This window comes from Shewanella electrodiphila (assembly GCF_023283985.1).
Lineage (GTDB): Bacteria > Pseudomonadota > Gammaproteobacteria > Enterobacterales > Shewanellaceae > Shewanella > Shewanella electrodiphila.
In genome coordinates this window covers 288358-346028 of the sequence record NZ_JAKIKU010000002.1, presented here as the reverse complement: position 1 = coordinate 346028, position 57671 = coordinate 288358, and the positions used below count along the sequence as shown (strand labels likewise).

Genomic DNA, 57671 nt, shown 5'->3' with positions numbered 1-57671 from the left:
TGAAGTATCTATATCAGTTAAATCAGCACCATCATCAATACTCATTACAATCACGCCCTGAGTCTGATTTTTGCCAATATTATGGAAACCAACACGGTCAATAATGTCTTGCTCAGTCGTTAAACGCAGTAATGGGCTCGTTTTACGTATTGATAAAAACTCATTAAAGACGTTAGAAGCAAACTCAATTTCAGACATAGAAGGGGCTGAATTAGGATTACCCGCAAGCGCAATAATTTGCTCCATTTTCTCAGCATTATCTTGCTCTAACGGTAAGCCTACATTCCAGTTATTACTGCCTTTAGTAAAGTCGACCCAGTTAAACCAATCGCCGGAATCATAAGTATTTCGGTCTAATGATTTTGAGCGCAACATGTCACCACCCATTTGTAAAAATGGAATACCTTGGCTCATTAATGGAATCGTAGCGGCAATATTTTGCACTCGTACGCGGCTATCTAACGATAAACCAATATCATTTGAATACTGTAAAATATCCCATAGAGTTTCGTTATCATGCTTTGATACATAGTTAATGCTGTCTGCAGGATCTAAGGTGTAACCTGTTGGCTGTGAGTTCCAGCTAAAGCTACTCCCGGTGGCAGTATTGCCGTTAAAGTCTTTTAGTACGTAGTTTTGTAAGTTACCTGCCATTGATAAGCGCAGAGTGTCTTGGTCACGCAGATAATCGTCTTTTTGCTCTAGTGCAAATAAAGCACCCCCTCGAACGGCCTCACGAATGCGGTCATTGTAGGTACCGACTTCACTGCCTGCCATATTGGCTTGAGTGGCCTGTTCGAACAATCGATTATCGGCGACTTCACCAAAGTTCCAACCTTCACCATAGAAGTAGTTATCAGCATCCACCGCTTGAACGGCATCACGGGCGGCTAAAATACTGCTTTTAGGCATATGTCCCATGACATCAAATCGGAAACCATCAAAGCCATATTGTTCAGCTAAAATCACCATGGAATCAGAGACAAACTTATCCATCATTCGATGTTCAGTGGCGGTATTATCGCAACAGGTTGATGATTCAATATTACCGCTAATTTCGTTATAACGGTGGTAATAACCTGGCACGACTTTATCGAGCACTGAGTTATCCCAAAGCCCAGATGAACTGGTATGGTTATACACCACATCTAACACGACTCTTAGCCCTAACTCATGTAAAGCTAAGTTCATTTCACGCAGTTCTTTTACACGAGCAATGCCATCGGCATCGCTAGCATAACTGCCTTCAGGTGCAATAAAGTGCTGAGGGTCATAACCCCAGTTAAAGCTGTCATAACCGCGCATAGCTTCAACTAATGCTTGAGCATCTTTTGAGCCTGGTAATGCTCCTTCTAGGATTGATTGAATTGTGGCTGATTTATCTTGGGTAACACAGGCATCTGCATTATCTTCAATCTTGTCACACAAGGTGCCTAAAGTGTCTGTTATATCAACTCGCTCTGCCGGATCTTCATTAACAGTAGCGATATCATTAACAGGTAATAAATGGAAATGAGTCACGCCGCTTTCAGCTAATTTACGCAGATGCTCAACAGGTGCACTACCCTCTTCAGTAAAGGCTAAATATTTGCCACGATTAGCTTTTGAAGTACTATCATCACGCGCACTAAAGTCACGTACATGCCCTTCGTAAATCACAATATCTTCAGGGTTTGCTACCGTCATGACTTCGTGGTCATCCCAACCTTCTGGTTTTAAGTCATCATCACTTAAGTTAACAAATTGACTATAGCGGCCATTGGTTGACACATTCAGAGAATAAGGGTCCGTTGATTCAAGTGTTTCAATAGCTTTAGTTACAGGATGGAAAACGGTGAGTTCGTAACGGTAATACATTCTGTCTAAGCTCATATCACCACTGAATGACCAAATACCTGTTTCAGCATCTAAGCTCATAGCTTCGCTGCTGGTCATATTCTTGGCTGTATCATAGATATTTAAGTTAACTGAGTGAGCCGTAGGTGCCCACACTTTAGCCATAATATTGCTACCATCGTACATGATGCCTAAGTCAGCTTCATCAGCATCATTTTCACCTGTGGTGTATAAAGCATCTAATACTTTAGCCACTTGCACATGGGTTGCAGCAACAGCTTTGTTGTCGCCATCATAAGCCACCATGACTAACTGGTTTTTAGCGACCATTTTAGCTTCATCAGCACTAAAGTTTGCTTCATAAGCTGGCCAATCCGCTAAATGCGGTACTAGGGCTTTTTGGGCATCAGTAAGTTCACTGCTCATCACTTCAACTTGAGTGCCACTAATATTGCCATCATTATCACCAGCAATACCGGCTGAATCTGAATGATGAATAACAAATTTTGCTATGCCGTCAGGATCTTCATTCCACACAAAGGTGTTTTGATCGAGCCAATGAGCACTCGCGCCAGCGATTGAAAAACCCAAATCTAAAATAGGATAGTCATTCACACCACTGTCACCATGAATGGTGAAATTGGTGCGATTGAAGCTTGCCTCAGGGGCAGCGTCATCCTCAAAAGATTTAAGGTTCATGACTAAGTCGCCGTCACCTAAAGCTTTACCTGAACCTTCAGTACCGATATGAACAATAAAGTTGGCACATTCGCTGTAGCCTTCCTTAAGGTTAATAATCCAATAAGCACCGTAATTAGGGTCTATACCATCATATGAATGACCATTGGCCCAATCGGTTGAGTCAAACGGCGCGGCATAGCTATCACAAGTGTCGTTATTCCACGTGTGTAACTTGTAACCAGGATAGTTAGGGTTTGATTCGCTATTATTGTTATCTTTAATCCGGTGGTAATACAGCACCGCTTGGTTTTCACCCGCGTAAACCACAGGTTCGGGAAGATCTGGATTCAATCCATTTTCACAGCTTTCATTTTTAGCATCTGGAAACTTAGGTGCAGGGCAACTTAATGGCGGTGGTGGAACACATTCTGTGCCTGCAGCATTAGGTATATTTGGCACATTACATGTTAGCAGTACTTCACCTGGCTCAGATGAATCCCCACCACCACATCCAGCAAGCGCAGCTAAACTGGCTGCCGCTGCTGATAACTTTATGACTTTAGAAATACTCTTCATGAGTGACTTCTCCCCATAGAATTTTGATTAATTTGCGTCATCAGTTTGTTATTTTTAATTTGATGACCCATCACTCGAATTAACGTTAGGTTGTTTTTATTGTTTTGATTACATGGCATAAGTGAACCCCAAGTAGTATTCACGGCCAAAATATTGAATAGTGCCGGTTTTGTTTTCCGTGCCGAAATAACTTTTAGTGGGTTCGTCAGTTAAGTTGTTCACTTGGAACAACACACCAAGACCATCTGTGACTTGGTATGACGCTTGGTAATCGATAACCGTCTCACCATCAAAATTCACCACTTGCTCGTTTATCGCGACTTGCTCTGACACAAACTCATCTCGGTAGCGACCACTTATGCGTGTTTCAAAACCTTCATAGGAATAAAATAACGTCGCACTGACAACATTGTTTGAAAGGCCTGGTAAATCTTGAGTGGCTGTATCGCCACCTAAGTTGGTAATTGATTGCACTTCTGATTCTGTGTAGGAGTAACTGGCATTAAAGCCAAGCCCAGACCAACCAGCAGGCAATGATGCAAACACTTGGGTATAGGCTAATTCAAGCCCTCTGATATAACCGCCCTCTGCGTTATTCACTGCGGTGGTATATGTGCCGTTTGTGGTTTCAATTTGCTCACCACTGTCTTCGTCAACAATGTAATCAGGCACGTTGAAGCCATTGCCTTTAAAGTCAAAATTTTCAATGGCAATCGTATCGATAAAGGAGTCGATGTTTTTATAGAAGAGCGCAGCAACCACTGCGCCTTCATCAAAGTAGTACTCATAAGATAAGTCATACTGATCAGCATAAAATGGCATTAAAAACGGGTTATTGGTACTTGAGCCATTGATTTCACCATCATCAGAAACTGATGCACTAATATCACCAGCAAGACGGTTAATTGGCGGGCGCGACATCACTTTTGCCGCAGCAAAACGCACTTGTGAGTCGTCTGTTACTTTGAAGTTTAAGTTAATTGATGGCAGGTAATCGGTGTAATCCACACCTTGTACCGTAGGTGCATAGTTTTGGTTAATAATACCAATTTCATCGGTAATATTTTGCGCACCTAAAGTTGGGTCACCTTCAACGTTTTGAAGCATAGTGGCAGATTGATCGGTATTCACCACTCGAACACCAAAGTTACCAGTGATCGGTAGTCCACCGATTTCAGTATCAATGTTAGCCATTACGTAACCCGATAAGACTTCTTCGTATACGTCGCCACTTTGCAACACTGACCATGAGTAGTTGGTGGTATAACCTTGTTCGTCAATAACTCCAGCAGCATTACCCCAAGTTTGCACGGGTTGCGGCGTGCCATCAGGGAACCAGGCATTGAGGGCTTTATCTAAATCAATCGCTAAATACGATGGAAAATAAGAGAAATCACCTTCCCAATCAACCACTGTGGTCATGTCGTCTGTGAGTTTTAAAGGCGGCTCAGTTTTAGAAAATGCACCATCATTACCGTATTCAAATACCGAGCGGTCATTTGAATAAGTTCGGTCAGAATAACGTGCGCCAAACTCAACACTCGAGATAAAGTCATTATCTAGCTCGTAGGTAAAATCAACGCGATATGCTTTGACTTCATCTTCATTTTCAAATGGGTAGATACCGTACTTACTGACCATTACTCGGTCAATATCTGAAAACGCATCCGCTTGATTAAAACCTACATCTGGCAGGTCTAGGCCATTTAACAAATAACTAATTGACACATTTTCATCAAATATTGGCGCATCAGCATTGGCATCAACAGCCACGTTTGACCAAAGTAGACCGTTACGGAAATCACTCTTAGCTGCGGATAAGGACACATCAACATTCACGTTCAAACGTTCTGTCACTTGCCAGTCAGCATTGATACCAAAGCTATCTACTTCATCAAAGTCTTGGTTATCATCGTTGACAATTTCGACTCGGGTATAACTTTTTGAAGTACGATTAAATGTGCCACCAACAACTGAGTTGCCATCATAAGTTGGGTTTGACACGCTAGCACTTGAACCACCAAATTTAGTACGAAAGCCGCGAGCAAAAGATTCACTATCAAAGCGCGACATAAAGGCATCAGCTTTTAAAACGAAATTATCAACTGGCGCCCATTCAATGGCTGCCATATAACCATTTCGGGTCTCAACACCACCTAAATGCTGAACTTCAAAACCTTCGCTGATATATTCATTCGCTGGATTATCTTCTGGGCCATTGATGTCACCATCAATGCCATCAACATCTTTAGAATCATTGTATGCAAGGCCAATAAATTGCGTCGCGACACTGGGTTGCTCAAGCCTTGCATATCCAACAGCCACCCCTAAGGTATCTTCTAAGAACTTACCTTGATACGAGAAGCTTAAGCGATGACCAAACTCTTCTGCGCCAAACACTTCGTCAGCGCGGTCGTTATACATGCCACGAACATTAGCTGTAAAGTTGTGTTGTTTTTCTTTGCTTAATGGGCTGACGGTAGTAAGTTCAACCGTACCCGCTACACCACCTTCGATGAGTGATGCTTTTGGCGATTTATAAACTGCAGCTGAACTGATTAACTCTGAAGGATATTGGTCAAACTCAATACTACGTGAACCACTTGTCGATACCTGCTCACGCCCATTTAAAGTTGAAAAGACAAAGCCTCCAGACATACCACGAATATTGATTTCTGCCGCTTGGCCACCTGTACGTACCGCTGAAATACCCGGTAGTCGCGTTAATGCATCAGCCATTGATACATCAGGCAGTGCACCTAAGTCATCTGCTGATAGTTGCTCAGAAACGGTATCCCCATAGCGTTTTGAGTTGAGAGAATCAATTAAGCTGCGACTATATCCAGTCACATTAATCCGTTCGATATCTGTGTCTTCTTCCACAGCCTCAGGGTTAGATTCTGCTAACACATTGGTAGGTGCCGTGCTTTCAGTCGCTTGGACTTCAACATCAGCTGTTGATGACTGGACTGATTGTGTTTTTACCTCATCGGCTGCCAAAGCCTGACTAGGAGTTAATATAAAACTGACTCCTGCCGCCGCTAGCGCTAGCGATAAAACACTAGGTTTACAATTGAACATTGAGTTTCCCCTCACCTTACTGACTTTATAGTCACCCAACATTCAGTTATACGACTCAGACTAATGGAATATCAGGCATTATTATTTGGTTATAGTAGTCATGGATAAGTATTCGTCTCAATTTATTGCATACGTATTCATAACATTCGATTAACAATTAAGACTATTAAATGAAGGCTAAGAGGATGAAAAATCGGATAAAAACTATCCAAATAAATATTGCAAAGGAATTTTTACTCTAGGCTAGTCTTTAAATATCTAAGCTTTAGTAGATTTCATCAGTCACTTAGGTAAAATGCTTGTTCAGCGAAAAATATCTAGGCAAATGCTTTTACATCATTTGATGTTTTACTCAAAAAAGCTTATCTAAATATTTGAAATTGTTAATAAAGGATTTTTAGATGGGTTTTAAGTTAACGGTAAAGTGGCAAGCGGATCACTTTGAGCATACTGCACCAGAATTTAACCGAGACCACCAAATTGAGTTCGGTTCAGGACAAGTGGTTAATGCTTCTTCAGCGCCAGAATACAAGGGTAATGAAGCTAAGGTAAATCCTGAAGAGAGTTTGTTGGCAGCATTATCCTCATGCCATATGTTAACTTTTTTAGCCATAGCTCATCTAAAACGGCTCACTGTTGAAACTTACACTGACAACGCCAAGGCCGAGTTAGGTAAAAATGAATCGGGAAAATTATCTGTGACTAAGATGTGTCTTAATCCACAAGTAATATTTGCTGATGGTGTAGAAGTGAGCCAAGAAGTCCTGCAAAAGATTCACGATAAAGCGCATGCCAATTGCTTTATTGCCAATAGTATTAACTCTGAAGTAGAGATTAATCTGTAACTAGTTTAGCTGCGATAAACACTTGAAAAGCCACTCAATTGAGTGGCTTTTCAATATGGAAATGTAAGTCTAGTCATTAACCCATATCATGAGCTTAATTCGTAAACTTATTTAGGAAAACAGGAAGTGAGCCTGTGTTTTGAACCTGTGTTTTGAGCCTGTGTTTTGAGAAAGTGTTTTGAGTAAGTGTCTGACTCAAAGTTTAACTCAGTGTTTTGACTGAACCTTAGGGCTCATTTTTTGCTGTTCACTATAGTCCATAAACATCTTACGATATTCATTATTGACCATTGTCCACATAACAAGACCAAACAAAAAACCAGCCGCGGGGTAGATCATTAGCGCTTGAGTAAATGAGTTGACTAATTGGGTGTTCATGACGAAATGGTCGATAACAAAGATAATAAAAGCCGTTGAAATTCCCCAGCCCAATACGCCGTGTAGAAAAACAAATCGCCACTTTCCGCCCGCAATCAACGACTCGAGTTTTACTTGTTTTGAATAACTAAAGTCACTCATATCCATCCTTAGATTTGAATTCTATTTCCATTTTTTAGGGTTATATTCATCTTGCTCTGACGACAATAATGAATCAACCTTTTGGCTTACAGGCCAAACTTTAACGCTTAAACTACATAAAATAAAAGCCGCTGTCGACTACTTTTTCGACAGCGGATTTTCATTAGAAATGCTGCAAAATATTTACTGCGGCAAGATATCTTTCGCAGCGCCAGTCTCAGGGATTGGTAGTGCTTTTAACGGTAAAATAGGCGTCTGCACCATTTCATCTTTTAGGTAACTAATAGCTTTATTGAGCTGAGCATCAACACCACTGAAGGTGGCATAAGGTAAGTTATCGACTTCAATATCTGGTGTCACCCCAAAACCTTCAACAATCCAACGTCCATCCATTGCATATTGTGGGTATTCAGCCACACGTGCCATGCCTTTATCTGTAAGACGGTTTCGACCTGAAAGCCACACACCTGCTCCCGCTGTTTGCTTACCAATCACAGGGGCAATACCTAAGGCTTTAATCCCTGCAGAAAAGGTTTCTCCATCGGAATACGTCATTTGATCAGCTAACACGACTAAATGCCCTCTGAAGGTCTGCTGCATATTGGTACTAGCAGACCCATGTGTTGGCTGCCAAAATGCCCACGCACGGCGCAGTAGTTTCTCAATAATCCAACTATCAATATTGCCGCCTCGGTTACGACGAACATCGATGATTAAGCCTTCTTTATCATAGTTGGTATAAAATTCACGGGCGAAACTTTCAATGTCACCCGATCCCATAGCATATAAGTGTAAGTAGCCCATTTTGCCGTCGCTGGCTTCGGTCACTTTAGTGGCATTGTTATTGACCCAATCTAAATAACGTAATTTTGCGTCGGTGTTATTTTCATGAGGAACCACAATCGTGCTATGGCTGCGTTTACCGCGCTTTAACTCTAGTAATACTTGTTTTTTGGCTTGGTTTCTAAGCCCTTGGGTCACTTCTGCAATATTAGTGACTGGTTTGCCGTTAATCGCCAAAATAATATCACCTTCTTTAGCATCAACTTCGATACGTGCTAATGGTGATGCTTGGCTTGGTAACTCAGGATCATTTTGATAAATATGGCTTATCACTATGCCTTTTGAAGTTTGCGTTAATCGCGCGCCTAAACTTGCTCCTGTTGCAGTGTCATTTTTAGCAATGTCGCCCCCCCTGACTTGTGAGTGCAAAGCGTCCAGTTCACCCATCATTTGTTTGAAAATGTCATTTAGTTCATTTCTGTCGGTCAGCCTTGCTAGCAAAGGTTGGTACTTTTTCTTTATTTCAGCCCAATCTTTACCACGCATGTTTTTGTCATAAAATGAATCTCGGTGCATTAACCAGGCATCTTCAAAGATTTGTTGCCACTCTTGCATTGGCGATATGGCTAATTGCCACTGAGCCGTATCTACTTTGGTGTTTTTAAGCTCAGCAGGCAGTTTATCGCCCGCTGCAACTATGTGTAATTCACTCGGATTAGACTGCTTAGTAATCAGCAGTTTTTCACCATTAGCAGACACCTGGTAATCAGCGATATCAGCAGCAAACTCGCTAACGTCTGCAGATAAGTGATCAAACTTAACTAATTTCAAACTGGTTTTGTTTGCATGAGTGTCTAGCAAGTAGAACTTATCTTTTAACACAGTCAATTTGTCATAATTACCCGCAGCAATAGGCACTTGCCATAGTCGCTGTTTAATCCCTTTCCAATCCACTTTAGCCTTTTTAGTGGTGTTCTCTTCATCATCAGAAGTAGCAGCTAATTGCGCTGCATTAAGCTCGGTTGGTTTAACAAATGGAAACAGGGCTTTTTCATTTAATGCGATAGCAAAAACTTGTGTCCGTTTATCAAAAATCGGCCCCATATTTCTATCACCCCAAGGCGACCCCGGTGTGGCATCAAAGTGACGATTCGATAAGAAATATAACCACTGCCCATCAGGACTGAAACTTGGCGAGTACGACTCATACTTATCACTGGTTAGTGATGTAGACTTTTCTTCAGATAAAGAATAAAGCACGATTTGCGGTCGCTGCTTACCGATTTCAGCTTTCGTTACCGCAATAAGTTGGCTGTTAGCAGACCAAACGATATTAGGGTATTCACCTAATCCTTCGCCGTTAGTAATGATTTTTTGATTGTTACCTTTTTTCAAATCTAGCAACCAAACATTGCCATCATAATCATCGTGAGCAATATAGCGGCCATCAGGTGATAAATGTAAGCTAGTGCGAAGGCTACTGCCATCTTTGGTTAACTGCTTAGCCCCTTTGGTGCCATCAGCTGGGAATTGCCATATTTCTTGCTGACCTGATGCATCACTGATGCCGTATACCCACTTGCCATCAACGCTTAATACGCCGTCTCGAATACGAGATTCAGCAGGACTTTGAATCTGCACTAATCGGCTGCCATCATGGCTGGCAACTGCAACATGGCTTCTTGCTGTTATAACCGCTTTGTCACCTTTCGCGGCAAACTCGACAGAGGTCGCGAATTCCATCGGATCGTTTATCCAATTTTCACGGCGATGAGGGAAATCAGAAGTCAAACTGACATTAATGATTGATGAGTTTTGATTAGCAATATCAAACACTTTTAAATCTGCACCGTGTTGGAAAATAACTCGGCCTTGATCTAGGGTCGCATCACGTACTTGCCATTCATTGAACTTGGTGTGCTGCTTAATATCACTGCCATTAAGCTGCATTGACCAGATGTTGTCATTGCCTGATTGGTCACTGACAAAATACAATCTTTGTTGCCACAGCATAGGTTGTCTTACTGAACCTTGATGCGCAGTTGTTAGTTTTTGCGCTTCATTTTCGCTGCCAAGCTCGAAGCGCCAAATCTCGCCCAGTGCTCCACCTCGGTAAACTTTGGCATTGTCGCCGCTGGCCTGTAAGCCAAACTGGGTGAAGTATACGTACTTACCCTGTTCATCTATCGTACCTTCAATCGCATCTGCAAGCGGTAAATCCGTTACAGCCAATGAGTTAGGGTTAACGGTTTTCAATACCCAATAATTCGCTGGGCCATGGGCATTGTCTGTTGAGTAAAGCACTTCTCCTGAAGCAGTCCAGCCTTGTAATCTGACACGGCTGTTTTCAAAACTTACCCGTTTGGCTACTCCTCCGCCAATTGGCATAACATAAACTTCTGTCGCCCCGTCATAATTCGCGGTATAGGCTAGCCATTGTCCATCTTTAGATATTGTCGCGTCTAACTCTTCAGCCGCTTGAGTGGTGATGCGTTTAGCGTTTGTTTGATTTAACTGACTGGTCCACAAGTCGCCTTCTGCGGTAAAGACCACGGTTTGGTCATGCAAGGCAGGGGCTCGGTAATAACCTTGATTGTTTGTATCGAGCGCAAAAGTTGAAGTACTGCATAAACCTAATGCCAGTAAACATGCAGTAACTGAGTGGCGAAGTTTCATAGTCAGAAAAATCCTTGTAAATATTATTATTTTCAAGGACTCAAATTAGCAAATAAATGGTTAATAAGCAGCAGTAAAATGGAGGAAAACATCATTTAAATGATAGGAAATTGTAACCAAATTAATGTTTAATGCGACAGAAGATGTTCTGTTGAATAAAATTCTTATATATCAATATCTAAAGCAATATTCACGACTAATGGTTCATAAGCAGCCCAGCGTTATCAATCTTGGTAACACTGGGCTATGGAATGCATCACTGTTTTACTGGGATGTTAATTGCTGTTTTAGTTTTTTGAAAGCATCATATTGCGGGTGCTGTGGATTAACAATATTCGGAAATCGTTGTTCGATAGTGATCATATAACGTTCCGCTTGAACATAATCTTCTGATTCGACCAATTCACTGAGCTGCATGACGGCCTTTTCTGCAGAATCAACATGCATTCTAGGGGCTGTTCGATCAAGTTCAGTGCGATTTCGCTCAATGTCAGTACGTTCAAGTCTAGGTTCGGTAGATGATGAAGATGTAAGTGCTTCGCCTACACTAACCCCTTCTGCAGACTCCATTTTCATTTGACCACGAACGCCAGCTTTATTGGTTTGCGGGATTTGTGCATCAAACCCTTGTACACGAGCCTGTGGCATAGGGGTATTTTTGCTCTCACTCATATAAGCTGCTACTGACGATGTTACTCCGGTTGCGTCCATAACTGGCGCTTTTACAGTTGCCGGTTCTGCTGTTTGAACAGGTGCTATTTGAACAGGTGCAGCCATTTGAACAGGAGTTGCTACATCAGACATAACAGGAACACTGTCATCAAGTTCCGACACTGCATGTTGTTTGAATTCTGGGTTAAGTAACATCACTGAAGCAATAAGCATCACAGAAGCTGCACTTGATATGGGCAAGCGATGCTTTTTCCAAAAACTTAATTGGACAAGATTACTTTTCTCGGCAGTATTCACATTATTTTTTAATGAAGATGCCTGAGTCGCTTTCGCTTGCAATAAAATAGCGGCATCAATTGCGGCTGAAGGCCGTTCAAGGGCTTGCTGCTTATAGAGTGCTGAGATTTCTTGCTGTAAGGCAATAAACTCTTCATCACTCATTGCATCTTTATCTGTCTTATGACGATCAGTCATGTGTTACCCCTTGCCATTTAGCGGCAACGCATTGCTTAATGCTTTGATAGGCATATCGAATACGGCTTTTAGTGGCTTCTAAAGTGACATCAGCAATATCACTAATTGCGGCTGCGGTTAACCCTAATTCGATATTAAGTAAAAAAGCCTCTTTTTGAACTGCAGGTAAACTGGCTACACAGGACTTAAGTAATTTGGCTTTTTGTTCATCTTCAAGCTGCTCATCAGGACGGCCATGAGCATGCTCATTATTAATACTGGCATCAAAGTTATCCATAGTCTCGTCTCCCATATCTGCAGCTTCATCAAGCGGTTTAACCGCTCTAACATGATCGATTAATAAATTATGGGCGATGCGATATAACCAAGTAGTGAACTTGGCTGTAACTTGATAATTACCCGCTGCATTTATCACTTTGCCCCAGGTATCTTGATACAAGTCTTCAGCCAATGATTTTTGGCTCAACTGGCGAACAAAATAGCGATATAACGGGCCTTTATGCTTAGAATATAACTGCTCAAATGCCGCAGTATCACCTTGCTGATAATTCAACATGAGTTGCTCATCTGATATTCCCATTGCACTATCAGAGCTTTGCTTATTCGAGTCTGGCTTATTCGAATCGCTGTTATTTGAATCTAAGTCTTTCACTCAGGCTACCTGGCTTATTTGCTGTTTTAATTGCATTAAACCAGTTTGCCCAGCCCAGCAGTTATTGTCTACTAAATATGATTATTTACCGGTAAAGGCTTAGGAACAGGTTCAATAACTGGCTTTACAGGCAATATCAATTTTTGTTTTCCCTCAGGTAGCTCACCGGCATGTTTAGATTTTATTGGATACGGCATTGGATAAGGCTCCAGCTCATGTGGCGGTACCACCTGTTTTTTACTGCGCGCATCCTTGAATTTACTGTCTGAGGCAATAACGGCTACAGACTTGGCTATCGCAATGAACTCTGTGCGTTCGCCATCGAAATCTTCACCTTTTGAACCTTCAGCAATTTCAATCAGTTGTTGGTAATCGAAGTCATGCACATAATTATTCATGTTCATTAACTGCCCTAAGCCTGCGACTGCAGCTGCGAATCTAAATTCGTTACTTGTGTGTTCAAAAAACTTCTGCTGCTGATGAATATCAATAGGTTGCGGCTTGATTAATTTTTGCCCTGATGTCGAGCGTGCATCGGACAAGGATAACGTGGCTAACTCATTGGCACTGTATTTGTTAATGATTGAATCATTGTTCGAGTGATTGATAGAGCTATTGATATAGTTATTGGGCTGATTTTCAATAGATTCATTAAATCTAAGCTCATAAAGCGCCACATACTGGCGACGATAACTGAGCTTCATTGTTCTTGGGTGCGATGAGGTTTGATGCGCATTTTCAAAGCCTATCAAACGGTATTCTGACACGAGTCTTGGGTTAAAGTTAACCGTCGCTTGTAACCAATTAAAGCCAAGTGCCGCTTTATCACTGGCCTCTTTAGTTAACTCAATATTGATTAACAATAATTCTGTATCACGGTTATAAGGGGATGGTGCAAGTTCTGTTGCCAACACATAGTTATTGGACAAGAGCACGACATCATTAACATTGTGGGAAAATAGATAATCAAAGCGATTAATCAACTGATGACTCGCCACTTGATTGCGGTATGGTAAGGTATTTTTATTCACCGCTTGGGTTAATAATTCATAGTCATCACGGTTTGACATAAAACTAAATCGTGACACAGGGGTTTCGCCTGTCACCATATTTCCGCCATGACCGCTGAGGGTTAAGTTACCTTGGTAATAGCCTGGTTTAACCGGTGGGTAAGAAGGCTTCTTAGGTAATGAAATAGGGTCAATACTAACGGCTTGTACTTTTTCACTTTTAGCGATTTGCTGAATTTCTTCAGCGTTGACGCACATTGAAGTCGCTAACATCGCGGTTAAAGTCGCGAGGTAACATTGATGTTTGAACCCATTTCGATTTTGCTTTGTCATATTAAGCCTCATTACCAAAACGTTGATTGATACCAACCTTATTAGTAATAACGTAACAAAAATCAAAAAGGGTTATTTATTTTAATCTTTTTCAGTTCACCTGAGATTAAAGAGTAATTCCAGTTCTGGGATTAAAATGGCTTTCTCGGCATCACCAAAAAAATCATCATGCATTCTAATAAACGCTTCTTGAAAGCTTTGCTGCGCCATAACGCGATCAATTTCAGCAGTTATCTTATCGCCTTTATCACCTTTAGAGCAGGCAATATAGCCGTAAATAGGCTGTTCAACGTGGCGAATAGGTATCGAAATATAATCAAGAGATTTGTTGTTATCACGTAAATAAGCATCCACCACTTCACTATATTCAATCACCCCAAGTACCCTTTCAGCCTTGAGCATCTCAATTAACTTATTAGAGGAGCTAACACCACCACGAACATAAAATTCATGAGGTCTTTTAGTTATTTGTTGATCAATGTACTCGCCATAGGCTCTGTCTTTGACTACACCTATCTGCGCCTGTGTGTTTGCCGGCATATTGGCTAAATCTAATTGCTGTGCAAAAATCTGCTGATTTTTAGCGAGCACAATTAATCTCAATGGTGGGTAAATACTGATGGGGTAATGTGAAAAGCTTGCAACTTCAAGTCGTTCGGGGGTTTTAATCTTATTAAACATGCAACTATTTTGCTGTTTAGACAGCTCTAACCAACCACGAGTCATACTGACTTGCTGCTGTTCAAACGACAACTGGTTATCACTAAATGCAGTGAGTAAAGAAAGCACTTCCATTTCTTCATTACCAGCAATAGACACAATCGTCTCATCTACTTCCGTCAACATAACAGCCTGTACAGTTGCGTAAGAAGGTTGATTTATAATAATAAAAAACAATGTAATGTAAAAAACTAGTCCCTTAGTCTTTAACCTTTGGAATGCCATAGATTGCCTCCGAGTTTAAAGCCTATGTGGTTAACATTAGAGGAGAGTTTTAGCATTCGCAATCAGAAACTGAGTTTCAGCCGCAGAAAACACTGAAAAGCAGCCAAAATAAAGCCAACATGATATTATCTAGCCCCTTTTTTATAGCGAGCTTTCAGCAAGTTATAAACCCTGTGCCCTACACAGGGTAAAAGTAAAAATAACCTAATAATATAAGTGTGTTAAGGAGTTATCATGCAAGCCCTTGTTGCCGTAGTAATGGGATCTAAGAGTGATTGGCCGACCATGGAAGCCGCCGCAGAAATTATGGATAAGCTTCAGGTGCCATATCATGTTGAAGTTGTCTCAGCGCATCGCACTCCTGACAAACTAATGGATTTTGCAAGTACCGCTGCAGATAAAGGCTATAAAGTCATTATTGGTGGTGCCGGTGGTGCAGCACATTTACCAGGTATGATAGCGTCAAAAACTCGCTTACCTGTGCTAGGTGTCCCAGTGCAAAGTAAAGCGCTTTCAGGTATGGACAGCTTGCTTTCAATAGTACAAATGCCAAAAGGTATTGCTGTTGGTACGTTAGCTATTGGCACAGCTGGTGCGTTCAATGCAGGTTTATTAGCAAGCCAAATCTTGGCCGTTACCGATGCTGAACTTGCAGCTCGTTTAGATGCATTCCGCGAAGATCAAACTAACACGATTCTTGATAATCCAGATCCGAGGGAAGCTTAATGTCTAAGCAGGACTCTCAGTCAAACACGCAAACACCAGCAAAACAACACAATGTTTGGGTATTAGGCGATGGCCAATTAGGCGCGATGTTATCTCATGCAGGCCAGCCACTAGCGATTAATGTTCGCCCAGTGGATATCATGACGCCATCAGATGAGCGTTTACCGCTACAGGGTACTGATATCATTACTGCTGAACGCGAACAATGGCCTGAATCAAGCTTGAGTTTACAATTAAGCGAACACCCGCATTTTATTAATGGCCATGTATTTGGCCGTTTAGCAGATCGCTTTACTCAAAAAAGCCTATTAGATGAGTTATCAGTGCCGACTTCCCCTTGGGAATTGGTCGATGACAACACTCAAACTGAGGCATTACATCAGCAATACGGTGATCGGGTTTTATTAAAGCGCCGTACTGGTGGTTATGATGGCAAAGGTCAACATTGGCTAAAACAAGCTGAAGCAACTGACATTCCTGCTGACTGGCGTAACGAAGCCATTGCAGAGCAAGCCATCAACTTTGATGAAGAAGTATCGATTGTTGGTGTGAGAACCCAAACTGGCGAATGTGTTTTTTACCCACTCACACTTAACTTGCATCAAGACGGCATTTTAATGGCCTCTATTGCACCGTTAACTCGTCTCGACCATCTTCAACCACAAGCTGAAACAATGCTGACCAGTGTTATGGACGAGCTTGAATATGTGGGTGTGATGGCGATGGAGTGTTTCAGAGTCGGTGATAAACTGCTCGTTAACGAACTTGCTCCTCGCGTTCATAATTCTGGGCATTGGACTCAATCAGGTTGCCACATTAACCAATTTGAATTACACCTTCGTGCACTGTGTGGATTACCTATCCATAAGCCACAAGTTAACTTCCAGTGTGTCATGGTTAACTTAATTGGTGTCGATAAAGATGACCGCTGGTTAAGCCTGCCTAATGCAGAGTTATTTTGGTATAACAAAGAAGTGCGAGTTGGCCGCAAGGTGGGACATCTTAATCTTTCAGCACACAGTAACGATATGGTTAATGACAGTATTGGCCAACTGCAGCAATGGATGCCACAGCAATATCAGGCACCATTAGCATGGATTTTAGACGAGTTTAGTCGCTAGAATTGACTTAATATTTTGCACAAAAAAGGAGCCTAAGGCTCCTTTTTTTATGAATCCGTCAAACCGACTAGATGCACACTCTTGTGAGAACTTGCTCCAAGTTTTCTGAGCTGGCTTTTTGCTGCTGCGCTCTATTTGAAATGGCCTCAAGGTTTAATTGCACTTCATGGCTTAAGCGAGAGATTTCAATTGCACGGGTATTAATACTCCCTGTTGAAGTTTGCTGGCCTTGAATACTGTAAGTCATGTTACCGGCAACCGTATCTAGCTGCTGAAATGCCCTTCCAATATCAGCAAATGCCTGAGTCACACGCTGACATTGCATTAAACTTTCTTGGGTAACCCGTTGGCTTTCACCAATAGCATTTACAGCATTACCGGCTTTAGCCTGCAACTCGAGTACAATGGATTGGATCTCAACGGTCGACTCTTGAGTACGATGCGCCAATGCTCGAACCTCGTCAGCAACCACTGCAAAACCACGCCCTTGCTCGCCAGCCCGTGCTGCCTCAATAGCCGCATTAAGCGCTAACAAATTAGTTTGCTCTGCAATGCTTTTAATCACTTCTAGTACATTACCGATTTTTTGGCTATCACTGTTCAGTAGATCTAAATCAGAGACCATACTTTCAATACCGTTAGCAAATGTGGTCATTGAGTTTTGATTATTTTGCGCATCATCTGAACCTTGCGCTAATAGCTCTGTAACTTGAACTGAGGTGGACTTAAGTTCATCAGCATTATTTGACAGCTCATCGGCTGTGAGCATGATTTCAGTGAGTGATGCGGTAATTTGCTCGTTCTCATCGGTGCTTTTGTTGACCGAAGACTCAGCAGCCCCCATTTGCGAAGCAAGCTCATAAGAGCCCTCTTTTACGTCGTTGGCATCACTGCGAATATTATCAATTACCGACTTTAAGTCTTCAATGAACTCACTGAGACTATTAGTAATATGAGCAATTTGATCATCACCATGATCTTTAATTGGTTTATCGGGCGCCGTTTCGGTACTGATAACCAAACTAAGATAATGGCTTAAATCATTTAACCGTTTTTGTATTTGCTGTTTAAACAAATACACACCGAGGATTAATTGCGCTAACCCTAAACTGATTAATAGACAAACAAGATAAGTTTTTGAGACTTGTGCGGGTGAAAACAGAGATACAACAATGGCCAGCAGCACTAACGAAATTAATGGTAAAAGTAATTTCGTCTGCAATTTATTATCATTATGGTTTTGCATATAGAGTTCCGAAAACAATTTTTATGATACGAATCTAACAGTTCTTATTATGGTTTTTAGGGTTCATCTTTGAGTTAATAGCGTGTTCAACAGCACTAAATTAACACAATATCTACATTTGTTATCGGAAGATAGTCAGGAAAGTTTAGTGTTATTCTGAATAGAATCATAAATTAATGACATAAAAAAGCCCCGACAATGCGGGGCAAGTTGTTAAGCTCAGCTTAACCGAAAAACAAACGCCATAACCATGAAGAATCTAAATCCTCTTTACAGGTTCGGTATTGTTGAGCATAGGTTTTAGAACGGGCGTCAACACGATCAGCCACAGGCCCTAACCAAGCTTTAGCCTTATAAGTGCCACGTTTATAACCGCCCCAACCTTCGTGGTAATTCAAATATTGATTCTTGGCATCCCATTTTGAAACGCCATTAATTTTATGGGTTTTGTAAATAAACCATCCCATAAAGTCCATCGCGTCATCAAAGTTACTGCGACTCGACCAAGAGTTCCCAGTTTCACGCACGTAATCATCCCAAGTCATGGTTTTAGCTTGAGCATAACCATAAGCATCACTGGCTCTGCCTGTTGGGATAAAACCTAAAAAGTATTCCATTGGCGGCGCGGCATTATGCTTAAACGAACTTTCTTGATACATCATGGCTAACGGGACATGCACAGGTACTCCCCATTTATCACGGGTATTGACTGCGGCTTTATACCAAGAGCGATTCTCTTGGAATATAGAACATAAATTATCAGGTTCTTTAGGCGGTGGTGTAGCGCAGCCTGCAAGTTGCAGAAGAATAACGGTGCTAAAAGCACGGAAAAACCACTTCATAAAAGCCCTTAAATCAACGGAATACAAACTCAATCATAGGGCTAGATTTTCACATCTATGAAGTACAGATGCAATCGGGTTTACCATAAAATTAGCCATAAGCCTTACTTGAACATAAGGCGACGCGGTTACAGTTCAAATGAATGGTTTAGAATGGTGTACGAATAGAAAGTGTACGAATAGAAAATGCGCGCAAGCTTACTCCATTGGGTTGGCAAACGCACACTCATAAGATTCTTTTTTCCAGACAACTGGTTGCCAATAATCTGTATTTAATCCGTTGTAGACTTTATCTAGCTTAAATTCAGCGGCTAAGTGATAACGCTGCTCTCGTTCAACCTCAACCAGGATAGTTTTAGTCTGTCGAGCAGCTAATTTAACTTTCAGTTCCGGCGATTCAATTAACTCAGCAACAGTAAACTGATGTTCACCTGCTGGTAATTTATAATATGGACGTGAAATAACTGGTTTACCGTTAAGGTGCGTTACCACGACACGATATAAACTGTCTGTGACTGGTGGCGTAATATAACTCGCCACTGAACCACAAATCAGTTCATCCTCAGTAGACGTTGCACAGCCTTGCAGCAACACAACCGATATCGCTAGTAACGCAATGTTTCTCATTGATTCACTGCTGTTGCAGGTTCAGCTAAATCAGCAAAGTAGTCAGCCAAAAACTCATCAAATCCTACAGAAGGTTGGGTTTCAACGTCTTTTTGTTGCTGTAGAGATGCTGCAGCTTCTGCTTCATACTCTGCCATAGTCGATTCTGACAATGGGTAATTAGATAAATACTCATGATATTGCTGAGATAATTGTTTCACCCAAACGCCATGGTCAATACCTTGATTAACCACATCATCAATTACACGACCAGAGATTGTTTTGCTTGGATCGTTAATCGCCGCATGCCACTGCGTTAACGCATCTTGGTATTGTGTGCCTTCACCATCAAGTAATTTAGCAATTCTTGTCATGGGCTCAAAAATATCATTTAACCACTCATTCAAGGCAACTTGTTGACCATTACGGCTCAATGCTAAGCCTGGTTTACGACCTTCAAGCACAACCGCCTTAAGGTTTGCAGCAATTTCAGCTTCAGCCGATACATCGGTTTTCTCTGAAGACAACAACAAGCAATACAACAAGAATAAATCGAGGAACTTGACCTGACTAGCATCAATCCCGATTGGGCTATACGGGTTAACATCAAGTGCACGTACTTCAATATATTCAACCCCAGCTCTAGCCAAAGCCTCTGAAGGTTTCTCACCAGACTTAGCCACACGTTTAGCACGAATAGGCGAGTAAAATTCATTCTCGATTTGCAATACATTGCTGTTAAGTTGGCGATATTCACCGTCAACTTTGACACCTATTTTGGCAAAGCTTTCTGAAGGCATTCTGATGGCTTCACCGACACCATTTAAATACTCAGGTAGTGAGTTGTAGCTAATATTAAGCTGTTCTTGTTCTTGGTTGGTGTAACCTAAATCACTCATACGCAATGACGTTGCATACGGTAGGTATAAGGTGCCTTTACCCGTTGTTTTAAAGTCGAACTCAGTAGACTGACCTTTAATGAAAGAACTACAAAGCCCAGGTGATGAACCAAAAAAGTAAGGCAACACCCAAACCAGGCGGCGATAATTACGGATCATGCCAAAGTAAGACTCTGAGATAAAATCTTGACGTGTTAAGCTTTTATCACTGTTCTCATACAAGCTATCCCATAACTTTTCTGATACTGAAAAGTTAAAATGTACCCCTGCAATAATCTGCATCAGTGGGCCATATCTATGGGTTAAACCTTTACGGTATAAGGTTTTCATTTTACCGTTATTTGAGCTGCCATAACGTGCAATCGGAATATCTTTTTCATCCCCCACATAACACGGCATACTCACAGGCCATAGCGACTGGCCATTCATGTTTTTTACGCTATAGGCATGAGTTTGAGTCAAGCCTTCTAATAAGGTATCAATATTGGTATTAACAGGAGTAATAAACTCAAGCAATGACTCACTGTAATCAGTGGTAATACGAGAATGGGTTAATGCAGAACCTAGCTTTTCTGGGTGGCCATCTTTTGCTAATTGACCTGAGTCATCGATACGTAATGCTTCACGTTCAATACCACGTAGCATGCCAAGTAAAGATTCACGGCCTTCGCCGTTAGAAAGAAGATCGATTGTTTCATTGAATGAATTCAATTTGCTGTTCTCTTATTGTTGCTCGTATTAGCCGTTCACATCCACGACGTTCAAACTGCTAGACCCGATATTAGACGAGATAATTTCCCAAACTGTATAAATAAATACAATTAATGAAATTAATCACATTTTAGCGCCTAATAAAGAAAAAACGGTAACATTTTTATTGTCACCGTTATTAGTTTTTATTCATTGTATCAGACCCTATATAGGCTATATAGGGTCTATAACTTCAAAAGCAATAGCTAAACTTATTTAATCACCTTAATAGGATAGCCCAATGCTTCAAGCTTTGGTGAAATAGCTTGTTTATCACCCACAATGACAATAATCATCTCAGATAATTTAAGCTGTTCAGCCGCAAGCTGATTTAGCTCTTTCGCTGTGATGTTTTCAACAATGTCAGCTTGCTGTTCAGTAAAGTCATCGGCCAGTTTGTAACGCTGAATAATGCGCATAAACCCTGCTTTTTGATATGGCGTTTCATAGTCTAATGCTTTACCTTGAGAAATCGAACTGCGCATAAAGGCCAACTCTTCTTCCGTCATACCGTCTTTTTGGAACTGCTTTATTTCATTAATAAATTCAGTTACTGACTCCGCTGTCACATCACTTCTCACACTTGCAGAAGCTTCAAAACGTCCAGTTAAGTCATTACCATTAAAGCCAGTACGCGCGCCGTAGGTATAACCTTTATCTTCACGAAGATTTAAGTTAATCCGACTATTAAACGCGCCGCCCAATGGATAATTCATTAAGAATGCTTTGAAGTAATTACCAGTAGCATCATAAGGTAAAGCACGTTTACCCATTTTAATCACTGATTGGGCAGCATCTGGTTTATCAATGATATAAATGGTGCCACCAGCAAGCTTAGGCAATGGTGGTAATGCCATAGGCTCATTAGTTTGACCTTGCCATTGCTCAAATACAGCTAATGAAGGCATGATTTCTTGCTGATTTAAATCAGACACCACGACCATCTGTGCATTGCCAGCTTTATACTGCTGCTGATAAAACTGCTTCACATCATCAAGCGTTAATCCTGATACAGTCTCAAGAGTACCACCAGCATTAGCACTTAAATGGCTATCATCGCCATAAAGTAAGCTTGAAAAACCACGGCTAGCAAGAAAGTTAGGATCTGACTCTTGATGCTGTAGACCTTGAATTTCCTGTTGCTTTAAGCGCTCAAAATCCGCCTCAGCAAAAGCTGGACTAAATAACTTTTCTTGTAAAATAGCTAATGTCGGCGTTAGGTTCTCTGTCAAACTCGACACTTGAATATAGCTTTGCGTGGCTGATGCACCGAACGAAATACGACTACCTAGCATTTCTAGTGCGCCCGCTAACTCTTCTGTTGTGCGCTTTTCAGTTGACTCGTTTAGCATTGACGCGGTTATTGAAGCTAAGCCTGCTTTATCCATTTCAGGAAGTCGATTTCCTCCTTCAAGATAAATTAATAACTCAACGGTTGGGGTTTCATTACTTTCAGTCCCCATGACCTCAATACCATTAGCTAATGATGCAGTCCAAAGCTGAGGTACTTTAAGTACAGGGGCGTCACCAACTTTCGGCATGACTGTGCGATCAAAGCTTGAGGTAATTTGACGGACATTTTCAGTGCCCGTTACCGCTTCCTCAGCAATAGGTAGCATAGTCGGAGTAAAGTTATCCGGTTTTGCAATAAGCTGTTTTGCACCTTCTGGGACAACGCTCATCACCACCATCGGTTTATCTTTAATATATTTGTTGAAAACGCGCATAACGTCTTCTTTCGTGACACTGGCGTATCGCTCAAGATCACTTGCGACCATATTCGGGTTATCGAAAAAGGTTTGATTATAAGCCAGTGTTGATACCTTACCTTTGACACTTTGCATGCCATAGATAGTGTCCGACTCAAATTGTACTTTTACTTTTTGTAAATCATCGTCAGTCACCCCACGTTGCTCAAATTCAGCAATAGAGTCAGTAATCTTTTGCTCAAGGTCAGCAAGGTTAGCACCACTAGCCGGGTTAGCTAATGCAAATAAGGTTAAACGACAAGATAACTCTTGGCACGGGTGCCCTACCGAGGCTTGCACCGCAAAACCATCTTTTACTAGGTTTTTATAGAGTAATGAGGTTTTACCCCCACCTAATATGTTTGCTAATAAATCTAATGCGGCTTCATCTTGATGACGAGCGTATACCGTTGGGAATCCCATGTAGACAAGTGGTAAATGTACCTTGTCTTCCATAGAGATATAACGAGTTTTATCTAAACTCACAGGCGTTTTAGGATCAGCATTCACTTCAGGGCCACGTGCTAACTCACCAAAGTACTTATTCACCATGGCAAGGGTTTGCACTTCATCAAAGTCACCGCCAATGGTTAATGTTGCATTGTTAGGGCCATACCAACGTTTAAAAAAGTTTCTGACATCATCAACCGTGGCACGTTCTAAATCTTCTGGCCAGCCAATTACTGGCCAAGAATAAGGGTGCCCTGCTGGAAACATTGCTTGATTGAAACGCTCATTCAAACGCCCATAGGGCTGGTTATCAATACGCTGAGCACGTTCATTTTTAACTGTCTCACGCTGTACTTCAAACTTCTCGCTAGTCAACGCTGGCAACAAAAAGCCCATTCGGTCTGACTCTAGCCACAACATTTTTTCTAGCTGATTGCTTGGCACCGTTTCAAAGTAGTTGGTTCGGTCGGTATTAGTGGTGCCGTTTAAGGTGCCACCTGCTTCGGTGATCACTTTAAAGTGTTGTTCATCGCCCACATTTTGCGAACCTTGAAACATCATGTGCTCAAATAAATGTGCAAAGCCACTGCGGCCAGCCACTTCGCGAGCTGAGCCCACATGATAGGTCACATCAACATGAACTAAAGGATCTGAGCTGTCTTGATGCAGAATGACCGTTAAGCCGTTTTCAAGTTGGTACTTTTTATAAGGGATGCCTATCGCATCTGATGCTTGAACGGTTTCAAGTAAGGTCACCCCGTCGGGTAATGATGAAGAGGTGGTTGCTTCATGAGCGCAGCCACTAATAGCGATTGAAATTGCCGCTGCTAAGATCCATTTTTTCACTCTATTCTCCTTGAATAAATATAAGGTCAGTGAGATGTGCTAATGTCATCTCTGACAGCAGGGAATACATAGGGTTTCAGTAAATTTCACCTTATTGATTCAATTGCTGAAAAAAGCCTCACTGACATTATTTATAAAATACGATTCGTATAAAATACTTTGGTGTAAAACGCCTATTACTATCGTTTTACCACGCCCACATAAAGGCCGCTACTATTAAAGAGTATCGAATTGTTTTGCCAATCAAAATCATGATTGTAGAAGGGACTATGGGTAGCTTTAACCAACCTGCAATTAAACACAAAATATCACCAATCAAAGGTAGCCAAGACAAGAGTAATGCCCAGTAGCCATATTTTTCAATTAAATTTAATCCATGTTGGTATTTTTTAGAGGCAAAGTCCTCTGGCGTCTTAGCGAATCGACCTAAATAGCCTAAATAGTAACTTGTAATCGCTCCTAACGAATTACCTACGCTGGCAACCACCAGCAAAGATACCCAAGTTTCAGGCGCATCTGTTAGCAAAGCCACAAGTAAAACTTCTGAACCTCCAGGTAACAAAGTTGCCGCTAAAAACGCCCCACTAAACATTAACCATAACGCAGTCATTTACTTTACCTAATGATATCTATAGAGTTTTAAACACTTTCAACTATACAGACGACAAAGTTAGCAAGTTGTTGAATTTTAAAGTGCATTTAACATATTGTGTTTTTGGAATAAGTTATATCAAAAACGGTTTGTTCCACCTTGGAACACTCAATACAATTCGAAAATTGTTCAGATAAAGACTGTAGTTAAGCAATATTAAAATAAGCTGAACATGATATGGCTTATCGACGTATTCTTGCTCGTAACAAACAAATCAACAATGACTATCAATGGCCTTTATGTGTGATTGTGTTAGGTTATTGAAATAATAATCCCCTTGCCTACTTTAAAGAGCAAGTATAATAAATAGTTGGAATTGAAATGATTTTTCAAACCTTGAAACGTATTCCTTTTTGGCAGAAAGTGCTAGCGGGTTTCGCATTTGGTATTTTAGCAGGTATCGCACTTGGCGATAGCGCCATAATGTTAAAGCCACTAGGCGACTTATTCATTAGTGCCATTAAAATGCTGGTCGCACCGTTAGTATTTTGTGCCATCGTAGTTAGCATTACTTCTTTAGGCTCACAAGCAAACCTTAAGCGGCTCAGCCTCAAAACCTTAGGCATGTTTATGCTGACAGGTACGGCCGCATCATTTATTGGCCTAGCCATTGGTAGCTCATTCGACATGGGCGGCAGCATTGAGCTAGCAACAAGTGAAGTGCGTGACCGAGATATTCCGGGCTTCGCTCAAGTATTACTGAACATGATCCCCGAGAACCCTTTTGCATCACTAGCTGAAGGTAAAGTACTCCAGATTATTGTCTTTGCCGCGTTAGTCGGTATAGCGATTAATACCGTTGGCGAAAAAGCAGCGCCTTTAAAAAACACCATTTCAGCGGGTGCTGAAGTGATGTTTGAATTAACTCGTATGGTGTTAAAACTGACTCCAATTGGTGTATTTGGCTTAATGGCGTGGGTTGTTGGCGAATATGGATTATCAACTCTACTTCCACTTGGTAAGTTCATCTTAGCCATTTACGTTGCCGCATTAATTCACATTATTTTCGTTTACGGCGGTTTAATTAAGTTTGTTGCTCGCTTAAGCCCAGTGCAGTTTTTCCGTAAAGCAATGCCTGCCCAACTAGTGGCTTTCAGCACCGCATCAAGCTTTGGCACATTGCCTGCCAGTAATAAATGTACTGAATCAATGGGTGTATCAAAACGTTATAGCGCATTTGTATTGCCACTAGGCGCCACCATGAACATGGACGGTTGTGGCGGTATTTACCCAGCAATTGCGGCTATCTTTATTGCTCAAATCTACGGTATTCCGTTAGACATGACTGACTATATGTTGATTGCGGTTACAGCGACGGTAGCATCAGTAGGTACTGCTGGCGTGCCGGGAAGTGCAATGGTGATGTTAACCGTAACACTAGGTGTTGTGGGTTTACCGCTTGAAGGGATTGCCTTTATTGCCGCTATCGACCGCGTCATTGATATGATCCGTACTGCAACCAATGTCACTGGCGATATGATGACAGCTGTTGTTATTGGTAAAAGTGAAGGTCAGTTTGATGAAGAGCAATTTTACTCAAATGAGAAAGTCGTTGAACAAGCAGCTTAAGCTTTAGCATTAGTTCAGCTTGATATAGCGCGATAAAATCAAAAATGGCAGATGAAATCATCTGCCATTTTTATTGCCTGCTTTATGACAATTTTGTCATTAAAACGTAGCGTTTTAAATAAACATTAGAACTTGGCATTAAACCACACCCAGCCTTTATCGGTATCAACTTTACCCGCAGCCACATCACCTGCAGAATAAGCCGCATACTTAACACCAACAGTATAGTGGTCATAGAAAGGTACACTAAACACCGCGTTAATTTCTGAGCCTAAATCATCGACAACCGCACTCGATTCATCTGCATCAAACTCATGATAAGCCACAGCCCATTTACCACCGATTACGTTACCGCCAATCGACGCATACAAGTCAGCTAAACCTTGTTTAGGAGTGGTTAAGAATTGGTCCGTCCAACCATTAAAGCCGTGCAGTGTTGCCAATGGAGTCGAGAAACCATAGTCGCCGCCATCAGATCCTAACAGCTCATAACCTATTTTGAATGTGACCACTGAAAGTCCAATGCCACCTTCAACGCTCATATAATCAGCAGAATAAGATTGACCTGCAGTGTCTGAGTCTTGCGTCGCGTACTCTGCAGAATAAAGTACTTTAATATCACCAATATCGGTTTTTCCCGCGAAACGGACACCGTAGGTATCCAGACCATTTTCAATATTGGTATCTTCTTCCAGAAGGTAACCATAAGCACTTAATGTACCGAAGCCCGTTTTTAATTGAGCATTGATTAAATTATCTTTTGAATCGATATCTTTCTCTTCAGCAAAGATACGATTACGTTGAGTAATGTAACCGTAATCAATTTTAAAAACGTCGTTGAATTTATATTCAAGCATAAGCCCGTCAAAGGTCTGCCTATCTTGACGCCAGCCTACATGACCAACAAAACGTTGGTTATCAAAGGTAATCACTTGACGGCCACCTTTAGCAGTGAAACCTTCGTAATTGTATTTTAAAAAGAATTGGTCAAGCTCTGTGGTTTCTGGATCGGCAATGACCGAATAATCAGGGTTCTTACCGAGAGTGTTGTTGTAATCATCAACCCCAGCCACGACGCGTGAATCTTCAAACTCTACTAACGAACTAAAACCATAGTAATCAGCTGTGGCATAAGTAAGTCGAGTACGTAGCGTAAAAGCATCTGCATCTTTTAGTGCGTTATCTTGCTCAACCATTTCATAACGAAGGTTAAGGTCTACCTTGACCTTTCCCTCGGTAACCGCTTCTGCAATCGTTGTTGCTTCTGCTGCATGTACTTGGCCCATCAATGCCAATGAAGCAGGTGCAAGTAAAGTCAAAGCAGACTTGGCTAACTTTTTATTGATTAAGCTTGCAAGTTGGTTCTTTCTCATCATATTTCCCTTATTGTATTTAAAGCTTATCCATCAGAATAATCTTAGCCAACATTAGCAGTTTCATCATTACTAATTGATGAATTGCTAATATTTATATTCTCAACTTTGCGTTGTTTTTCGTATAAGAACTTCAGTACCTCAGCTCTTAAATGGTTATAATCTTTATCCTCTGCGAGTGCTAAACGCTCTCTAGGACGAGGTAAGTTTACGTCTAAAATTTCGCCTACTGTTGCCGCAGGGCCATTGGTCATCATCACAATTTTGTCTGACAGCAACACCGCTTCATCAACGTCATGGGTGATCATAATGACCGTGTTATTGAGCTCATTCTGAATCTCCATCAACGAGTCTTGCATATGGGCTCTGGTTAACGCATCAAGAGCCCCAAAAGGCTCATCCATCAGTAAAACCTCAGGCTCCATTGCCAGTGCTCTAGCAATACCAACACGTTGTTTCATACCACCTGATATTTCGCTGGGTAACTTATGCATCGCATGGTCCATATGAACTAGTTTCAAGTTGTATTCAATCCAATCTTTCATTTCTGCTTTGGATTTTTTATTCTTAAACACCTGCTTTACGGCTAACTCAACATTTTGATATGAGGTTAACCAAGGCAGCAATGAGTGGTTCTGAAACACAACGGCACGTTCTGGCCCTGGTTCTGCCACTTCTGTGCTATTTAAAATCACGCCACCTTTGGTTGCTTGGTATAAACCCGCGACAATGTTCAGTACCGTAGACTTACCGCAACCTGAGTGACCAATCAGTGACACGAACTCGCCTTTATTGATTTTAAGGTTCACTTCCTTAAGCGCTTTAAATGGCCCTTTAGGTGTAGGGAAATCCATATCAATGTTACTTATGTCTAAAAAAGTGCTCATTAGATTTTCCTCTCATTCATGACTTGCTTTTATCCCACGAGAACCAACGTTGTAACGCCAGCACTCCTCGGTCGAGTAAAAAACCAATTAGACCAATAACCACCACGGCAGCCATAATGCGTGCCAATGACTCTGAACTACCATTTTGAAACTCATCCCAAACGAACTTACCTAGCCCTGGGTTTTGTGCCAGCATTTCTGCCGCAATCAATACCATCCAAGCAACGCCAAGCGATAAGCGCATACCCGTAAAGATGAGTGGAATCGAAGCCGGTAACACAATTTTCTGAATATGGGTCAACGGAGATAAACGCAGTACACGACTCACGTTCACTAAATCAGAGTCAATATTGGCTACACCAAGAGAAGTATTAATCATCATTGGCCACAAACTACATAAGGTGACCGTGAGTAAAGAATTAATAAACGATTTAGACACCATAGGATCTGGCGATACATACAGGGCACTGACAACCATTGTCACCAAAGGTAACCAGGCTAATGGCGATACAGGCTTAAAAATTTGCACTATCGGATTCAGTGCAGCATTTAGCGTTGGACTCAAGCCCATCCAGATTCCCATTGGAATCGCAATAGCAGCAGCCAAGATAAAGCCTGACATCACTGTCACTAGACTTGTAAAAATCTGGTCAACAAAGGTTTCTTTACCTGTGTATGCTCTGACTTTCACAACATAGCTAGGGTCAACTTCTAATCGTGCAGCATTTCGCTTGTCTTGACGCTCATAAAAGGCCTCGGCTTTCACTCTTTCAGCATTATGCTCTTGATATAAAGCCCCAAACTGTTCTGCTACGGCAACAGGACCTGGGAATTTACCTAACGAGGTGTTAATGCTATTTGCAGCAATTGACCAAATCACTAAAAAAACCGTGATGCCAATGACAGGCAGTAGCAATGCTTTACTGGCTTGAGCCATCCAAGAGACTAAAGAGGTCAATTTACTTTTATCGAGCATTAATCGATCGGTTAAGCGTGTAATGGTTGTCATAATGTGTTCCTTAACTCCGCGCTAAACGTAAGCAAGTTGATGACTCAGCTTGCTTACGAATACATCATCTAGAGTTTGTCGCCCTGCTTTAAGCCAATAGCGAATTTGCTTAAATAATCATTAGGCGCACTACCGTCATAAACGATGTCATCAATGAAGTGCTGCTGTGGTTTTTTGAACCCCGTTTCCGTTGCAAAATCAGGGAAGTGCTTAGCTTCGATTGTCTTATCATCAATCAGAGACTGTGCAGCTTTAGCGTAGATATCAGGACGATAAACTTTTGCAGCAACATCTTTGTACCAAGCATCAGGCTTGTCATCTGAGATTTGTCCCCAACGGCGCATTTGAGTCAAATACCAAATCGCATCAGAGTAATATGGATAAGTTGCGTTGTAGCGGAAGAACACATTGAAATCAGGTACTGAACGCTTATCACCTTTTTCGTATTCAAAGGTACCTGTCATGCTATTGGCAATCACATCGTAATCGGCGCCAACATAGTTTGACTGTGACAAAATCTTAACTGCAGCAGGACGATTAGCATTGTTGTTATCATCTAACCATTTCGCCGCTTTGATCAGAGCACGGGTTAATCGAATTGTTGTGTTAGGGTATTTTTCTGCAAATTCAGCTGTTATACCAAAGACTTTCTCAGGGTTATTTTTCCAAATCTCATAATCGGTAACCACTGGCACCCCAATACCTTTAAACACGGCTTGTTGGTTCCATGGCTCACCCACGCAGTAGCCATAAATCGTGCCCGCTTCAAGGGTTGAAGGCATCTGTGGTGGTGGCGTCACTGATAAAAATGCTTGGGCATCTAACTGACCTGAAGTATCACCTTTATGAGGCGCGTAGTAACCAGGGTGGATACCACCTGCTGCTAACCAATAACGTAATTCGTAGTTATGAGTTGAGACAGGAAATACCATACCCATTTTAAATGGCTTACCCGCCTCAGTATATTCCTCTACCACTGGTTTTAACGCATCAGCTTTAATAGGGTGAACGGGTTTCCCGTCACTATCTTTGGCAATATTGGGTTTCATCTTGCTCCAAATATCATTTGAAACCGTAATAGCATTACCATTTAAGTCCATCGAAAAAGGCGTGATGATGTGAGCTTTAGTGCCATAACCAATCGTGGCTGCTATCGGTTGCCCTGCCAGCATATGTGCGCCATCTAAACGTCCATCGATAACACCATCTAATAGCACCTTCCAGTTAGCTTGTGCTTCGATGGTCACATATAAACCTTCTTCTTCGAAGTAACCATTTTCATAAGCAATCGCAATCGGTGCCATATCGGTTAATTTGATAAAACCGAACGTTAACTCTTCTTTTTCAGGAAAGCCGACCTCTGCCATAGCAGGAGCGACTGCCGTAAACGACACAGCCAATAGAGTATGTTTAAGTGCTTTTTTCCAATTCATCTTTCTATCCTTGTTAAATTTAAAAAAGTTAAGTCAAAAACTAAATTTGAAATAGGGAAAACCAAAAAGGCGCCAACTACTCCCTAAGGAATAATTAAGCGCCTTTGCTTAAATTAATTTATCTCTTTCAAGGCTCATAACACAGCTAATCGATTAAATAACCAACGACATATGCGACTTATGAGCACTACTGAAAACTCGAATTGTTGATAAATACTATTCAGCAACCGTGCCAATCTTTTAAGTTGATGTTTTTAAACAAGTTTATAAATTAAGCACTGGTAGTACTCATAAAGGGTGATACCAATTCAGTGCAACATAAGTTCAATCGCACCTAAATGGGTACTTGAACGGCAAAGTATCCCCCTAAAGAGGTGCAACATTTTTTTTGAAACGAAAAATCACTTTTGAATAAATGAGATGAGGTTGAATGAGACTTAGTTTGCTGAGATCAGATTTAATGAGACTAGGTTTAATGAGACTTAGTTTGTTGGGAGTAGGTTTAATGAGACTTAGCTTGTTGAGATTAGATTTAATGATACTTAGTTTGTTGAGACTTAGTTTAATGAGACTAGGTTTAATGAGACTTAGTTTGTTGCGAGTAGGCTTAATGAGACTTAGTTTGTTGAAAGTAGGTTTAATGAGACTTAGCTTGTTGAAACTAGGCTTGTTGAGACTAGATTTAATGAGACTTAGTTTGTTGGGAATAGGTTTAATGAGACTTAGCTTGTTGAAACGAGGTGGAATAGATTTGAGCAGGATAGGATGGTCTAACACCTTATATGGCATGCATCAGTGCAATAACAATTTTAAGCCAATAAAAAAGCCACTGTTAGTCAGTGGCTTCATTCGATTACTCGCGTTTACTTGTCGCTACATTTGATAACGATTAGCCTAATACTGCAAGTAATACACCCGCTGCCACAGCGCTACCTAGAACACCAGCAACGTTAGGCCCCATAGCGTGCATCAGTAAGAAGTTTTGCTGATTAGCCTCAAGACCTACCTTGTTTACAACACGCGCTGCCATAGGAACCGCAGATACGCCCGCTGCACCAATTAATGGGTTTATCTTGCCGCCAGATAACTTAGACATCAATTTAGCCATCATCACACCTGCCGCAGTACCAATACTGAAAGCAACAGCGCCTAAGACTAAAATGCCTAAAGTTTCGATGCGCAGGAATTCTTCAGCTTGCAGTTTTGAGCCCACTGCTAAACCAAGGAAAATCGTCACAACGTTAATTAACTCATTCTGTGCAGTGCTTGAAAGTCTATCAACCACGCCACATTCACGCATTAAGTTACCTAAACAAAACATACCTACTAGTGGTGTTGCTGCTGGTAAGAACAGAATTGTCATACCGACCACCATCAGTGGGAAGATGATTTTTTCTTTCTTACTGACCTCACGAAGCTGTTCCATCTTAATGGTACGCTCTGATTCGCTGGTTAATAGACGCATAATCGGTGGCTGAATTAATGGTACTAAAGCCATATAAGAGTATGCAGCAACCGCAATCGCACCTAATAAGTCTGGCGCAAGCTTCGAGGCTAAGAAAATAGCTGTCGGACCATCTGCACCACCAATGATGGCAATAGCAGCCGCATCTTGCATGGAAAATTCAAAGCCTGGCACTAGGTTCAGTGCAATCGCACCTAGCAAGGTAGCAAAAATGCCAAACTGCGCAGCTGCGCCCAATAACAAGGTCTTCGGGTTAGCAATCAATGCACCAAAATCTGTCAGTGCACCTACGCCCATGAAAATCAATAGCGGGAAAATCCCCGTTTCAATTCCCACATGGTAGGCATACCAAAGCAAACCACCTTCGTCGGTAAAACCTGCATTTGGAATATTCGCTAAAATGGCACCAAAACCAATCGGTACTAATAATAGCGGCTCAAAACCTTTAGAAATGGCAAGGAAAAGTAATAAGCCTCCAATTGCCATCATAAATATTTGATCAGGTGCGAAGTTAGCAATACCCGTCTCAGACCAAAAGGCCATTAATCCTTCCATGCTATCTCCTACGCTAATGCTAACAGTGGCGAACCAACTGTAACTGCATCACCTTGCTTAACTGATATATTACGAATGATACCCGCAGTTTCTGCACGCACTTCTGTTTCCATTTTCATTGCTTCAAGGATGATGATGACATCACCTTCATTGACTTGATCGCCATCATTAACCAAGACTTTGAAAATATTGCCAGATAATGGCGCATTCATCGTGGTTTTGATTGTATTGCTGACAGGAGCATGTGGCGCTAATGGTGCTGGCGCTTGTGAGCCCGCTTCAGTGGTTGCAGGAACGATTTGGCTTATATCGCCACCCTCACTCACTTCAACGACAAAGTTTTGCCCCTGAACATTAACAGTGTACGTTTCAGGGCCTTTCTCTGTTTTCGCAGCAGGTACAGCCATATCATCAGCACTTGGGACTGGCTCAAATGCATCTGGATTACCACGGTTAGATAAAAACTGCAGGCCGATTTGGTTGAATAATGCATACGTCATCACATCGTCATCAGTTTCAGTCGCTAAACTAAAACCATCTTTCTTAGCGATGTCGCTTAACTCGGTCCGTAGTTTTTCAAGTTCAGGCTCGATAAGATCGGCAGGACGACATGTAATCGCTTCTGCGCCATTTAGTACTCTAGCTTGTAGTTCTGCGTTAACAGGGGCTGGTGTTGCGCCGTACTCACCTTTTAATACGCCTTCTGTTTCTTTTGCGAGTGTTTTATAACGTTCACCCATCAGGACATTAATAACTGACTGTGTGCCGACAATTTGTGAGGTTGGTGTAACTAGAGGTAAGAAGCCAAGATCTTCACGTACTCGTGGGATTTCTTCTAATACTTCATCCATCTTGTCAGCAGCGCCCTGCTCTTTAAGCTGGTTTTCCATGTTAGTTAACATGCCACCTGGCACTTGTGCACGCAAGATACGAGAATCAATGCCTTTAAGCGCACCTTCAAAACGTGCATATTTTTTACGTACATCTCTGAAATATGCAGCAATCTCTTCAAGGGTCGCCATGTCATAACCCGTTGAGCGGCCATTATCTTCTGCCATTGCCACCAGTGTTTCAGTTGCTGAATGACCATAAGTTTGGCTCATAGAAGAAATCGCAGTATCAAGAACATCAATACCGGCTTCGATGGCTTTTTGGTACGTTGCAGTACTTAAACCCGTTGTAGCATGGCAATGCATTGATACCGTTAAATCAGTTTGTGATTTCAAACGGCTAATAAGGTCATAAGCTTCCATTGGTTTAAGTAAACCAGCCATGTCCTTAATACATAACGAGTCACACCCTAAATCTTCGAGGTTTTTCGCCATTGAGACCCAAGTATCAACAGTGTGAACTGGACTAGTGGTAAATGAAATCGTACCTTGGGCATGACCGCCGACCTGTTTAACCGCTTTTACTGCAGTCTCTAGATTTCGTACATCGTTCATCGCATCAAAAACACGGAAAACGTCAACGCCATTTGTATGTGCGCGCTCAACAAAGCGCGTCACTACGTCATCAGCATAGTGACGGTAACCTAATAAATTTTGGCCACGCAGTAGCATCTGCTGTGGAGTATTTGGCATCACTTTTTTCAATTCGCGAATTCGATCCCAAGGATCTTCGCCTAAATAACGGATACAAGAATCAAATGTTGCACCACCCCAAGATTCTAAAGACCAAAAACCAACTTTATCCAGTAAAGGAGCGATAGGTAACATATCGTCTAAACGCAGGCGTGTTGCAAGAATAGACTGATGGGCGTCTCGTAATACTACATCTGTTAACGCTAAAGGCTTGCTCATAAATACTCCTAAACTGTTAATCTTTTGCACGATACTGATGAATAGCAGAGGTAATGGCTGCTACTAACTTAGGATCAAGTGTTGTTGCTGAAGCTGCGACAGGTGCTGGCGCATAGGCAACGGTAGGTTGAATCTCTGACTTGCATAATCTGGCGACGATTTTAATACCGACAATTAGCATACTCAAAAATATGAATACTAAGCCCATCCCCATTATCATCACGCCTAGGGCGTCAAATAACTGCTCAGATATTGAAGTCATACATCCTCTCTTGTCTTAATGTTCAATCAGTGATTGCACATAGGATCCATTTCGATTGCGTAAAGCCGATGAAATTATATAGCCTATCAGTGTTGCACCATTTTCATGCAGTACACATCATTTAAGTACCACATAGAATAATTATTCAATCAATATTAACCAATTTCAGATTATAAAAAAGAGCTCAAACTGTCTAATTTAGTTATATCAGATTCTTCATCGACGAAAAATATAACTAATTTATAACAATTAATCCAACACACTGTAAATTGGTCAGACCAAAAATAATAAAATTAAACCTCACTATGTGATAATTCTATAAAATATTCACAGTAATATTGAACATTATTCAATTCCGAGGGTTTTATCGCAAAAATGACAAGATTATGACCACTTCTATATAAAAAGAGATATCAAGAATAAGAACAACCAATCGCCCCAATGCTGTGCATGAATGCTCAAAAGCATAAATATGCCAATTTTAGCCCTAGAAGGTGACTATTTATGAACTTTATGAGCAGATTGGCTTTATTAGCAGCGAACTATTCTAGTGAATCAAACAAATCCTTCAGAGAGTGGCTTTAAAAAATTGATTATGTAGTTCAGTTAACTAGAACAGATTGAAATTATAAGAGGAGTTTTGGGACTTTAGAATCTTGAAAGTGAAAGGTGGAACGTGAAAGTTTTGATCTTGTGACTAGCTGTTAATAACAGCTTATATGGCAATGTGAACGAGTGATAACAGATAGTGCTGATAGATCTGTGTCAACCAAGTCATAAAGCATAAATTAAACGTAAAAAAAATGCCCTGTAGTAATCTACAGGGCATTCTCTTTATCATGGTGCGGATGGGAGGATTCGAACCTCCGACCGCCTGGTTCGTAGCCAGGTACTCTATCCAGCTGAGCTACATCCGCTAATTTTTTACGTTTACTGCATGCTCAATGCTATTTGAGCTTAGTTGCATATTCAATATATGCAAATAATGGCGGAGAGGGAGGGATTCGAACCCTCGATGGGAGTTAAAGCCCATACTCCCTTAGCAGGGGAGCGCCTTCGGCCACTCGGCCACCTCTCCGAATTATGGTGCGGATGGGAGGAGTCGAACCTCCGACCGCCTGGTTCGTAGCCAGGTACTCTATCCAGCTGAGCTACATCCGCATAATTTGGTATGAATTTTATATGGTGCGGATGGGAGGATTCGAACCTCCGACCGCCTGGTTCGTAGCCAGGTACTCTATCCAGCTGAGCTACATCCGCATATATAAAATGGTAAAGCTTTTGAATAATCTAATGGTGCGGATGGGAGGAGTCGAACCTCCGACCGCCTGGTTCGTAGCCAGGTACTCTATCCAGCTGAGCTACATCCGCTCATTAAATAATTCAAACACAAAATAGCAATGGTGCGGATGGGAGGATTCGAACCTCCGACCGCCTGGTTCGTAGCCAGGTACTCTATCCAGCTGAGCTACATCCGCATCGTTTACTATTTTTTAAGAAATGGCGGAGAGGGAGGGATTCGAACCCTCGATGGGATTTAAAGCCCATACTCCCTTAGCAGGGGAGCGCCTTCGGCCACTCGGCCACCTCTCCGTTTCTTGGGCGGTATATTACTGTTTGAAGAAAATAAGTCAAACCCTTTTTCAGAAACATATATTCATTTGAACTGTTTTTAATCATATTGCCGACTTAAGCCACAAATATTTTCAATTCACCCTACCGATTTTTGTTTTTTTGCTTTAAAACAATATCACTATTTAATGTCGTGACGTTTCAGTTTATCCATTTCTGCAATCGACAACGATTTTATTGTCCTTAAAAGTACACTTAGCCAAATCATGATATTAAGCCTTCTTTATATAACAGCACCAAAGCTTGCAACGCGAGAATAACCATGAATTGAAGAGTAAATAGTAGAGTGGATAGAAGAAGGAATAAAATACGAGTACAACGATGAGAGAATCAGCAAAACCTGAGTAAGCTTTGGGAGACCTAAAGTGCTATACAGAATAATCGAATCATTAAAAGATTGTTCATGGCATACAGAAATAACACAAACCGAAACACGACGAACTCATTCAATAATAGCTGGTTCGGTTTTATTCAATGCTCATAATCAAAGGTTGGTTCATTTTTGTGTCAGACACAAAAAAGCCAGCTTTCACTGGCTTAAATGGTATAACGCTGAACAATTCTGATTTATCAGAAATTGCCACCCTCAGGGGTGCTATTTCCAGATTTTTCAGACTGGATACGTTGATAAATTTCTTCACGATGAACTGATACTTCTTTAGGTGCATTCACACCGATACGTACTTGGTTACCTTTAACACCCAGTACAGTAACAGTCACTTCATCACCTATCATTAATGTTTCGCCTACACGGCGAGTCAAAATCAGCATTCGATTGCTCCTTTAGTCCAATCAGCATACACCAGCTTCTATCCGTAATATGCGCGTTTAATAGTGTTAGCTTAATACAAATCATTAGTGACGACACTAAATCAATAAAATTTTTAAGCTTTTTAGCGTAAAAAATCGAAAATCAAAGAATTTTGGCATTTTAAAAGTCTGCTTGTATCAAGCTGTTAACATTTGCAGACCATTCTTTAGACAAAGCTAAAACAGAACTTTCGCATCAAGTTGCTGCTTTCATCATCAAATTAGCATAAAAATCTATAACCAATTAATTTGTAGTGCTTTGAACCAGATTATACAAAATATTGATGTTGGTTAACTTATTAACCAACATCAATAAATCTACTATGCCAAACCTTAAACAATCACTCAAGCCATAAAGCGACTGAGATCAAAAGATGATGAAATAAAACAGTTTAATCTCTTAAATCATCACCTAAACTATCCGTTAGAACTGTTTTGGTTCATTACTAGCTTAAACGTTCTGTTAACCATGGTTGTACTAACGCTAACGCTTCATCAAGTTTCTCAGGCTGAGTACCACCAGCTTGCGCCATATCAGGACGTCCACCGCCTTTACCGCCAACTTGCTGAGCAACCATAGCAACTAACTCACCCGCTTTCACTTTACCTATAAGATCTTTGCTCACACCGGCAATTAAGTTCACTTTGCCTTCGTTTGCAATGCCTAATACGATAATCGCTGAATTAAGCTTTTGCTTTAATTCATCTTGCAAACCACGAAGTGATTTAGGATCTGCACCTTCAAGTTTTTTAACTAATACTTTAACGCCGTTAAGATCAATGGCTTCGCCAGCAATATCTGCGCTGGCTGCTGCCGCCAACTTGTCTTTAAGCTGAGACATTTCTTTTTCAAGTTGCTTCACTTTATCAAGCTGCGCTTTTAGTTTTACAACCACAGAAGCTGAGTCAGACTTAAGTAATGAAGCCGCTTTATCAAGCTGAGCTTGTTGCTCTGCTACATAAGCCATTGCTGCTGCGCCAGTTACTGCTTCAATACGGCGAATACCCGCAGCAATACCACCTTCTGATGTGATTTTGAATAAACCAATATCACCAGTGCGGCCCACATGAGTACCACCACAAAGCTCGATAGAGAAATCGCCCATGGTAACGACACGTACTTCGTTGTCGTACTTCTCACCAAATAACGCCATAGCGCCTTGCTCTTTGGCTTCATCAATCCCCATTACTGCGGTTTTCAGTTGATGATTACGACGAATTTGAGTGTTAACCATTTCTTCAACTTGCTTAAGTTCTGCTGCAGTAACAGCTTCAAAATGTGCAAAGTCAAAACGTAAACGTTCAGGGTTTACTAATGAACCTTTCTGGTTCACATGCGTGCCCAATACATTACGTAATGCGGAATGTAATAAATGCGTCACTGAATGGTTTAATTGAGTACGATGACGTAGTTTTTTATCCACTTCAGCGTTAACGGTTTGACCAAGGGTTAAGGTTCCAGCAGTTAACTTACCTTCATGACCAAAAGCCTGACCGAAAATTTGAGTGTCAGCGACTGTAAATACCGTTTCATCAACAGACAGTTGACCTTTATCACCAACCTGTCCACCAGACTCAGCATAAAACGGCGTGTTATCTAATACAATGACAGCGTCTTGTCCTGCGACAAGTGACTCTACTGCAACACCTTCAACGTAGATTGCTGTTACAACGCCTTGACCATTTAATTCGGTGTAACCACAGAATTCAGTCTCACCTTCGATTTTCAGGCCGCTGTTATAATCAGTACCAAAGTTACCAGCTGCTTGTGCACGGCTTCTTTGCTCTGCCATTGCTGCTTCGAAACCTGCTTCATCAACAGTAATATCACGCTCACGACAAACATCTGCCGTTAAATCAACAGGGAAACCATAAGTATCGTAAAGTTTGAATGCGGTTTCACCGTCTAACACATTAGTGCTTAACTCGTTTAATGCAGCATCTAGAATGCCTAAACCACGCTCTAGAGTTCTTGCAAACTGTTCTTCTTCCGCTTTCAACGACTTTTCAATAATCGCTTTCGCTTCAACAAGGCCTTTACCCGCATCGCCCATCACTTCGATAAGTGTAGGTAATAACTTGTAAAAGAATGTCTCAGTCGCCCCTAGCTTATTACCGTGACGAACTGCACGGCGAATGATTCGGCGTAGTACGTAACCACGACCTTCATTTGATGGCATAACACCATCAGCAATCAAGAATGAACAAGAACGAATATGGTCGGCAATAACGCGCAATGATTTATTTTCTAAATCTTCTACATTGATAATTTCAGCGGCTTTTTTGATTAAGGCTTGGAATATATCGATTTCGTAGTTTGAGTGTACACCTTGCATAATTGCTGCAATACGCTCAATGCCCATACCAGTATCAACTGAAGGTTTTGGTAACGGCTGCATTTCACCATCAGCTTGACGGTTATACTGCATGAATACGATATTCCAGATTTCGATGAAACGATCGCCATCTTCTTCAGGTGTGCCTGGGCGGCCGCCCCAAATGTGCTCACCGTGATCATAGAAAATTTCAGAACATGGACCACAAGGGCCAGTGTCACCCATTTGCCAGAAGTTATCTGAAGCGTAAGCTGCGCCTTTGTTGTCACCAATGCGAATAATATTTTCAGCTGCAACGCCGATTTTCTTATTCCAAATTTCAAATGCTTCATCATCAGTATCATAGATAGTGACGCATAATTTTTCTGTCGGTAATTTCAATGTTTGAGTTAAGAAGTTCCATGCAAATGAAATCGCTTCTTCTTTAAAGTAATCGCCAAAGCTGAAGTTACCTAACATTTCAAAAAACGTATGATGACGAGCGGTATAACCGACATTGTCTAAATCATTATGTTTACCACCAGCACGAACACAACGCTGTGATGTTGTCGCTCGAGTATAACCACGGTTTTCCAAGCCAAGAAAAGCTTCTTTAAACTGGTTCATACCCGCATTAGTAAACAATAACGTTGGGTCGTTATGCGGCACTAATGAGCTACTGTCGTCAACTTGGTGTCCGTTGTTACCAAAATACGCTAAAAATGCGCTTCTTAATTCTGTGGTGGTCTGAAACATGAAATCGCCCTAAATGGATAAATTCTATTTATCTTGAAGCTGTATAACAGCTCGAATATTGGCAACATTATATACTTAAACAAACTGAAGGTGCGAGAATCTAGCGGCTTAGATTAGCGATTTTCTTACATTTGGGAGCGATTATGTTAATCGACAATTCAATTTATTGAAATGAAACACTAAAACCTGTCATTTATCCGCCTAGCTTTAACAAACCTTAGCGATAACACTTATCTTGTTAGTATTGCGAGTAGCTTGATAGATCCCACAAGACAGAGACAGTTGCTCACAAATGTAGTTAACGCCGTATTCAAATTGCCAGAATTCGGCAATATCTGGCGCAATTGAACCGATAGAACTACCCTCTTTGGCTCCATATCATGGCGAAAAGTATCTAATAAACATCTCATTTTTATTGGCTGCTTGATAAGTGACAATCCGCGCTTGTTGAGTTCACTCGCTAAACCTTTTTCATCAACATCAAAAATGACAACAGCTTCTTTACTGGCGAATGGAAAATCAAATAACCATTGAAATTAGTGGTTTGTTTCGCATTATCAAGCTGCGCTGCATTATCAACAACGACTTCATCAACAACAGTTTCAGACTTTGTCGTTTCACCTAAACAAATATGACTATCGATAACGTCGACCAAACCAGATGATAATAAAGGTGCTATAAGTTCAACGGCAGCCAACTCAAGAGTGTATGTACTAGTTGAGCTGGATTTAACCGTAATGTGCTTGTTTATAAATGTGCAATTTGAAAGGTTAATGTCAGTATTAAGTTCACTGATAATGACACCTGCAGCAGCTAAGGTGCCATGACCACGTAAGCTCACTTCAGTTTAAGGTGAGAACCAATAAATACGATAACCAAGCCCTGTATGATTGCTGGCTTTAAAAATAAACGTACTGATTGGCAGTTGGTTTTCTACAGCTCGCTTCTGCATCATTGTTTCGTTTTCAAAAACCGCTTTTGAGCAACAAACTTCTACTGCTTCAGGCTTACCAGCTTGAGTTTCACCACTAAATATTTGGCGAATAAATTGATTAAACAAACGCTTTTGGGCCATAGCTATTCCAATAAATAAGCCATGCAAGTTATGGTTCTATTCAGCTCGAAAAGCCCATCTATTGCTTTAACGTTCATCAATTTAAAGACTCGTTCGAAAGAAGCTTGCGTCTTAATAGATCTCTTTCGTCGGACTTTAATTAAATACTGAGGATTAATTTTACCCTTATTGCAAATGCCCATAGGACATAGGACATAGGACATAGAGTTTGCATGCGTGGGCTTTCATAAAACAGTCATCATTAGTGAGTCATAATCTATATTTACATTAGAAAACATTTTGTATATTTAATCGTCAGAAATCTAATATAGAGATAACCTTATATGCTTTTACTTTATAAACAAAAAACTAAACCTATTTCGTAATTGAGTGGTAAATTTTAAGTGGAAAATATGGACTAAACTAGATGATATATAGGTGTTAATAATTATTGTGTGCGGAATCAAACTGGAATTGAAAGGAAAAGGAAGTGTATATGGAAATAAGCTCGTCGCCTAAAATGTCAAAATTCCTATTGTTACTTGAACGCTATAAAGCAACCAGAGCTGAAACGAGTCAAATTTGTAGTTGTTTAGAAATAGAAGATCTTTGCATACAGCCTTGCGCTGAAGTCAGTCCACCCAAATGGCATTTAGGCCACACGACTTGGTTTTTTGAAGAGCTTATTCTAGTTCCATTTTTAACTGGCTATAAAAGATTCGGTGAACAATTCAGCCTAATATTTAATTCCTACTATAAAGCTGCGGGGCTGCATTGGACCCAACAAAATCGTGGTCACCTTTCCAGGCCGACCGTGGCAGAAATTTATCAATACCGAGAACAAACAGATCAATTAATAGCCAAGCTATTTATTGACTTGGATTTGTTAGAACGTGGCTTATTAAATAGTGACTTGTTAGCTAGCCAACAAAGTATTGAAGTAGCAAAGCTGATTGAAATTGGAATTCATCATGAGCAGCAACATCAAGAATTACTTTATATGGATATCAAATATATCCTCCATTGCAACCCATCAACGCCTGCATATTTTCAGCAACAGCTTCCAGCATCTAAAGAAGTAAAGCCATCATGGCAAAGATTTGATAGCCAATTAACAGAAATTGGTCATCAAGGAGATGGATATGCATTTGATAATGAGTGTCCTCAGCATAAAAGCTATTTAACTGGGTTTTCGATATCAGAAACCCTTGTCACCAATGGAGAATACCTTCAATTTATTGAAGGAAAAGGTTATCAGCAAACGAAATATTGGCTGAGCATGGGCTGGGATTGGGTGTGCGAAAATAACCTGATATCACCACTTTATTGGCGACAAGTTAATGGACAATGGCTTGAATATACCCTCCATGGACTCGCCCCGATAGATTTAAATGCTCCTGTGGTTCATGTCAGCTATTTTGAAGCAACCGCATATGCACAATGGCGACAATGCCGTTTACCGACAGAACAAGAATACGAGCACTTTCTATTTCATAGAGAGTTCGCTCATAAAGAACTTACCTCCACCGATTTACAGGCTAATGTCTTTCATCCCAATAATGCCGATGCGCAAACCCATCAAGTCTGGTGTTGGACCCAAAGCCATTATTCTGCTTATCCAGGTTACAAACCATTTGAAGGAAAGCTTGAAGAATACAATGGTAAATTTATGTGTAATCAATTCGTACTTCGAGGGGGTTGCATAGCGACACCATCAAATCATTACCGTCATACTTATCGAAACTTTTATCAACCACACCAACGATGGATGTTTTCAGGCATCAGGCTTGCTAAAGATTGAAGAAATTAAGGATGAAAAGTGAAAATATCTAAAATTGATAACAGCAAAAAAGCTGTTGAAGCAATGAATAAAGAGCAATTTGCTATCGATGTGCTCACAGGGTTGAGCGCATCTCCAAAAGCACTGCAGGCCAAATATTTTTATGATGATACTGGCAGTAAAATATTTCAAAAAATCACTCAGCATCCTGACTATTATCCGACAAAAACTGAGTACGAAATATTAGATTACGCTAAACACCAACTTGCAGATCTTATCAATGAATCAGAAATAGATATAATTGAACTTGGCGCAGGAGATGGCCATAAAACTCAGTTAATCATTAATGGTTTTACCGATAATAATTGTAAAGTAAATTACTACCCGATCGATATTTCAGAAAAAGCGATGTTAATGCTAAAAGAGACCATTAGCCCTCACCCGTTTGTTGAGTGTCATGGCATCGTCGCTGAATATTTCGAAGGTTTGCGTCAAGTTCGGGAAACGTCTAAAAATCGACAGTTAGTATTATTTCTTGGATCAAACATAGGTAATTTTGACCGAGTCCAAAACCAAGGTTTTCTGCGTCGTCTATGGATGAACATGGACAACAATGATTACTTAATTGTGGGGTTTGACTTAAAGAAGGACGTCGATGTGCTAACTAAGGCATATAACGACTCTAGCGGACTAACAAGTGACTTTAATTTAAATTTACTAACACGAATCAATAACGAACTTGGCGGTGACTTTGATATTAGTAAATTTCAGCATTTTGGCGTTTACAGTCCGTTACTCGGTGCTATGGAAAGTTATGTCATTGCCACTGAACCGCAAAGCGTTTATATCGCTGAGTTAAAACGCCACTTTCACTTTGAAGCATTTGAACCTATACACTTAGAATTTTCGTTTAAATTTTTAAAAAGTGACATTGACTTTATCAGTCAAAAAACTGGGTTTGAGGTCATTAGACATTTTAGTGATAACAAGGAGTACTTCATTGATTCCCTTTGGCAAGTACAGAAATAGTTTTATCTTTGAGCAAGAACCAAGCTGTTGAATAAGCTCTATTTTAGGATGAATAATTAAAACAAGCTTTTCTCTAATACGATTCAATAATGACTTTGATAGGATAATAATTATGGCAGATGACACTTCATATAAGACTCCACATGATACTCATAGCAATAAACAAAATGCGATCGCATTCTATGAAATGGCTTATTTAGGTGAACCAGAAAAAGCCGTAGGTTTATATGTGGGTGCAGACTACATTCAACATAATCCGGTTGTTGGTGACGGCAAACAAGCTTTTATCGATTATTTCACCGAAATGGCAGAGTATCAGGGTAAGAGCATTCGTTTTGTTAGAGCGATCGCTGAAGGTGATTTGGTTGCATTACACACCCATCAAACTTGGCCTGGAAATGACCAATATATCACCATGGACTTCTTCCGCTTTGATGAGCAGGGAAAAATTGTTGAGCATTGGGATTCAATTCAACAAGTTCCAAGTGAATCTAAAAACAACAATACGATGTACTAGCTTGACTCATACTAACCTGACTCATATTAGCCTGACTCGTATTAATCTGGCTCATTTTAGCCTAGCTCACATTGGCATGATTATGTATTAGACTGGCTCGGTTTAGTCTGGCCCATATTTATGTTTCCACATTCTGCTTTTCAACTTTGATGACAGATAATATCCAGTCTTACGTAATAAAGACCATAAAAAAATCGCGATAGACATATGCCTATCGCGATTATTATATTTGCATCAAGTGGCTAACAATTGCCCCTTAACCAAAGTTTAGAATACTTAAGTTAAACTCGATTTAAAAAACTTCACCTGTTTCTAAATCAATATTTTCATCAGACTCTGCAGGAGCTGCTTCTTTTTCTTTGCTTAATAGCATTTGACGTAAGTTAGTTTCAATCTCTTCAGCTATTGCTGGGTTTTCAACTAAGTATTTACCAGCATTAGCACGGCCTTGACCGATTTTATTGCCTTGATAGCTGTACCATGCACCTGCTTTTTCAACAAGCTTATGCGCTACACCTAAATCAACTAACTCGCCAGTACGGTTAATCCCTTTACCATAGAGAATTTGGAATTCAGCTTGTCTAAATGGCGCAGCAATTTTGTTCTTAACCACTTTCACGCGTGTTTCATTACCCACAACAGCATCACCATCTTTAATCGCACCTGTACGGCGAATATCAAGACGAACTGAAGCGTAGAACTTAAGTGCATTACCACCCGTTGTGGTTTCTGGGTTACCAAACATAACACCAATTTTCATGCGGATTTGGTTAATAAAGATAAGCAGTGTGTTTGATTGCTTAAGGTTACCAGCAAGTTTACGCATTGCTTGGCTCATCATACGTGCCGCTAAGCCCATGTGCGAATCACCAATCTCACCTTCGATTTCCGCTTTAGGTGTTAATGCAGCAACCGAATCGACAATAATTACATCAACAGCGCCAGAGCGTGTTAATGCATCACAAATCTCAAGCGCTTGCTCACCCGTATCAGGCTGAGAACATAAAAGGTTATCAATATCTACGCCTAAGTTTTTCGCATAAATAGGGTCAAGTGCGTGTTCAGCATCAATAAAGGCACAAGTTTTACCTTGGCGCTGCGCTGCTGCAATCACTTCAAGTGTTAAGGTTGTTTTACCAGAAGATTCAGGACCGTAGATTTCTACGATACGTCCCATTGGTAAACCACCAGCACCTAGTGCAACATCCAATGAAAGTGAGCCAGTAGAAATTGTTTCAACATCCATTGTGCGATCTGCGCCCAACTTCATGATTGAACCTTTACCAAATTGCTTTTCAATTTGGCCTAGTACGGCATTTAACGCTTTCTCTTTATTTGGATCTGCTTTCATTCTCTTTATCCCTTTAAGGTGACTCAATTCGACATGCGAACTTGGTAACGAATAAATTTGTCTGTCTAACAATATGAGCTCAGTATACTGTATAATCATACAGTATCAATAGTTACTGTATACTTTTTTGACATTATTTCATTCGTATAATATTTTTATCTTATTAATCAATGCCTAATAATCAAGATAAGTTTTAAAACCTCAAAGACCTCATTGAACAAACTACTGTATACACTAGTATGAGCGAATGTAAAATATCGAGTTTTCAAAGATTTAATTCGTAATAAATAACAGTACTTGTCTTTCTAAAAGTCACTGTATGAACATCGCTTATTGGGAATCAAACTAAATATTGTTAAGATGAGCCCCGTTTATTATCCCGTATTAAAGCCAGATTAAGAGCAACTACTTAATGACCGTAAATGAAGACCCAAGTTTAGAAAAGCATACCCCAATGATGCGTCAATATTTGACGCTAAAAGCACAGCACCCAGAGATGCTTTTGTTTTATCGTATGGGAGACTTTTATGAATTATTTTATGAAGATGCCAAACTGGCTTCTGAACTATTAGGGATTTCACTTACTGCTAGAGGCAAGAGTGGCGGCAATGCAATACCTATGGCAGGTTTACCCTATCACGCGGTTGAAGGTTATCTCGCCAAGCTAGTACAGATTGGTCAATCAGTCGCTATTTGTGAGCAGATTGGCGATCCCGCTACCAGTAAAGGTCCAGTAGAACGAAAAGTCGTTCGTATTGTTACCCCTGGCACCTTAACTGACGAAGCCTTATTACAAGAAAGACAAGACAACTTACTCGCTGCGGTTTACCAAGGTAAAAATGGCTATGGCTACGCAACCTTGGACGTGTCATCAGGTCGATTTGTCATTGTTGAACTTGAGAATTCAGAAACATTAGAAGCTGAGTTGCAGCGCACTAGCCCTGCAGAGCTTTTATACAGTGAAGATTTAGCTGATAGACATCTTATCGAGAACCTTAAGGGGATTAGACGTCGCCCTGAATGGGAATTTGATTACGACACTAGTATCCAGCTATTGCTGGAACAGTTTGGCACAAAAGACCTTCATGGCTTTGGTGTTAGCCATGCGCGTTTATCTTTACAAGCCGCTGGCTGTCTTATGCAATACGTAAAAGACACCCAAAAAACAGCTCTACCCCATATCAGCAGCATTACCATGTTTAACCAAGCTGATACGATAATTTTAGATGCCGCAACTAGGCGAAATCTTGAGTTGACCGTTAATCTTTCGGGTTCTCGTGATAACACTCTTGCTTGGGTATTAGATAAAACGGCTACGCCTATGGGCAGCCGAATGTTACAGCGCTGGATCCATCAACCATTACGCGATCAACAGCATATAAGCCAACGACAACAAGCGGTTTCTGAGTTAATAGAAACAGGCTTATTCGCTGACTTACACCAACAATTAAAAGCCTTAGGCGATATCGAACGTATCATGGCTCGCCTTGCTATTCGTAGTGCTCGTCCTAGGGATTTTGCACGCCTTCGCCAAGCCTTAGATTTGTTGCCTGAAATCCAACAAACACTCAGTCACTGCAAACAAGCTGAAATGCAACGCTTAGCAGCTTTATTAGGTGAGTTTCCTGAGCAACAACAATTGTTGCAATCAGCCATTGTTGATAACCCGCCAATGCTAATCCGTGACGGTGGCGTTATCCGTTCAGGATATAATGCACAGTTAGATGAGTGGCGTGGCCTTAGCGAAGGTGCCAATGATTATTTAGTACAAATGGAAGCCCGTGAAAAAGAACAAACTGGCATTAATACGCTAAAGGTTGGCTATAACCGAGTGCACGGCTATTACATTGAAGTCAGCCGCTTACAATCTGATCAAGTACCATTAAGCTATCAACGTCGCCAGACTCTTAAAAATACTGAGCGATATATCACCCCAGAGCTTAAAGAATACGAAGAGAAAGTACTTTCAAGCCAAGGCAAAGCTTTGGCAATTGAAAAGCAACTTTGGGAAGAATTGTTCGATTTACTTTTACCCAAATTACATGAATTACAGCAATTTGCTCAAGCTGCATCGGAGTTAGATGTACTCAGTAATTTTGCTGAGCGTGCAGAAACATTAGGGTATATCTGCCCACAAATTAGTAATGAAATTGGTATTCATATAGAAGCGGGTCGTCATCCAGTCGTTGAACTAGTCAGCCAAAGTCCATTTATCGCCAACCCAGTTGCACTGGCACCAGAGCGACGTATGCTGATTGTCACCGGGCCTAATATGGGCGGTAAATCAACCTATATGCGCCAAGTCGCGCTAATCACGCTTATGGCACATATAGGCAGTTTTGTGCCTGCGCAAAAAGCAGTGATTGGCCCCATTGATCGCATATTCACCCGTATTGGCGCATCTGACGATCTGGCATCTGGGCGTTCAACTTTTATGGTTGAAATGACTGAGACAGCAAACATCCTTCACAATGCGACAGCGAAAAGCTTAGTATTAATGGATGAAATTGGCCGAGGAACATCAACCTATGATGGACTATCGCTTGCGTGGTCTGCAGCTGAATACTTAGCTGAAAAAGTGGCAGCGCTAACCTTATTTGCAACTCACTATTTTGAGTTAACTCAACTACCTGAACAAATATCAGGCGCTGCCAATGTGCATTTAGATGCCGTAGAACATGATGACACCATCGCCTTTATGCATGCAGTGCAAGAAGGCGCAGCAAGTAAAAGTTATGGATTACAAGTCGCATCACTTGCAGGCGTACCAGCTCATGTCATAAAAGCTGCCAAACAAAAACTGCATATGCTTGAAAGTCGCGATTTAGCGAATACACAGAATGTCCCTATCCAAGAGGCACTTAATCTTACCATGCCTGAGCCGCTATCATCAGCTGCGACAGAAAAGCTCGCTCAGATTAATCCTGATGATTACAGCCCTAAACAAGCTTTAGATATGCTGTATGAACTCAAGCGATTAACTAATCTGTAAGACGCTATTGGTTAACTATTTGATGATAAGCCGCAACAGTAAAATGTAGCGGCTTTTTAATCTGAAGATTTGCTTTAACTATTAGTTTTCAAGTGATTTTAATCCACTCGTATCAACACCTTTCATAACTTCTCGCTCTAACGCGTGTTGCTCAGCTAGCTCATTAGTCTTTTTCTGCTGCTGTAAATTTTGTTGCTCAATGCTCATTCTTACCTGACGCTGTATCGATTCTTGCTCAGTTTCACATTGACGAAATCCATCAGACCAACCTTGAGCATAATCTGTTTCACTATTAAAACGGGTTACATCCTTTTTAAATTGATCAAATAAACTTCCCCCAGCTTTATTTCCGCTATCACAACCATCCTGAAAACCATCGGCATAAGCTAAAGGGTAACCTTGCTCGACCATACTATCGCGAGTACTTTGACAAGCTGTAATAATTAATAAGCTCAATGGAATTAATAATAGAATAATTTTACTTTTCATCTTAAACCTCCAGTTTCTGAACATTCAGGCAATAAAAAAGGGCATTAATGCCCTTATTTCACTATATTTCAAAGTACTAGCTTCTAAATAATGCTTCAACTGACAAGCCTTGAGCCCCTAATACGTCTTTCAATCTTTTTAATGCTTCAACTTGAATTTGACGCACACGCTCACGCGTTAAGCCAATTTCAGCACCCACATTTTCTAATGTAGAAGGTTCATAACCCAGTAATCCAAAACGTCTCGCTAATACTTCTCTTTGTTTAGTATTTAGCTCGTTTAACCATCCTACAATTGAATGAGATAAATCTTCATCTTGTACTTTATAATCTGGCCCAACTGAATCATCATCAGCAATGACATCAAGTAAGGCTTTGTCATTATCGCCACCTAACGGTGTATCTACTGAGGTAATTTTTTCGTTCAGCTTTAACATGCGGCTTACATCGCTGGTAGAGACATCTAAAGTGTCAGCAATTTCTTCTGCCGTTGGCTCATGATCAAGTTTTTGAGCTAGCTGTCTCGCGGTACGTAAGTACACATTAAGCTCTTTAACGACATGAATAGGTAAACGAATGGTGCGGGTTTGATTCATGATAGCTCTTTCGATGGTTTGTCTAATCCACCAAGTCGCATAAGTTGAAAAACGGAATCCTCGCTCTGGGTCAAATTTTTCGACCGCGCGAATAAGCCCAAGATTACCTTCTTCAATAAGATCAAGTAACGCTAAGCCTCGGTTGTTATACCTTCTGGCAATTTTGACAACCAAGCGTAAATTACTTTCTATCATGCGGTTACGAGACTTCTCGCAGCCTTTGAGTGCTTTACGTGAAAAGAAGACTTCTTCTTCTGCACTAAGCAAAGGGGAAAAACCGATCTCACCTAGATATAGCTGAGTGGCGTCAAGATTCTTTTGCAAATCATCTTGAACTTGTTGATCAATATCGGATTGCTGCCCTTCTTTGGCTTTTCCTGCCTTCGGCGCAACCTCTTGTGGTTGTGTGGCTAAATCCATAAGCTCTACTGCGACTGCAGCGTTGTTTTTTTGGCTCATATGGTGCTCTCCCAAACCTGGTAAATTTAAGTAACTAGTGCACTTGCCTATCCTCCGTTTTAATGTGAACTAAACAGTTAACGTTTAGGTAAATAGTTTAATGGGTTTACTGACTTACCATGGAGACGTATCTCAAAATGAAGCATCACCTGGTTGGCCCCTGTACTACCCATTTTCGCAACTGTCTGTCCGGCATTTACATATTGCTTTTCTTTGACCAATATTGAATCTGCATGAGCATATGCACTTAAAAAATCATCGTTATGTTTGATAATCACCAAATTGCCATAACCACGAAGCGCATTACCAGCATAAACAACTCTTCCATCAGCAGCGGCTTTAATGATATCGCCACGTGTACCTGCAACCTTAATACCTTGGTTGCCCTGCTGCGTTGTAGAGAAATACCCTATTATCTTGCCTTTATTCGGCCAGTTCCACTTACTTACTTTATCAGGTAAGCCTGAAACAGGATTTTTCGCTACTTGAACCGTCTTTTCTGGGGTAGTTTTTACAGAATACGCAGGCTTCGCTTTGTGATCAAGCTCTTTTTTTGTACTGTTTTTGTTAGCTGTGGCATTAGCTTGTTTTGTTACTGTGGTTTGTTTTGGCACAGTTTTCTTTACTGGCTTGGGTTTGGCGTTCGCTACAGCAACCGATTTAGATGTGGATTTAACCGTTGTAGGCTTGTAGAGTTTTAAGGTCTGACCAGGGTAGATGGTATATGGCGCTTTGAGCTTATTATAAGCCGCAATATCATTAAAATCTTTACCCGCTCCCCATGAGATAGAGTAAAGAGTATCACCTCGTTTGACTTTATAGCTTCCAGAAGTAATTGAGCCTTTATTATATTTAGGGCCTGCAGCGGAGGAAATGCTTTGCACAGGCGCAGGTGTATGAGCTTGAAAGCTACAGCCTGATAAAAAACTCACGAATAAAAAGACATACAACCAATTGTGATACTTCAATCACTCTCTCCAGCTAAGATGGGAAATATCACCCTAATTAAGCAAGTTCACCATTAATTAATGGCACAAATTTAACAGCTTCAATGATTTGCGAGTTAAACTCATTATTTTGACGGGTTATTTTTAATAGCTGCTGTGAATCCTCACCTACTGGTATCACTAACACACCGCCTTCAGATAACTGGGTTAATAAAGCCTCAGGTACTGATGCCGCCGCAGCAGTAACCATAATCGCGTCAAATGGCGCTTTATTTTGCCAGCCCTTCCAACCATCACCGTATTTAAACGATACGTTATGTAAGTCTAAGCGCTTTAATCTTTGCCTCGCCTGGATTTGCAGTGCTTTGATCCGTTCAATTGTACATAGCTGCGGTACAAGTTGGGCTAAGATAGCCGCTTGATAACCAGAACCCGTACCAATTTCCAACACTTTAACGGGATTATGTTGCAGGAGTAATTCGGTCATTCGCGCGACTATATATGGCTGAGATATCGTTTGCCCTTGGCCAATTGGAAGTGCTGTATTCTCATAAGCTTTATGGGCAAGAGCACCATCTAAGAACAACTCTCTTGGCGTATTAGACACAGCCTCTAATACGGCGCTATTGCTGATGCCTGCTTCATGCAGTTTTCTCGCTAAATTGATAGCTACAGTTGAGGCTACCTGACTCATAATTTGTTTATCCAGTTCTCTAGACCAGCAAGCTGGTTATATGCAGTTAAATCGACGGTTAGCGGCGTAATGGACACGTAACCTTGTTCAACTGTACCAAAGTCAGTATCTGCGCTCGCATCTTGTTCTTTTCCTGGCGGGCCAAGCCAATAGATATCACGCCCTGCAGGATCTTGGGCTTTGATCATTCCTTCAGCTTTATGTCTTGAACCTAAACGAGTGACTTTCATGCCCTTTATTTGCTCTAAAGGTAAGTCAGGAACATTCACATTCAAAATCTGATCGCTATCAATCGGGTGTTCAAGTAGTCCTTGGACAATTCTAGCGGCATATATTGCGGCGCTTTGATAATGGATAAGTTCTTTACCCACAAGGGAGACTGCAATAGCAGGTAACCCCAAGAAACGACCTTCAGTTGCTGCGGCAACAGTACCAGAATAAAGGGTATCATCACCCATGTTAGCGCCAGCATTAATGCCTGAAACAACAATATCAGGCTCAATTTCGCACAGTTCTCTAATCGCTAAATGAACACAATCAGATGGCGTTCCATTAACTGCAATATAACCATTCTCTAAGTTATTAATTCTTAATGGATTAGTCAAGGTCAAAGAATTACTTGCGGCTGAACAATTACGATCAGGTGCGACAACCGTAATATTAGCAATTTGGGCTAATTCTTCAGCTAACGCTTTAATCCCTGGTGCTGTTACACCATCATCATTACTGACAAGTATATTAATCACGAGTTAGACTCTTGGTTCGTTGCTGTAGCTTCGGCAAGTTTTTGTTGCTGTATCAGTGCATTTTGCTCAGCAACCATCTGTTTACGTTGCACTTCTTGCACATCTTGATAATCCAGTAACTCGCGAAGAACGGATGTCGCGTAACTTCCTGCAGGTAAAATAAATTCGATAACTAAACTGTCCTGTTCAAATCGATACTTCATTGCTTGTGGCTTAAGTAATAATGGGCGGCGTTCCTGTTCTAGACCTGCCTGTTCAAGACCGGTTAAATCTTGGGTTAGCTCTGCTAATGCAGTTTGTTCTACTAACGCTGCATCAGCTTGAGGAAGTACCGAGCCTCGTCCCCACAATGGCGCAGATAATTGAATATCATTATCAGACAAACGCTTTAACGTTGCTGGATCCCACTTTTCAGCCACAAAAAAGCTTTTACTACCTGCAAGCATAACGCAATCTCCCGTAAGGGGCGCAACACTGTGATGGTGTAATCGATAAGAAACTACCTGATTAAATACATTCGATCTTACAGCCGATAAATATATACTACGCTTTTTGCGATCCTTCACTTTTTTACCAGCCAGCATTTGTTGACCAAAGATTAAGTTTTTACCTTGATGGCCAAAACGTTGTTCACCAAAGTAATTAGGAACGCCAGTTTCCATGACTTGTTGAATGCGCTTTTCAAGGGCATCTTTATCTGACACATTACGTAATGTCAGCTCAAAGCGATTACCTAATAATGCACCGATGCGTAATTTTTTACTGTGTCGCTGACTAGACAGAATCGTCAATCGAGTTTGATTCTGATGAGTTTCATCATTGACATTCCCAACAGAAACTTCATCAACAGGCGTTGATAATGATTGCCAATCTGGGGTTTCTTTACCTGGTATGCGCACACCAAACCACTGCTCAGTCACTGCATTTCTGTCTTTTTGACCTGCATAAGTCACTTCTTTTTGATGCACTTTGGCAAACTTTGCTAGAATTTCAGCGACCTGATTTGTATTCAGGCCTTCTTTGCGAACATGGATCATATGATGCTCACCTTCGCCTGTTGGGCTAAAAGGCAGCATTTCCTTCACGATAAAATCACTATTAAAAGTGCGTAAATCTGCAGTGCAGGTGGGTTTATCAAAAAGGTAATGTAACGAACTCATGTTTTATTCTCAAAGTATGAAATCAATTTATAGTAAGCGGCTAACTCATCAAGCAAATGGCTAACTTACACAGATAAAAGTTTAAAAGGTAAATCTTAACGGGCAGGTTTATACCAGTTTATTCATTAAGACGACAGACTCAACCGCTATGCCTTCTTTACGGCCTGTAAATCCTAACTTTTCTGTAGTCGTGGCTTTAACGTTAATATTTTCAATATCGGTTTCTAAATCTTCTGCTAAACACATTCTTATCGCTTGAATATGCGGTAACATTTTCGGTGCTTGGGCAATAATAGTGACGTCGAGATTACCAATAACAAACTGTTTCTGTTTGGCTAGATTAAAACAATGCCTTAGTAATACACGGCTATCAGCTCCTGCAAATTCCGCATCGGTATCAGGGAAATGCTTACCAATATCCCCCATTGCCATGGCACCGAGAATCGCATCTGAAATAGCGTGCAAAACAACATCACCATCAGAGTGGGCTATTAAGCCTGTCTCATACGGAACTGTAACGCCGCCAAGAATCAGTGGCTTATCACCACCAAACTTATGTACGTCAAACCCATGGCCAATTCGAATATTCATTATCTTAGATTACCGTTTATTATATGACTGTTATTGCACAATATTTTTATGAATTAACTATTATTAATTAACTCAGCCTATTCAAACCGACTGAATGTTGGCTAAAAACAACTTTGCCAATTGTAAATCGTCAGGATGTGTAACCTTTATATTATCAGCTCTACCTGATACTAACCCAGGATTTACACCCGCCCACTCCATAGCACTGGCTTCATCAGTGATTTGTACACCTTGCTCAAGTGCTGCAGCTAGGTTGTTCTTAAGTTGCTGACAAGGAAATAACTGTGGTGTTAAGGCATGCCATAGGTTGTCTCGACACACAGTTTCTGCAACTTGAGCTGAGTTGGCCTCTTTAGCAACGATACTTCTTTTCATCGTATCTCGAACTGGCATGGCCAATATTGCACCTTGAGGGTGATGATCGCGAGACTGTAGAAGCTTATCGATATCAGTTTGAGTCAGGCAAGGTCTTGCTGCGTCATGCACTAACGCCCATGTATCACCCGTTGCATTTACTTGATTAACGCTTAGTTCGTTTAAGGCTGCAAGAACAGAATCAGCACGTTCATTACCACCAATCACGGTCATGACTTTCGCATGATTAGCTTGGCTAAGGTTGGCAAAAAACTCGTCTTCGGGATGCAGTGCTACAATGACTTTACTGATATTTGGATGCGAAATTAAACTGTCTAACGTGTGGGCTAAAATAGTTTGTTCACCGAGCATTAAATATTGTTTGGGAATAGATGCGCCCATCCTGGCGCCAATACCTGCAGCAGGTACAATTGCTACAACTGATTGCTTTGCAGAATTCATATAAATTACTGACCGAAAGTTGAATTATTACGAGGGTTATTTCCAACAACGCGATAAAAAGTCTCACCTTCTTTGACCATACCCAGCTCGTTACGAGCACGCTCTTCAATGGCTTCGGTGCCACTTTTTAGATCGATAATTTCGGCTTTAAGCACTTGGTTACGGGCGATGAGTTTATCGTTGCTTTCTTGCTGACTGGCAATCTGCTTTTGCAGATTCATATACTGGGAAAGATTGTTCTCGCCTAACCAAAGTCGATACTGCAACAAGCCTACTAAGATAATCAGTAATAGTAAAAGTCGTTTCATAAATCGGTTATCAGCGATAATTATTAGTAATAGTAACGCTATAGTACAACAAAAAAGGCCACCTAGTGGTGGCCTTTTTAAGATTTAGTAAAGATTAAGCTTGGCCTTTCACTTCTTTAAGACCGTTGTAAGGTGCTTTTTCACCTAATGCTTCTTCGATACGAAGTAATTGGTTGTACTTAGCAACACGGTCACTACGGCTTAAAGAACCCGTTTTGATTTGACCTGCAGCAGTACCAACAGCTAAATCAGCAATGGTTGCGTCTTCAGTTTCACCACTACGGTGAGAAATAACAACAGTGAAACCTGCATCTTTAGCCATTTTGATTGCTGCTAAAGTTTCAGTCAGTGAACCGATTTGGTTGAATTTAATTAAGATTGAGTTAGCAATACCGTTATCGATACCACGTTTTAAAATCTTAGTGTTCGTTACGAATAAATCGTCACCAACCAATTGGATTTTGTCACCCATCAATTTAGTTTGATGTGCAAAACCTTCCCAATCTGACTCATCTAGACCATCTTCAATAGAAACGATTGGGTATTCTTTCGTCAAATCTTGTAAGAAGTAGTTAAACTCTTCTGAAGTGAATTTCTTACCTTCACCTTTAAGATCGTAGATATTGGCTTCTTTATCAAAAAACTCTGATGCAGCACAATCCATCGCTAAGGTGATGTCTTTGCCTAGCTCGTAGCCAGCATTAGCAACAGCCACTTTAATTGCAGCTAAAGCAGATGCATTTGATGGAAGGTTTGGTGCGAAACCACCTTCATCACCCACAGCTGTAGAGTGACCATCAGCTTTAAGTACTTTCGCTAAACTATGGAATACTTCTGCACCCATACGTAAACCTTCGCGGAAGTTAGCTGCGCCAACAGGTTGAATCATAAATTCTTGGATATCTACGCTGTTATCAGCATGCTCACCACCATTGATGATATTCATCATAGGTAATGGCATAGAGTAAACACCTGGAGTGCCGTTTAAGTCAGCAATATGTGCGTATAAAGGAACTTTCTTTGAAATTGCTGCTGCTTTAGCTGCAGCTAAAGATACTGCTAAGATAGCGTTTGCGCCAAACTTAGCTTTGTTTTCAGTGCCATCTAGGTCAATCATGATTTGGTCAAGTTCAGCTTGAGCCAATGCATCTTTACCTTTTAGCGCTTCTGCGATTGGGCCATTAACGGCTTCAACTGCTTTTAATACACCTTTACCTAAGTAACGCGCTTTATCGCCATCACGTAATTCTAACGCTTCACGAGAACCAGTAGATGCACCTGATGGTGCTGCAGCCATACCGATATA

Annotated in this window: 44 protein-coding genes and 7 tRNA genes (2 of these 51 only partly in view); 8 read left to right on the top strand and 43 right to left on the bottom strand. The window is 41.0% G+C overall.

The annotated features are described in order from the left end of the window. Both L2737_RS05045 and L2737_RS05040 read right to left on the bottom strand, forming a co-directional pair. Positions 1-3093, bottom strand: the 5' portion of a protein-coding gene (locus L2737_RS05045) for an alpha-1,6-glucosidase domain-containing protein (protein ID WP_248954974.1). It extends 1248 nt beyond the left edge of the window; the window shows 3093 of its 4341 coding nt (coding positions 1-3093); its start codon is at positions 3091-3093; the stop codon falls past the left edge of the window. Positions 3094-3201: 108 nt separating this feature from the next. Next, the gene (locus L2737_RS05040; protein WP_248954972.1) at positions 3202-6174 is read right to left on the bottom strand and encodes a TonB-dependent receptor; all 2973 of its coding nucleotides are present in this window, start codon (positions 6172-6174) and stop codon (positions 3202-3204) included. 401 nt (positions 6175-6575) lie between these two features. Between L2737_RS05040 and L2737_RS05035 the strand changes: the two genes are divergently transcribed. Further along, positions 6576-7019, top strand: coding sequence for an OsmC family protein (locus L2737_RS05035; protein ID WP_229370104.1), 444 nt, complete (start codon positions 6576-6578; stop codon positions 7017-7019). A 207-nt stretch (positions 7020-7226) separates the two neighbouring features. Here L2737_RS05035 and L2737_RS05030 read toward each other — a convergent pair whose 3' ends face one another. From L2737_RS05030 to L2737_RS05005, 6 genes are all read right to left on the bottom strand, one after another. Next, positions 7227-7538, bottom strand: a complete 312-nt coding sequence (locus L2737_RS05030; RefSeq protein WP_248954971.1) for a hypothetical protein — start codon at positions 7536-7538, stop codon at positions 7227-7229. Between the two features lie 183 nt (positions 7539-7721). After that, positions 7722-10997, bottom strand: a complete 3276-nt coding sequence (locus L2737_RS05025) for a S41 family peptidase (protein ID WP_248954970.1) — start codon at positions 10995-10997, stop codon at positions 7722-7724. 264 nt (positions 10998-11261) lie between these two features. After that, entirely contained in the window at positions 11262-12143 is an 882-nt protein-coding gene (locus tag L2737_RS05020) for a hypothetical protein (protein WP_248954969.1), read from the bottom strand. Continuing rightward, entirely contained in the window at positions 12136-12723 is a 588-nt protein-coding gene (locus L2737_RS05015) for a sigma-70 family RNA polymerase sigma factor (RefSeq protein WP_248955117.1), read from the bottom strand. The genes L2737_RS05020 and L2737_RS05015 overlap by 8 nt, the downstream gene beginning before the upstream one ends. 143 nt (positions 12724-12866) lie before the next feature. Further along, positions 12867-14138: a YfbK domain-containing protein gene (locus L2737_RS05010; protein WP_248954968.1), complete on the bottom strand. Its 1272-nt coding sequence runs from the start codon at positions 14136-14138 to the stop codon at positions 12867-12869. Positions 14139-14234: 96 nt separating this feature from the next. Further along, entirely contained in the window at positions 14235-14984 is a 750-nt protein-coding gene (locus L2737_RS05005) for a transporter substrate-binding domain-containing protein (protein ID WP_248954967.1), read from the bottom strand. 333 nt (positions 14985-15317) lie between these two features. Between L2737_RS05005 and purE the strand changes: the two genes are divergently transcribed. Both purE and purK read left to right on the top strand, forming a co-directional pair. After that, the gene (gene purE, locus L2737_RS05000) at positions 15318-15809 is read left to right on the top strand and encodes a 5-(carboxyamino)imidazole ribonucleotide mutase (RefSeq protein ID WP_102526501.1); all 492 of its coding nucleotides are present in this window, start codon (positions 15318-15320) and stop codon (positions 15807-15809) included. Next, a complete protein-coding gene (gene purK / locus L2737_RS04995; RefSeq protein ID WP_248954966.1) occupies positions 15809-16930 on the top strand; it encodes a 5-(carboxyamino)imidazole ribonucleotide synthase in 1122 nt (373 codons plus the stop codon). The genes purE and purK overlap by 1 nt, the downstream gene beginning before the upstream one ends. Before the next feature lie 67 nt (positions 16931-16997). Here the strand turns inward: purK and L2737_RS04990 are convergent, their stop codons facing one another. The 6 genes from L2737_RS04990 to L2737_RS04965 form a co-directional block, all read right to left on the bottom strand. Then, entirely contained in the window at positions 16998-18176 is a 1179-nt protein-coding gene (locus tag L2737_RS04990) for a methyl-accepting chemotaxis protein (RefSeq protein ID WP_229370112.1), read from the bottom strand. 224 nt (positions 18177-18400) lie between these two features. After that, on the bottom strand, positions 18401-19018 hold the full coding sequence (locus L2737_RS04985) for a transglycosylase SLT domain-containing protein (RefSeq protein WP_102526504.1): 618 nt from the start codon (positions 19016-19018) through the stop codon (positions 18401-18403). Between the two features lie 198 nt (positions 19019-19216). Next, positions 19217-19645, bottom strand: a complete 429-nt coding sequence (locus tag L2737_RS04980) for a hypothetical protein (RefSeq protein WP_248954965.1) — start codon at positions 19643-19645, stop codon at positions 19217-19219. Continuing rightward, positions 19642-21234 carry a glutamate--cysteine ligase gene (gene gshA / locus L2737_RS04975; RefSeq protein WP_248954964.1) on the bottom strand — a complete coding sequence of 531 codons (1593 nt, stop codon included), beginning with the start codon at positions 21232-21234 and terminating at the stop codon, positions 19642-19644. Before gshA ends, L2737_RS04980 begins: the two co-directional genes overlap by 4 nt. A 251-nt stretch (positions 21235-21485) precedes the next feature. Then, positions 21486-24317, bottom strand: coding sequence for a M16 family metallopeptidase (locus L2737_RS04970; protein ID WP_248954963.1), 2832 nt, complete (start codon positions 24315-24317; stop codon positions 21486-21488). Between the two features lie 187 nt (positions 24318-24504). Next, complete coding sequence (locus tag L2737_RS04965) at positions 24505-24927, bottom strand: YqaA family protein (RefSeq protein ID WP_102526508.1); 423 nt, start codon at positions 24925-24927, stop codon at positions 24505-24507. Positions 24928-25290: 363 nt separating this feature from the next. Between L2737_RS04965 and L2737_RS04960 the strand changes: the two genes are divergently transcribed. After that, complete coding sequence (locus tag L2737_RS04960; protein WP_102526509.1) at positions 25291-26538, top strand: dicarboxylate/amino acid:cation symporter; 1248 nt, start codon at positions 25291-25293, stop codon at positions 26536-26538. Positions 26539-26663: 125 nt separating this feature from the next. Here the strand turns inward: L2737_RS04960 and L2737_RS04955 are convergent, their stop codons facing one another. The 18 genes from L2737_RS04955 to L2737_RS04870 all read right to left on the bottom strand — a co-directional run bounded on the left by L2737_RS04955 (position 26664) and on the right by L2737_RS04870 (position 41912). Next, positions 26664-27911, bottom strand: coding sequence for an alginate export family protein (locus L2737_RS04955; protein WP_371997044.1), 1248 nt, complete (start codon positions 27909-27911; stop codon positions 26664-26666). A 44-nt stretch (positions 27912-27955) separates the two neighbouring features. After that, complete coding sequence (locus tag L2737_RS04950; protein WP_102526511.1) at positions 27956-28798, bottom strand: ABC transporter ATP-binding protein; 843 nt, start codon at positions 28796-28798, stop codon at positions 27956-27958. 16 nt (positions 28799-28814) lie between these two features. Continuing rightward, a complete protein-coding gene (locus L2737_RS04945; RefSeq protein ID WP_428848377.1) occupies positions 28815-29774 on the bottom strand; it encodes an ABC transporter permease in 960 nt (319 codons plus the stop codon). 101 nt (positions 29775-29875) lie between these two features. Next, on the bottom strand, positions 29876-31174 hold the full coding sequence (locus L2737_RS04940; protein ID WP_248955114.1) for a CmpA/NrtA family ABC transporter substrate-binding protein: 1299 nt from the start codon (positions 31172-31174) through the stop codon (positions 29876-29878). 955 nt (positions 31175-32129) lie between these two features. Continuing rightward, complete coding sequence (locus tag L2737_RS04935) at positions 32130-33260, bottom strand: sodium ion-translocating decarboxylase subunit beta (RefSeq protein ID WP_229370123.1); 1131 nt, start codon at positions 33258-33260, stop codon at positions 32130-32132. An 8-nt stretch (positions 33261-33268) separates the two neighbouring features. Further along, a complete protein-coding gene (oadA, locus tag L2737_RS04930; protein WP_102529596.1) occupies positions 33269-35062 on the bottom strand; it encodes a sodium-extruding oxaloacetate decarboxylase subunit alpha in 1794 nt (597 codons plus the stop codon). A gap of 16 nt (positions 35063-35078) precedes the next feature. Continuing rightward, on the bottom strand, positions 35079-35324 hold the full coding sequence (locus tag L2737_RS04925; protein WP_102529597.1) for an OadG family protein: 246 nt from the start codon (positions 35322-35324) through the stop codon (positions 35079-35081). Between the two features lie 840 nt (positions 35325-36164). Beyond that, positions 36165-36241, bottom strand: a tRNA-Arg gene (locus L2737_RS04920). 69 nt (positions 36242-36310) lie between these two features. Then, positions 36311-36402: transfer RNA gene (locus tag L2737_RS04915), tRNA-Ser, on the bottom strand. Between the two features lie 6 nt (positions 36403-36408). After that, positions 36409-36485 (bottom strand) — tRNA-Arg (locus tag L2737_RS04910). A gap of 22 nt (positions 36486-36507) precedes the next feature. Then, a tRNA-Arg gene (locus tag L2737_RS04905) sits at positions 36508-36584 on the bottom strand. A 34-nt stretch (positions 36585-36618) separates the two neighbouring features. After that, a tRNA-Arg gene (locus L2737_RS04900) sits at positions 36619-36695 on the bottom strand. A gap of 30 nt (positions 36696-36725) precedes the next feature. Next, positions 36726-36802: transfer RNA gene (locus L2737_RS04895), tRNA-Arg, on the bottom strand. 23 nt (positions 36803-36825) lie between these two features. Then, positions 36826-36917: transfer RNA gene (locus L2737_RS04890), tRNA-Ser, on the bottom strand. A gap of 609 nt (positions 36918-37526) precedes the next feature. Then, positions 37527-37727, bottom strand: a complete 201-nt coding sequence (csrA, locus tag L2737_RS04885; RefSeq protein WP_102526966.1) for a carbon storage regulator CsrA — start codon at positions 37725-37727, stop codon at positions 37527-37529. Positions 37728-38212: 485 nt separating this feature from the next. After that, positions 38213-40837 (bottom strand): alanine--tRNA ligase, encoded by a 2625-nt coding sequence (alaS, locus tag L2737_RS04880; RefSeq protein WP_248954962.1) that lies wholly within the window; start codon positions 40835-40837, stop codon positions 38213-38215. Between the two features lie 460 nt (positions 40838-41297). Then, complete coding sequence (locus L2737_RS04875; RefSeq protein WP_248954961.1) at positions 41298-41678, bottom strand: hypothetical protein; 381 nt, start codon at positions 41676-41678, stop codon at positions 41298-41300. 6 nt (positions 41679-41684) lie between these two features. After that, positions 41685-41912 (bottom strand): hypothetical protein, encoded by a 228-nt coding sequence (locus tag L2737_RS04870; RefSeq protein WP_248954960.1) that lies wholly within the window; start codon positions 41910-41912, stop codon positions 41685-41687. A gap of 475 nt (positions 41913-42387) precedes the next feature. On the opposite strand from L2737_RS04870, the gene egtB reads away from it, so the two are divergent. The 3 genes from egtB (at position 42388) to L2737_RS04855 (ending at position 45217) form a co-directional block, all read left to right on the top strand. Then, entirely contained in the window at positions 42388-43692 is a 1305-nt protein-coding gene (gene egtB / locus L2737_RS04865; protein ID WP_248954959.1) for an ergothioneine biosynthesis protein EgtB, read from the top strand. Positions 43693-43710: 18 nt separating this feature from the next. Next, positions 43711-44700: an L-histidine N(alpha)-methyltransferase gene (locus L2737_RS04860; RefSeq protein WP_248954958.1), complete on the top strand. Its 990-nt coding sequence runs from the start codon at positions 43711-43713 to the stop codon at positions 44698-44700. Between the two features lie 112 nt (positions 44701-44812). After that, on the top strand, positions 44813-45217 hold the full coding sequence (locus L2737_RS04855; RefSeq protein ID WP_248954957.1) for a nuclear transport factor 2 family protein: 405 nt from the start codon (positions 44813-44815) through the stop codon (positions 45215-45217). A 292-nt stretch (positions 45218-45509) separates the two neighbouring features. Here the strand turns inward: L2737_RS04855 and recA are convergent, their stop codons facing one another. Then, complete coding sequence (gene recA, locus L2737_RS04850; RefSeq protein ID WP_102526964.1) at positions 45510-46568, bottom strand: recombinase RecA; 1059 nt, start codon at positions 46566-46568, stop codon at positions 45510-45512. Positions 46569-46980: 412 nt separating this feature from the next. Here recA and mutS point away from each other — a divergent pair, with 412 nt between their 5' ends. Further along, entirely contained in the window at positions 46981-49560 is a 2580-nt protein-coding gene (gene mutS / locus L2737_RS04845; protein ID WP_248954956.1) for a DNA mismatch repair protein MutS, read from the top strand. Positions 49561-49641: 81 nt separating this feature from the next. Here the strand turns inward: mutS and L2737_RS04840 are convergent, their stop codons facing one another. The 10 genes from L2737_RS04840 to eno form a co-directional block, all read right to left on the bottom strand. Beyond that, positions 49642-50049 carry a hypothetical protein gene (locus L2737_RS04840; RefSeq protein ID WP_248954954.1) on the bottom strand — a complete coding sequence of 136 codons (408 nt, stop codon included), beginning with the start codon at positions 50047-50049 and terminating at the stop codon, positions 49642-49644. 76 nt (positions 50050-50125) lie between these two features. Then, positions 50126-51103: an RNA polymerase sigma factor RpoS gene (rpoS, locus tag L2737_RS04835; RefSeq protein ID WP_102526961.1), complete on the bottom strand. Its 978-nt coding sequence runs from the start codon at positions 51101-51103 to the stop codon at positions 50126-50128. Positions 51104-51180: 77 nt separating this feature from the next. Then, the gene (locus tag L2737_RS04830; protein ID WP_248954953.1) at positions 51181-52071 is read right to left on the bottom strand and encodes a peptidoglycan DD-metalloendopeptidase family protein; all 891 of its coding nucleotides are present in this window, start codon (positions 52069-52071) and stop codon (positions 51181-51183) included. Positions 52072-52108: 37 nt separating this feature from the next. Continuing rightward, positions 52109-52744 (bottom strand): protein-L-isoaspartate(D-aspartate) O-methyltransferase, encoded by a 636-nt coding sequence (locus L2737_RS04825; protein WP_102526959.1) that lies wholly within the window; start codon positions 52742-52744, stop codon positions 52109-52111. Further along, positions 52741-53490, bottom strand: coding sequence for a 5'/3'-nucleotidase SurE (gene surE, locus L2737_RS04820; protein WP_248954952.1), 750 nt, complete (start codon positions 53488-53490; stop codon positions 52741-52743). Before surE ends, L2737_RS04825 begins: the two co-directional genes overlap by 4 nt. Further along, positions 53487-54650, bottom strand: coding sequence for a tRNA pseudouridine(13) synthase TruD (truD, locus tag L2737_RS04815; RefSeq protein ID WP_248954951.1), 1164 nt, complete (start codon positions 54648-54650; stop codon positions 53487-53489). Before truD ends, surE begins: the two co-directional genes overlap by 4 nt. A gap of 108 nt (positions 54651-54758) precedes the next feature. Next, positions 54759-55241: a 2-C-methyl-D-erythritol 2,4-cyclodiphosphate synthase gene (ispF, locus tag L2737_RS04810; protein ID WP_102526956.1), complete on the bottom strand. Its 483-nt coding sequence runs from the start codon at positions 55239-55241 to the stop codon at positions 54759-54761. A gap of 81 nt (positions 55242-55322) precedes the next feature. Beyond that, a complete protein-coding gene (gene ispD / locus L2737_RS04805) occupies positions 55323-56057 on the bottom strand; it encodes a 2-C-methyl-D-erythritol 4-phosphate cytidylyltransferase (protein WP_248954950.1) in 735 nt (244 codons plus the stop codon). Positions 56058-56062: 5 nt separating this feature from the next. Next, positions 56063-56365, bottom strand: a complete 303-nt coding sequence (ftsB, locus tag L2737_RS04800) for a cell division protein FtsB (RefSeq protein ID WP_102526954.1) — start codon at positions 56363-56365, stop codon at positions 56063-56065. A 94-nt stretch (positions 56366-56459) separates the two neighbouring features. Next, positions 56460-57671, bottom strand: the 3' portion of a protein-coding gene (eno, locus tag L2737_RS04795; RefSeq protein WP_248954949.1) for a phosphopyruvate hydratase. The gene runs 90 nt beyond the window's last position; only the last 1212 of its 1302 coding nucleotides appear in the window; its start codon lies beyond the right edge, outside the window — the gene reads right to left on this strand; the stop codon is at positions 56460-56462.

Bases quoted from the DNA above. Each gene is read 5' to 3' on its own strand.
- L2737_RS05030 (WP_248954971.1), bottom strand. From the start codon at position 7,538: ATGAGTGACTTTAGTTATTCAAAACAAGTAAAACTCGAGTCGTTGATT.
- L2737_RS05040 (WP_248954972.1), bottom strand. From the start codon at position 6,174: ATGTTCAATTGTAAACCTAGTGTTTTATCGCTAGCGCTAGCGGCGGCA.
- L2737_RS04940 (WP_248955114.1), bottom strand. From the start codon at position 31,174: ATGGCAGAGGTCGGCTTTCCTGAAAAAGAAGAGTTAACGTTCGGTTTT.
- L2737_RS05005 (WP_248954967.1), bottom strand. From the start codon at position 14,984: ATGTTGACGGAAGTAGATGAGACGATTGTGTCTATTGCTGGTAATGAA.
- L2737_RS04855 (WP_248954957.1), top strand. From the start codon at position 44,813: ATGGCAGATGACACTTCATATAAGACTCCACATGATACTCATAGCAAT.
- L2737_RS04825 (WP_102526959.1), bottom strand. From the start codon at position 52,744: ATGAGTCAGGTAGCCTCAACTGTAGCTATCAATTTAGCGAGAAAACTG.
- L2737_RS05025 (WP_248954970.1), bottom strand. From the start codon at position 10,997: ATGAAACTTCGCCACTCAGTTACTGCATGTTTACTGGCATTAGGTTTA.
- L2737_RS05035 (WP_229370104.1), top strand. From the start codon at position 6,576: ATGGGTTTTAAGTTAACGGTAAAGTGGCAAGCGGATCACTTTGAGCAT.
- L2737_RS04950 (WP_102526511.1), bottom strand. From the start codon at position 28,798: ATGAGCACTTTTTTAGACATAAGTAACATTGATATGGATTTCCCTACA.
- mutS (WP_248954956.1), top strand. From the start codon at position 46,981: ATGACCGTAAATGAAGACCCAAGTTTAGAAAAGCATACCCCAATGATG.
- purK (WP_248954966.1), top strand. From the start codon at position 15,809: ATGTCTAAGCAGGACTCTCAGTCAAACACGCAAACACCAGCAAAACAA.
- purE (WP_102526501.1), top strand. From the start codon at position 15,318: ATGCAAGCCCTTGTTGCCGTAGTAATGGGATCTAAGAGTGATTGGCCG.
- L2737_RS04960 (WP_102526509.1), top strand. From the start codon at position 25,291: ATGATTTTTCAAACCTTGAAACGTATTCCTTTTTGGCAGAAAGTGCTA.
- csrA (WP_102526966.1), bottom strand. From the start codon at position 37,727: ATGCTGATTTTGACTCGCCGTGTAGGCGAAACATTAATGATAGGTGAT.
- L2737_RS04990 (WP_229370112.1), bottom strand. From the start codon at position 18,176: ATGCAAAACCATAATGATAATAAATTGCAGACGAAATTACTTTTACCA.
- L2737_RS04870 (WP_248954960.1), bottom strand. From the start codon at position 41,912: ATGGCCCAAAAGCGTTTGTTTAATCAATTTATTCGCCAAATATTTAGT.
- egtB (WP_248954959.1), top strand. From the start codon at position 42,388: ATGGAAATAAGCTCGTCGCCTAAAATGTCAAAATTCCTATTGTTACTT.
- L2737_RS05010 (WP_248954968.1), bottom strand. From the start codon at position 14,138: ATGACAAAGCAAAATCGAAATGGGTTCAAACATCAATGTTACCTCGCG.
- ispD (WP_248954950.1), bottom strand. From the start codon at position 56,057: ATGAATTCTGCAAAGCAATCAGTTGTAGCAATTGTACCTGCTGCAGGT.
- recA (WP_102526964.1), bottom strand. From the start codon at position 46,568: ATGAAAGCAGATCCAAATAAAGAGAAAGCGTTAAATGCCGTACTAGGC.
- L2737_RS04955 (WP_371997044.1), bottom strand. From the start codon at position 27,911: ATGAGAAAGAACCAACTTGCAAGCTTAATCAATAAAAAGTTAGCCAAG.
- ftsB (WP_102526954.1), bottom strand. From the start codon at position 56,365: ATGAAACGACTTTTACTATTACTGATTATCTTAGTAGGCTTGTTGCAG.
- oadA (WP_102529596.1), bottom strand. From the start codon at position 35,062: ATGAGCAAGCCTTTAGCGTTAACAGATGTAGTATTACGAGACGCCCAT.
- L2737_RS04980 (WP_248954965.1), bottom strand. From the start codon at position 19,645: ATGAGAAACATTGCGTTACTAGCGATATCGGTTGTGTTGCTGCAAGGC.
- L2737_RS04925 (WP_102529597.1), bottom strand. From the start codon at position 35,324: ATGACTTCAATATCTGAGCAGTTATTTGACGCCCTAGGCGTGATGATA.
- L2737_RS05015 (WP_248955117.1), bottom strand. From the start codon at position 12,723: ATGGGAATATCAGATGAGCAACTCATGTTGAATTATCAGCAAGGTGAT.
- L2737_RS04985 (WP_102526504.1), bottom strand. From the start codon at position 19,018: ATGAAGTGGTTTTTCCGTGCTTTTAGCACCGTTATTCTTCTGCAACTT.
- alaS (WP_248954962.1), bottom strand. From the start codon at position 40,837: ATGTTTCAGACCACCACAGAATTAAGAAGCGCATTTTTAGCGTATTTT.
- L2737_RS04840 (WP_248954954.1), bottom strand. From the start codon at position 50,049: ATGAAAAGTAAAATTATTCTATTATTAATTCCATTGAGCTTATTAATT.
- L2737_RS04935 (WP_229370123.1), bottom strand. From the start codon at position 33,260: ATGGAAGGATTAATGGCCTTTTGGTCTGAGACGGGTATTGCTAACTTC.
- L2737_RS05020 (WP_248954969.1), bottom strand. From the start codon at position 12,143: ATGACTGATCGTCATAAGACAGATAAAGATGCAATGAGTGATGAAGAG.
- L2737_RS04965 (WP_102526508.1), bottom strand. From the start codon at position 24,927: ATGACTGCGTTATGGTTAATGTTTAGTGGGGCGTTTTTAGCGGCAACT.
- ispF (WP_102526956.1), bottom strand. From the start codon at position 55,241: ATGAATATTCGAATTGGCCATGGGTTTGACGTACATAAGTTTGGTGGT.
- truD (WP_248954951.1), bottom strand. From the start codon at position 54,650: ATGAGTTCGTTACATTACCTTTTTGATAAACCCACCTGCACTGCAGAT.
- L2737_RS04945 (WP_428848377.1), bottom strand. From the start codon at position 29,774: ATGCTCGATAAAAGTAAATTGACCTCTTTAGTCTCTTGGATGGCTCAA.
- rpoS (WP_102526961.1), bottom strand. From the start codon at position 51,103: ATGAGCCAAAAAAACAACGCTGCAGTCGCAGTAGAGCTTATGGATTTA.